The sequence below is a fragment of the Glycomyces endophyticus genome (assembly GCF_039531525.1).
In the GTDB taxonomy this organism is placed as follows: Bacteria; Actinomycetota; Actinomycetes; order Mycobacteriales; family Micromonosporaceae; genus Glycomyces; species Glycomyces endophyticus.
In genome coordinates this window covers 1-57671 of the sequence record NZ_BAAAQF010000013.1, presented here as the reverse complement: position 1 = coordinate 57671, position 57671 = coordinate 1, and the positions used below count along the sequence as shown (strand labels likewise).

44 protein-coding genes (1 of these 44 running past the window's edge) are annotated in these 57671 nt (G+C 71.4%); 22 read left to right on the top strand and 22 right to left on the bottom strand.

Features of this window, described 5'->3' with window-relative positions:
• Window positions 1-234 carry the 3' portion of an acyltransferase family protein gene (locus tag ABD419_RS17105; RefSeq protein ID WP_344488530.1) on the top strand. The gene continues 2100 nt to the left of window position 1, outside the view, so only the last 234 of its 2334 coding nucleotides appear in the window; the start codon falls outside the window, past its left edge; the stop codon is at window positions 232-234.
• A 16-nt stretch (window positions 235-250) separates the two neighbouring features.
• Here the strand turns inward: ABD419_RS17105 and ABD419_RS17100 are convergent, their stop codons facing one another.
• The 3 genes from ABD419_RS17100 to ABD419_RS17090 all read right to left on the bottom strand — a co-directional run bounded on the left by ABD419_RS17100 (window position 251) and on the right by ABD419_RS17090 (window position 4502).
• Complete coding sequence (locus ABD419_RS17100) at window positions 251-856, bottom strand: hypothetical protein (protein WP_344488529.1); 606 nt, start codon at window positions 854-856, stop codon at window positions 251-253.
• A 126-nt stretch (window positions 857-982) separates the two neighbouring features.
• Window positions 983-2833 carry a glycosyltransferase gene (locus tag ABD419_RS17095; protein WP_344488528.1) on the bottom strand — a complete coding sequence of 617 codons (1851 nt, stop codon included), beginning with the start codon at window positions 2831-2833 and terminating at the stop codon, window positions 983-985.
• Window position 2834: 1 nt separating this feature from the next.
• Window positions 2835-4502, bottom strand: coding sequence for a glycosyltransferase family 2 protein (locus tag ABD419_RS17090; protein WP_344488527.1), 1668 nt, complete (start codon window positions 4500-4502; stop codon window positions 2835-2837).
• A gap of 272 nt (window positions 4503-4774) precedes the next feature.
• On the opposite strand from ABD419_RS17090, the gene ABD419_RS17085 reads away from it, so the two are divergent.
• Entirely contained in the window at window positions 4775-7312 is a 2538-nt protein-coding gene (locus ABD419_RS17085) for a glycosyltransferase (protein WP_344488526.1), read from the top strand.
• A gap of 377 nt (window positions 7313-7689) precedes the next feature.
• Here ABD419_RS17085 and ABD419_RS17080 read toward each other — a convergent pair whose 3' ends face one another.
• Together ABD419_RS17080 and glnII are read right to left on the bottom strand one after the other, a co-directional pair.
• Window positions 7690-8754, bottom strand: coding sequence for a class I SAM-dependent methyltransferase (locus ABD419_RS17080; protein WP_344488524.1), 1065 nt, complete (start codon window positions 8752-8754; stop codon window positions 7690-7692).
• 217 nt (window positions 8755-8971) lie between these two features.
• Complete coding sequence (glnII, locus tag ABD419_RS17075; RefSeq protein WP_344488522.1) at window positions 8972-9985, bottom strand: glutamine synthetase GlnII; 1014 nt, start codon at window positions 9983-9985, stop codon at window positions 8972-8974.
• Between the two features lie 286 nt (window positions 9986-10271).
• Between glnII and ABD419_RS17070 the strand changes: the two genes are divergently transcribed.
• From ABD419_RS17070 to ABD419_RS17050, 5 genes are all read left to right on the top strand, one after another.
• Window positions 10272-11288 carry a hypothetical protein gene (locus ABD419_RS17070; RefSeq protein ID WP_344488520.1) on the top strand — a complete coding sequence of 339 codons (1017 nt, stop codon included), beginning with the start codon at window positions 10272-10274 and terminating at the stop codon, window positions 11286-11288.
• A 195-nt stretch (window positions 11289-11483) separates the two neighbouring features.
• Window positions 11484-11852 (top strand): hypothetical protein, encoded by a 369-nt coding sequence (locus tag ABD419_RS17065; protein WP_344488518.1) that lies wholly within the window; start codon window positions 11484-11486, stop codon window positions 11850-11852.
• An 83-nt stretch (window positions 11853-11935) separates the two neighbouring features.
• Window positions 11936-12313 carry a hypothetical protein gene (locus ABD419_RS17060; RefSeq protein ID WP_091048823.1) on the top strand — a complete coding sequence of 126 codons (378 nt, stop codon included), beginning with the start codon at window positions 11936-11938 and terminating at the stop codon, window positions 12311-12313.
• Between the two features lie 64 nt (window positions 12314-12377).
• Window positions 12378-12932 (top strand): hypothetical protein, encoded by a 555-nt coding sequence (locus tag ABD419_RS17055; protein ID WP_344488515.1) that lies wholly within the window; start codon window positions 12378-12380, stop codon window positions 12930-12932.
• 43 nt (window positions 12933-12975) lie between these two features.
• On the top strand, window positions 12976-13476 hold the full coding sequence (locus ABD419_RS17050; protein ID WP_344488513.1) for a hypothetical protein: 501 nt from the start codon (window positions 12976-12978) through the stop codon (window positions 13474-13476).
• Between the two features lie 75 nt (window positions 13477-13551).
• On the opposite strand, the gene ABD419_RS17045 is transcribed toward ABD419_RS17050, so the two are convergent.
• Window positions 13552-15804, bottom strand: a complete 2253-nt coding sequence (locus tag ABD419_RS17045) for a glycosyl hydrolase family 95 catalytic domain-containing protein (protein ID WP_344488511.1) — start codon at window positions 15802-15804, stop codon at window positions 13552-13554.
• A 162-nt stretch (window positions 15805-15966) separates the two neighbouring features.
• Between ABD419_RS17045 and ABD419_RS17040 the strand changes: the two genes are divergently transcribed.
• The 3 genes from ABD419_RS17040 (at window position 15967) to ABD419_RS17030 (ending at window position 19775) form a co-directional block, all read left to right on the top strand.
• Entirely contained in the window at window positions 15967-16632 is a 666-nt protein-coding gene (locus ABD419_RS17040; protein ID WP_344488509.1) for a hypothetical protein, read from the top strand.
• 236 nt (window positions 16633-16868) lie between these two features.
• Entirely contained in the window at window positions 16869-17975 is a 1107-nt protein-coding gene (locus ABD419_RS17035) for an LPXTG cell wall anchor domain-containing protein (protein ID WP_344488507.1), read from the top strand.
• Between the two features lie 423 nt (window positions 17976-18398).
• Window positions 18399-19775 carry an NCS2 family permease gene (locus ABD419_RS17030; RefSeq protein ID WP_425556096.1) on the top strand — a complete coding sequence of 459 codons (1377 nt, stop codon included), beginning with the start codon at window positions 18399-18401 and terminating at the stop codon, window positions 19773-19775.
• A gap of 58 nt (window positions 19776-19833) precedes the next feature.
• On the opposite strand, the gene ABD419_RS17025 is transcribed toward ABD419_RS17030, so the two are convergent.
• The 3 genes from ABD419_RS17025 to ABD419_RS17015 all read right to left on the bottom strand — a co-directional run bounded on the left by ABD419_RS17025 (window position 19834) and on the right by ABD419_RS17015 (window position 23162).
• Window positions 19834-21015 (bottom strand): ABC transporter permease, encoded by a 1182-nt coding sequence (locus tag ABD419_RS17025; RefSeq protein ID WP_344488505.1) that lies wholly within the window; start codon window positions 21013-21015, stop codon window positions 19834-19836.
• On the bottom strand, window positions 21012-21881 hold the full coding sequence (locus ABD419_RS17020) for an ABC transporter ATP-binding protein (RefSeq protein ID WP_344488503.1): 870 nt from the start codon (window positions 21879-21881) through the stop codon (window positions 21012-21014). Before ABD419_RS17020 ends, ABD419_RS17025 begins: the two co-directional genes overlap by 4 nt.
• A gap of 84 nt (window positions 21882-21965) precedes the next feature.
• Window positions 21966-23162, bottom strand: a complete 1197-nt coding sequence (locus ABD419_RS17015; protein ID WP_344488501.1) for a nitrate/nitrite transporter — start codon at window positions 23160-23162, stop codon at window positions 21966-21968.
• Window positions 23163-23342: 180 nt separating this feature from the next.
• Here ABD419_RS17015 and ABD419_RS17010 point away from each other — a divergent pair, with 180 nt between their 5' ends.
• The 6 genes from ABD419_RS17010 (at window position 23343) to ABD419_RS16985 (ending at window position 35174) form a co-directional block, all read left to right on the top strand.
• Window positions 23343-27050 carry a nitrate reductase subunit alpha gene (locus tag ABD419_RS17010; protein WP_344488499.1) on the top strand — a complete coding sequence of 1236 codons (3708 nt, stop codon included), beginning with the start codon at window positions 23343-23345 and terminating at the stop codon, window positions 27048-27050.
• A complete protein-coding gene (gene narH, locus ABD419_RS17005; RefSeq protein WP_344488497.1) occupies window positions 27050-28819 on the top strand; it encodes a nitrate reductase subunit beta in 1770 nt (589 codons plus the stop codon). The genes ABD419_RS17010 and narH overlap by 1 nt, the downstream gene beginning before the upstream one ends.
• Window positions 28816-29436 (top strand): nitrate reductase molybdenum cofactor assembly chaperone, encoded by a 621-nt coding sequence (gene narJ / locus ABD419_RS17000; RefSeq protein ID WP_425556095.1) that lies wholly within the window; start codon window positions 28816-28818, stop codon window positions 29434-29436. The genes narH and narJ overlap by 4 nt, the downstream gene beginning before the upstream one ends.
• Window positions 29433-30176, top strand: coding sequence for a respiratory nitrate reductase subunit gamma (narI, locus tag ABD419_RS16995; protein WP_344488495.1), 744 nt, complete (start codon window positions 29433-29435; stop codon window positions 30174-30176). Before narJ ends, narI begins: the two co-directional genes overlap by 4 nt.
• 85 nt (window positions 30177-30261) lie before the next feature.
• Complete coding sequence (locus tag ABD419_RS16990) at window positions 30262-33837, top strand: leucine-rich repeat domain-containing protein (RefSeq protein WP_344488493.1); 3576 nt, start codon at window positions 30262-30264, stop codon at window positions 33835-33837.
• Between the two features lie 113 nt (window positions 33838-33950).
• Complete coding sequence (locus ABD419_RS16985; RefSeq protein ID WP_344488492.1) at window positions 33951-35174, top strand: NAD(P)/FAD-dependent oxidoreductase; 1224 nt, start codon at window positions 33951-33953, stop codon at window positions 35172-35174.
• Here ABD419_RS16985 and ABD419_RS16980 read toward each other — a convergent pair.
• The 8 genes from ABD419_RS16980 to mshA form a co-directional block, all read right to left on the bottom strand.
• Window positions 35163-36818: a PH domain-containing protein gene (locus ABD419_RS16980; protein ID WP_344488490.1), complete on the bottom strand. Its 1656-nt coding sequence runs from the start codon at window positions 36816-36818 to the stop codon at window positions 35163-35165. The two genes, ABD419_RS16985 and ABD419_RS16980, sit on opposite strands and share 12 nt — an antisense overlap.
• On the bottom strand, window positions 36815-37312 hold the full coding sequence (locus tag ABD419_RS16975; protein WP_344488488.1) for a PH domain-containing protein: 498 nt from the start codon (window positions 37310-37312) through the stop codon (window positions 36815-36817). The genes ABD419_RS16980 and ABD419_RS16975 overlap by 4 nt, the downstream gene beginning before the upstream one ends.
• Window positions 37313-37448: 136 nt before the next feature.
• Window positions 37449-38441 carry an L-glyceraldehyde 3-phosphate reductase gene (gene mgrA / locus ABD419_RS16970; protein ID WP_344488486.1) on the bottom strand — a complete coding sequence of 331 codons (993 nt, stop codon included), beginning with the start codon at window positions 38439-38441 and terminating at the stop codon, window positions 37449-37451.
• 69 nt (window positions 38442-38510) lie between these two features.
• Entirely contained in the window at window positions 38511-39197 is a 687-nt protein-coding gene (locus tag ABD419_RS16965; protein WP_091048759.1) for a response regulator transcription factor, read from the bottom strand.
• Window positions 39198-39209: 12 nt separating this feature from the next.
• Window positions 39210-40451, bottom strand: coding sequence for a sensor histidine kinase (locus ABD419_RS16960; protein WP_344488483.1), 1242 nt, complete (start codon window positions 40449-40451; stop codon window positions 39210-39212).
• Between the two features lie 88 nt (window positions 40452-40539).
• Complete coding sequence (locus ABD419_RS16955) at window positions 40540-41292, bottom strand: phosphoglyceromutase (RefSeq protein WP_344488481.1); 753 nt, start codon at window positions 41290-41292, stop codon at window positions 40540-40542.
• A gap of 98 nt (window positions 41293-41390) precedes the next feature.
• On the bottom strand, window positions 41391-41864 hold the full coding sequence (locus ABD419_RS16950) for a type III secretion system chaperone family protein (protein ID WP_344488666.1): 474 nt from the start codon (window positions 41862-41864) through the stop codon (window positions 41391-41393).
• Window positions 41864-43099: a D-inositol-3-phosphate glycosyltransferase gene (gene mshA / locus ABD419_RS16945; RefSeq protein WP_344488663.1), complete on the bottom strand. Its 1236-nt coding sequence runs from the start codon at window positions 43097-43099 to the stop codon at window positions 41864-41866. The genes ABD419_RS16950 and mshA overlap by 1 nt, the downstream gene beginning before the upstream one ends.
• Window positions 43100-43456: 357 nt before the next feature.
• Here mshA and ABD419_RS16940 point away from each other — a divergent pair, with 357 nt between their 5' ends.
• The 3 genes from ABD419_RS16940 to ABD419_RS16930 all read left to right on the top strand — a co-directional run bounded on the left by ABD419_RS16940 (window position 43457) and on the right by ABD419_RS16930 (window position 47526).
• Complete coding sequence (locus ABD419_RS16940) at window positions 43457-44128, top strand: TetR/AcrR family transcriptional regulator (protein WP_344488479.1); 672 nt, start codon at window positions 43457-43459, stop codon at window positions 44126-44128.
• Window positions 44129-44245: 117 nt separating this feature from the next.
• Window positions 44246-46381, top strand: a complete 2136-nt coding sequence (tmk, locus tag ABD419_RS16935; protein ID WP_344488477.1) for a dTMP kinase — start codon at window positions 44246-44248, stop codon at window positions 46379-46381.
• Window positions 46378-47526 (top strand): DNA polymerase III subunit delta', encoded by a 1149-nt coding sequence (locus ABD419_RS16930; protein WP_344488475.1) that lies wholly within the window; start codon window positions 46378-46380, stop codon window positions 47524-47526. The genes tmk and ABD419_RS16930 overlap by 4 nt, the downstream gene beginning before the upstream one ends.
• Before the next feature lie 147 nt (window positions 47527-47673).
• Here the strand turns inward: ABD419_RS16930 and ABD419_RS16925 are convergent, their stop codons facing one another.
• Window positions 47674-48246 carry a hypothetical protein gene (locus ABD419_RS16925; protein ID WP_344488473.1) on the bottom strand — a complete coding sequence of 191 codons (573 nt, stop codon included), beginning with the start codon at window positions 48244-48246 and terminating at the stop codon, window positions 47674-47676.
• Window positions 48247-48403: 157 nt separating this feature from the next.
• Here ABD419_RS16925 and ABD419_RS16920 point away from each other — a divergent pair, with 157 nt between their 5' ends.
• The gene (locus ABD419_RS16920; protein WP_344488471.1) at window positions 48404-49030 is read left to right on the top strand and encodes a hypothetical protein; all 627 of its coding nucleotides are present in this window, start codon (window positions 48404-48406) and stop codon (window positions 49028-49030) included.
• 101 nt (window positions 49031-49131) lie between these two features.
• On the opposite strand, the gene folE is transcribed toward ABD419_RS16920, so the two are convergent.
• Window positions 49132-49773, bottom strand: a complete 642-nt coding sequence (gene folE, locus ABD419_RS16915; RefSeq protein WP_344488469.1) for a GTP cyclohydrolase I FolE — start codon at window positions 49771-49773, stop codon at window positions 49132-49134.
• Window positions 49774-49876: 103 nt separating this feature from the next.
• On the bottom strand, window positions 49877-51793 hold the full coding sequence (gene ftsH, locus ABD419_RS16910; RefSeq protein WP_425556099.1) for an ATP-dependent zinc metalloprotease FtsH: 1917 nt from the start codon (window positions 51791-51793) through the stop codon (window positions 49877-49879).
• 409 nt (window positions 51794-52202) lie between these two features.
• Here ftsH and hpt point away from each other — a divergent pair, with 409 nt between their 5' ends.
• Window positions 52203-52778, top strand: a complete 576-nt coding sequence (gene hpt, locus ABD419_RS16905; RefSeq protein ID WP_344488465.1) for a hypoxanthine phosphoribosyltransferase — start codon at window positions 52203-52205, stop codon at window positions 52776-52778.
• Window positions 52779-53292: 514 nt separating this feature from the next.
• Here the strand turns inward: hpt and tilS are convergent.
• The gene (tilS, locus tag ABD419_RS16900) at window positions 53293-54390 is read right to left on the bottom strand and encodes a tRNA lysidine(34) synthetase TilS (RefSeq protein ID WP_344488463.1); all 1098 of its coding nucleotides are present in this window, start codon (window positions 54388-54390) and stop codon (window positions 53293-53295) included.
• The gene (locus ABD419_RS16895; RefSeq protein ID WP_344488461.1) at window positions 54383-55426 is read right to left on the bottom strand and encodes a zinc-dependent metalloprotease; all 1044 of its coding nucleotides are present in this window, start codon (window positions 55424-55426) and stop codon (window positions 54383-54385) included. The genes tilS and ABD419_RS16895 overlap by 8 nt, the downstream gene beginning before the upstream one ends.
• A gap of 222 nt (window positions 55427-55648) precedes the next feature.
• Between ABD419_RS16895 and ABD419_RS16890 the strand changes: the two genes are divergently transcribed.
• The gene (locus ABD419_RS16890) at window positions 55649-57436 is read left to right on the top strand and encodes a carbohydrate-binding module family 20 domain-containing protein (protein WP_344488459.1); all 1788 of its coding nucleotides are present in this window, start codon (window positions 55649-55651) and stop codon (window positions 57434-57436) included.
• Window positions 57437-57671 lie beyond the last annotated feature (235 nt).

Below are 57671 nucleotides of genomic sequence, written 5' to 3'. Positions count from 1 at the left end.
GAGTGCAACATCGACCAGGCCGAGGGTGTGCGCCTGCCGGAGCGGCGGGCGGAGGCGATGGAGCTGCAGCGCGGTCTCGGTGTCACGGTCGTCGATCCGCTGGAGTGGTTCTGCTACGAGGAGGTGTGCCCCGCGGTCGTCGACGGGATGCTCGTCTTCCGGGACGGGCACCATGTCTCGACGCCGTACATGAGGTCGCTCGCGGGGCTCCTGGCAGCCGAGCTGCCGCTGTGAGCGGGCGGCCGGGTCGTCAGGTCAGGGTCAGCGTCTGCTGAAGCTGGCCGCAGAGCGGACCGACGATGTCGCGGCCCTCGGTCCACTGGCAGGTCACCTGCACGACGTGGTTCTCATCGAAGATGAAGAAGTTCCGCTGGTAGAGCGTGGGCCCGCCGTCGCGGATGATGCTGAACCGGAAGAACCCCTCGCGGCCGTTGATGAGGGCGGGCGTGTGGCTGGTCGGGTCCGCGTCGTTCACGACGAGCGCGTCGTACTCGTTCACGAACGTCAGCTGCGACTGGTAGTCGGGGTACGCCGTGCCCTCGGGCAGCAGGTACGAGGTGACGTAGATGTTCGCCTCCGCGCCGACGCCTTCGGCGGTGACCGTGTAGCTCCAGCCCTGGTGCTCGTAGGCGAGCACGTACGGGAACACCAGGTCGGGCGACTCGGTCACTCCGGTGGGCACGGTGTAGACGGGCGTCGCGGGGAGGGCCGGATCCAAGGCGACCGCGGTGGGCGACTCCACCACTGTGGGCGTCTCGGTCGCTTCGGCGCCCTGGTCGTCGGCGCCTCCGGACTGGCAGGCGCCGAGCGCGAGCAGCATCGCAGACAGAGGCGCCAGCGCCGCGAACTTCCTCATTTTCGGTCCTCGGATTCGATCGGGGGAGTGGAGACCAGAATGGAACCCATCGTAACAGCGCGAGGCCATCGGGCCCGTCCTCCGGTCCGGCGGCTGTGAGCGGCGCTCGACGGCGCCGGGCGGCCGTCAGAACGGCGGCGGCGTCCCGGCCGAGACCGCCTCGCCGAGGTTGACGCCGTGCCATTGCCGCTTCGCCTGGGCGAGGAACTCGCCGGGAGGCAGGTCCCAGGTGTGGCCCTCGGCGCGGCGCGACAGGACGTACCCGAGCCCGTGCATCCGGTAGATCCGGCCCTGCGCCGCCAGCAGCGACCGCATGAACGCCACGTCGATGGCCGACGGGAGGGGCCGGAACCCGCCGAGGTCGCGGATCGTCGCGCGGCTCGTGAGGAGGGTCCCGCCCGAGACGTGCTGGCTGCGGCGCTCGTTCAGGCCGAACCGGTGGATCGTGGTGCGCAGCGGTTCCAGGTAGACCAGCTCGGCGAGGCTGCCGACCAGTTCGGCGTCGGAGTAGCGGGCGGCCGCGAGGAGGTCCCCGACGTGGTGCGGGCTGTACCAGTCGTCGTCGTCGAACTTGGCGAGGTAGTCGCCGGCGGCGGCGGCCACGCCCTGGTTCAGCGCCTCGCCGAACACGCTCGACTGCGGCGCCTCGACCACGGTGACCGACCGGGTCGTGCGCGACACGGCCTGCTTGACCTCGGGGCGGTCCGCGGAGAACCCGTGGAGGACGAGGACGATCTCCAGGTCCGCATGGTGCTGCCGCTCGATCTGGCCGATGGCGAACGCGAGGAAGTCCGGCCGCCTGGTGCACAGCAGCGCCGAGACCGACGGCCGGAGGACGGGCAGGCCGTGCGCGGTGCGGATGCGGTCCAGCCGGGCCTGCTGCGAGTGCTCGCGCAGGGCGATCCGGCGCGTCTCGACGCTGTGGTGCTGCCGCCGGAGGGCGTCGTCGAGCCGTTCGGGGACGGCGCCGTCGATGCGGCCGAGCAGCTCGCCTCCGAGGGCGGCGGCCCAGTCGGGGCTGGGGTTGGCGCTGGTGAGCGGGACGCCTGCGGCGGCGAGGCCGGCGACGGCCCTGAGGGCGGCGATACTCCCGGGGTGGCTGCGCCAGTCCACGGCGACCGACTGGAAGGGCCGCAGCCGGGCGGTCTCCGCGTCGGTGACCCCGGTGGCGGGGATGCGGACCGGCGCGGCGTTCTCGGCCTCGGCGGTCCAGCAGACGCCGTCGTAGGCGAGCCGTGCGGGGCCCTGCGGGGCGTTGTTGTCGAAGCCGATCGGGTTGACCGTCTTCTCGTCGAACGGCGGGAGGCCCTCGGCGTCCAGTTCGGACAGCTCGGGGAGTTCGCGGGGGCCGACGGCGGCGGTCGCGAGCGCGCCCTCGCGGACGGCGATGCGTTCGCGGGAGGCCGTGTGCAGCAGCAGGTCCGATGCGGGGAACGGCGCGTCGGCCTCGGGTTCGCCCTCTTCGACGGCGGTCGCGTGCGGCCCTGAGGCCCACGCGGTCGCGTCGGGACCCGCGGCGCCGATCCGGGGAGCGACCGGCGAGACCGGGCTCGCGGGTGCGGCGATGACGGCCGCGACGAGTTCGCCGAGCGGGACGGCCCGGTCGGTCGAGCTCTCGACCCGCCACAGGCCGCCCGGTCCGCGGCGGATGTCGAGGCTGCGCAGCGAGTTCCAGGCAGGTGTGTCCGGCAGATGGACGGTCCTGGGGCGGTGCATGTCGGACAGGTCGGTGACGGCGACGAGCAGCCGCTTCGCCTCGGGGAGCCGGCCCGCCAGCGTCGCGGCGCGGCGCAGGTCCGTCGCGGTTCGGGCGATGAGCGCGGCGGATCCGGAGGCCCCCGGGGCGGGGGCCGCGTCCTCGAGGTCCACCGCGGCGGCGAGCGGCTCGCCGAGCGCGGCCGCCAGTGCCGCGTCGGAGCCGAACCCGATGGTGAACACGGTGTCCACAGCGAGCTTCCGGAGGCGTTCGATCACCATGTCAGCGCCCCAGCAGGCGCTTCAGGCGGCGCTTGACCCCGGCGGCGATCCGGCGCGGGCCGCGCCGTTCGCCGGGGCCGGCCTTCTCGGCCTCGCGGCGCCACTTGGCGGCCGACCGCTCCCAGTCCCGGGCCGACTGCTCCCACTTGGCGGCCGAGGCGCGCGCGTCGGACGCCGACTTCTTCCACTTCTCCGCGAGCTTGCGCTGCTCCTCTTCGGCGGCGCGCAGGCGCTCCAGCTCCCGCTGGATCCGGCTCGGCCGGAACCACGGCACGGCGGTCCCGTCGGCGAGGCCGAACAGCTCGTCGCCGTCGGCCCACCACAGGCCCCACACCTTGTCGACGGCCTCGTCGGAGCAGTCCTCCAGCCCGGTCTCCCACCGGGCGCGTCCGATCGCGGCGGTGCGGTCGAGGCGGACCGCTACGGGCTCGTCCTGGCCCGAGCGGCTGAAGTTGACGCGGCCGGCCTGCTGCTTGTCGGCGATGTCGAGCGCGGCCTCGATCGCGTCGTGCCGCAGGGTGACGCCCGCCGCCAGCGTGAGCCGGTAGGGGACCGGGGCGGCGGTCGGGGCGACCGCGTCGGTGAACGCGACCCGCTGATCGGCCGCGAACAGCTCCATGGCGAGCCGTGCGTCCTGGTCGGGGTCGTCCAGCGGCCGGTAGCGGCCGGCGGCCGGAGCCGGCCAGTCCCCGACCACGTTGACGGCGACGTCGGTCCGGTCCCCGGCGAGGACGGAGCCGACCGTGGCGGCGACGGCCTCGAACGACCGGCCGCGCGAGTCCACGACGACCTCGACCATCGGCACCCGCCACTGGACGCCCTGGGGCTTGCGGTGGTGGTGCAGGAGCGGGACGCGACCGGCGAAGAACGGCTGCCGGTAGCGCATACCGCGCTCCTTGGCGGCGCGCATCTGCGACTCCCCGATGTGCCACGCCTCGGCGGCCTTGTCGGCGATGTAGGCGGCGCCCTGCTGGCTGAACCGGTAGCTCAGCTCGGTGTCCTCGCCGAGCAGCAGGTCCGGCGCGACCCCGCCCGCGGCCTCGTACAGCCGCCGCGAGAAGGACACGGAGGCCCCGTTGGCGACCTTGAACGTCTGGATGTCGCCCCTGCGCAGCTCGTCGCGGTTGCGGATGACTTTCGACGTCCACTCGCGGTCGACGTCGAGCCCCTCGAAGAGGCCCCATCCCTTCCCCGTCTCGATCGCGTCGCGGACCGTCTCGGGGGACAGCTCCTCCGCCTCGATCTCCGCGAACGCGAGTTTGCCGATCACGACCGCGTAGTCGATCTGGTGGTGCCAGCGCATGTGCGCCTCGACGTGGTGGCGGGAGGCGAGGACGTCCGAGTCGAGCCGCAGGACCACCGAGCCGGTCGAGGCCTGAACGCCGGTGGCGACGGCCGCGGCGATGCCCCAGCGGCCCTCGGGGTTCCGCACGACCTTGACCCCGGCGGGCGCGGGTTCGCGGGCCGCGAGCGGGACGTCGCTGCCGTCGTCGACGACGACGACCTCGGTCAGCTCGGCGGGGTAGCTCTGCGCGGCGAGGGCCGCCAGTGCGAGGTCGAGCTTGGCCTGCGAGCCGTACGCCGGGATCACGACGGAGACGGTCTTCGTCGGCGTCCAGCGGCCGAGCGGGGCGGCGTCGAGCGCGCCCCAGTCATTCCGGCGGATCAAGTCGGCTCCTCAATGCTGTGACTCAGCCTACGCGGGTGGCTCTTCGGGAGGGTGCCGGTGAGCGGCGGGATACGCTGATGGCGGGATTCTGAGGGATCCTACTACAATGCCCTCTGACCTTGCCCGACGTGGGTTGGCCACTGGTTGCTACGATCGGCTTTCGCGACTCGTGCTCTGGCTTGCGGTTGGTCGCCGCAGTGGAGGTACAGGTCTCGTATTCGATGGTCCGAGCGCGCCGTTCCCCTCCGTGCAACCCAAGGTGAAACGACCCCATGTTCATTGATGTGCCCACCGGGCTCCGGTCCCGGTTTCTCCAGGACCACGTCGAGGTCGCGCTCAAGCGCAAGTCGGAGGCGCTCAGCGCCACGGCGATCCGGCTCGGCTCGGTCGGGATGCGGGACATCTTCGCCTCGCTCGCCTTCGAGCGGCCGACCACCTACGCCGAAGCGCTGGAGGTCATCGAGAGCGGCGACGCCAAGCGCCTGCCCGGGCAGGGGAAGGACTCGGTCGACTACCTCGCGAAACTCGCGGGGGTCCTCGTGGCGCAGCGCGTGGAGCCGGACGACCTGGAGCGCGCGTTCGCGATCTTCGCGTTCCTCGAAGGCGGATTCGGCACGGCCGCCCTCGACGAGCAGCACCAGGCCCTCTACCTGCACCTGGGAAAGCGCCTCCGCGGAGACGCCTGGGCCTTCAAGCAGCTGCGGCGCAGCCGCAACCTCAACCAGCACGTCGCCCGCGCCTTCGAGTGCGACCAGGCCAGGAACGACGCGGTCGACCCGGCGGCGGACGCCAGGTGGCTGCACCGGCTCTCCCGCCTCGTCGGCGCCGACTGCGTCCTGCACGCCGACCGCGGACCCGACCCGTTCGACCGGCTCGAATGCGAGGCCGTCGAAGTCGAAGGGGACGCCGAGGTCTCGGCGATCATTCCAGCGCTCGCCGGCGACGCCGCGCTCACCGCGCTCCGGTCGGTCCTGCGCCAGTCCCTGCGGGTTCGGCAGGTGTTCCTCGTCGCCGACCGCGACCTCGACCCGGAGGAGCTGGCGGCGGCCGAGGCCGCCGAGCAGGTCACGGTCGTGCGAGTGCCGGAGGGCACGTCCTTCGGCGAGGCCGTCAACACCGCGCTGAAGAAGACCTCCGGAGAGTTCGTCCTGCTCGTCGACCCCTCGGACTGGTGCTTCCCCGACCTCGTCCGCCATCATGTGGAGCGGTTCCGCAACGCCAAGCACACGGTCGTGGTCCGGACCGCGCGGCTGCGCGCGGACGGCGACCTCCGCTTCAAGGCGTTCGGGTGCTGGCGCCCCGACGTCTACGCGCGCACGGTCATGTTCCGCCGCAGCGTCGTCGACGAGCTCGGCTACCTCGACGAGCTCGGTCCCGAAGCCGTCGAGGAGTACATCGACCGCACCCGTCTGCCGTACGGCGGCAAGGCGGTCCTGATGTCCCGCGCCCGCCTGCTGGTGCTCTCGCGGGACGACCGCGAGGAGATCGGTTACCGCGAGGCCGAGGAGCGGATCACCGCGGATTGGTTCCCCGCCTACCGGAGCGCCTACTGGCGCTGGCACGAGGACCTGTACGCGAAGGGCGAGACGCCGTTCCTGGCGTCCCCGCTTGGCGCGCGCCCGTTCGCGCTGCCGCCGGGACTGCGCCCGGGGACCGGCCGGCGCGGGTACGACCTCGTGTACGCCAGCGACTGGCGGCCCTACGGCGGCCCGGCCAAGTCCATGCTGGAGGAGATCCGGGCCGCGCTCACGGCCGGCCTCCGGGTCGGCGTCATGAACCTCGAGGCGGTCCGCATGATGACCCCCGAGACGCGCGCGCTGTGCCATCCCGTCCAGGAACTCGTCAGCGCCGGGAGGATCGACGTCGTCCGGCCCGACGAGGACGTCGACATCGACACGCTCGTGATCCGCTACCCGCTGGTGCTCCAGTTCGATCGCACGATCCAGTTCCCGGGTACGGTGCGGCAGCTCCTGATCCACGCGAACCAGCCGCCGCACGAGGCCGACGGCAGCGACCTGCGCTACTTCACGCGCGACTGCGAGCGGAACGCCGAGCAGTGGTTCGGCGTCGCCCCGGTCTGGGTCGCACAGGGCCCGCAGGCCCACGCCTCGCTGCGCGAAGCCGTGCCGCCGGTGTCGCGCCCGCTGTCGGACGAGCACATCCCCGGCATCCTCGACGCCGCGGACTGGCGCATCCGGCGGGACGGCTTCCGCTCGGACCGCCCGGTGATCGGCCGGCACTCGCGCGACCACTACACGAAGTGGCCCGGAACGGTCAAGACGCTGCTGAAGGTCTACCCGAAGAACCCGCGGTTCGACGTGCGGACCATGGGAGGGTCACTCGCGGTGACCGAGCTGCTCGGCAAGCAGCCGCCTCTCAACTGGATCATGTACGAGTACGACGAGACCGGTGTCAGGGACTTCCTGTTCCAGCTCGACTTCTGGGTCTACTTCCCGCACGAGATCCGCGTGGAGGCCTTCGGGCGCGCGATCCTGGAGGCCATGGCCTCCGGCTGCGTGGTGATCCTCCCCGAGGTGTTCCGGTCGACGTTCGGCGACGGCGCCCAGTACTGCGCGCCCGAGGAGGTCGTGCCGCTCATCGACCGGCTGTACCGCGACGAGGACGCCTTCCGGCGCTTGAGCGCCCGCGGGCAGGACTACGTCGCCGAGCATTTCGGCTACGAGTGGTACCGGCGGCTCCTCGCCGACCGGGTCCTGGCGCCGAACCGGTTCGGGGTCGCCCCGGAGGCCGCTCCGGCCGTCCCCCAGCACCGCGGTTCCCGCGAGACGTTGAAAGGCCTGACCTCATGACGAACTTGACCAGATGGCTCACCCGCCGGCCCCAGGCCGTGGTGGCGGCGGCGGCCCTGCTCCAGGTGATCGGCTTCGCGGCCTTCCTGATCGGGTTCGAGTCGGTCGCCCTCGCCGTGGTCATGGCGACCTCCATGCTGCTGCTGGCGGTGTCGCTCGTGGTGCTGCGCAAGCTGAACGCCGTCGCATCGCGGCCGGGCGCCGCGGGCACGGGCCGCGTGATCAAGACCGCCTCGGGGAAGGTCGGCGGGAGCGTCGCCGCCGACGCCGACCGTGCCGAGTACCTGCTCCGCCGGGTCCTCGCCGCCTTCGAGCAGGAGCGCTACCAGGTGCAGCGCCGCTTCGAGGAACTGGCCGAGCGGGAACCGTCCCGGGACTTATCCTCCGACGCCGCGGCGCAGGACGAGGGTCCCGTAGTCGTGGCGGTGCTTCTCCACGGTGAACCCCGGGAACTCCTCGCTCCAGCGCTCGCCGATGATCCGCTCTTCGCGGCGGTGCGCGTCGTCGAGGACGATCACGGCGTCGGGTGCGAGGCGGTCGAAGAGCACCGGGACCGCCGGGAAGCGCGCTTCGGGGCCGATGTCCTGGGGCGGACCGTCCACGAACACGAGGTCGACGGGCTCGTGCGGCAGTCCGCTGTAGTCGTACCAGAGCGCGGTCGCGCCGCCTGCCTTCACCTCGGTCAGCGGGGCGTCGAGGACCTGCGCCCACTCCGTCAGGCCGTGGTCGGCGAGGAGCCTGCGGGTGGCCTCGGCGAACTCGGGCTGGTGTTCGAGCGCGGTGACGCGACCGGCGCCGTTGGCCTTGAGCGCGTAGGCGAGGATCACCGTGGTGGTGCCGCATCCGCATTCGACGATGTTCCGGCTGCCGTTCGCGGTGACCTCGTTGTAGAGGAAGCGCGCCAGGTCGGCGCCCGCGGCCCAGCCGTGGAGCAGCGGGAGCGACCGGTCGGGGTCGATGTCGCGGTAGAGGGCCAGCAGGTCCTCCATCTCGGCGTAGAGGGTGCGGGTCCAGGCCCTGACGACGCGGCTGGTGTGGTTCGGCAGCTTGTCGACGGCGGTGAGGATCCGGTCGACGTTTTCTGCGGACTGCGCGGACCGGGCGCGGTCTCCGCTGAGGCCCTCGATGTCGGCGGCGACCCTGTCGAGCGTCGCGCCCAGTCGCTCCACCTCGCGCGTGACGGCCGCGATCTTCCCCGCATGCGCCGCGCGGCTCTTGCGGAGGCTCTCCTCGACGGCGGTGAACTGCTGGGCCACAAGGGCTTCGAGTCGGCGCTGGTGTGCCCGCGAGCGGTGCCAGGCGGCGTACGCGCCGCCGAGAGCGGCTACGGAGAGCATCGCGTAGGCCGCCAGCGGGGCGCCGTCGACGATGAAGCCGAGCACCGCGGCCGCGGCCGCGGCGCAGGCGACGGCCGCCGGGATTCTACGGAAGGGGTTGATCATCGCTGCCTCGGTCGACGGGAAGGTTCGCACTGACTGTACTGAAAGGCGTCTCATGCGGTCCCCGGGGGTTACGGATCGTTCGCGACTGCACAACGGTTCGGCGTCGGTTCGGAAGGGGATTCCAAGCGGCGCTGCGCATTCCGAAGGGGACGGCGAAGGGCCGGGACCGCATCGCGGTCCCGGCCCTCCGGCACTCCCGTTCCGGGGAGTCCTGGGACTAGACCAGGCCCTTCTTCTCCAGGGCCGAGCAGACCGTGTCGACGATCTTGCCGGTGACGAGGTAGGGGTCCATGTTGGCGTTGGGGCGGCGGTCCTCGAGGTAGCCCTTCTTGTCCTTCTCGACCTGCCAGGGGATGCGGATCGAGGCGCCGCGGTTGGAGACGCCGTAGGAGAACTGGGTGTAGTGGGCGGTCTCGTGGGCGCCGGTGAGGCGGTCGGCGATGCCGTCGCCGTAGACGGCGATGTGCTCGGCGGCCTTCTCGCCCAGGGCCTCGCACGCGGCGATGATGGGCTCGTAGTCCTCGCGCATCGCCTTGGTGGAGAAGTTGGTGTGGCAGCCGGCGCCGTTCCAGTCGCCCTTGGCGGGCTTGGGGTCGATCGTCGCGGAGACGTTCCACTCCTCGGCGGTGCGGTAGAGCAGCCAGCGGGCGAGCCACAGCGAGTCGGAGACCTCGAGGGCGGACGCGGGGCCGACCTGGAACTCCCACTGGCCGGGCATGACCTCGGCGTTGATGCCGGAGATGGGGAGGCCGGCGGCGAGGCAGTTGTCGAGGTGCTTCTCGACGATCTCGCGGCCGAAGATCTCGTCGGAGCCGACGCCGCAGTAGTAGCCGCCCTGGGGGGCCGGGTAGCCGCCCTCGGGGAAGCCGAGCGGGCGCTCGCCCACCATGAAGGTGTACTCCTGCTCGATGCCGAACCACGACTCCTGGCCGGCGTACTGCTCGGCGATCGCGGCGGTGGCGGCGCGGGTGTTGGAGGGGTGCGGGGTGAAGTCGATGTCGAGGACCTCGCACAGGACCAGGATGTGCTCGCCGCCGCGGATGGGGTCCGGCACGACCTTCACCGGGCGCAGCACGCAGTCCGAGGTGTGGCCCTCGGCCTGGTTGGTGCTGGAGCCGTCGAAGCCCCAGATCGGCGGCTCTTCGCCGGCGCCGAGGATCTTGGTCTTGGAACGCAGCTTGGCCGTCGGCTCGGTGCCGTCGATCCAGATGTACTCGGCTTTGATGGCCATCAGGTAGGAGCCCTTCCTCAATACGCGGTCCAGCTCGGGGCTCGGACCGGGCCGGGCCTGGGGCTGTGCTGCCACGCTCCCAAACAGCAATTTCCCGCTCGTTGATCACTTGTAAACAGTGTGTTAACCGGTGCTGTGCGTGAGCACTGAGAGGCTGTGAGTCCTTCTCGCCCTATTTCAGGGATAAAATCTGATTCACCCCGTATCCCCGGTAAGTCCGTTCTCGTTCTTACAGGTGCGAGCGGCCAGACCGCTCGCGCTCAGGTTCAGGACGACGGGGGAGACGATGGGACGCATCGCCGCAGGCAGCGGGAATGCTCGCCGCCTCAGCGTGCTCCGGTTCCTCCTCGGCGCCTCGCTCACAGCATTCGGCTCGCTTCTCTTGGGGGCCTTCGCAATGGCGACTTCCGCTTGGGCATCAGACGATCAACTGGCATCGCAGGGCCTTGCCGCGATGACCGACCCCCTCTCCGCAGAGGTGTCCGACATGTCGCGCCTGGCCGCGCGACTGGTCCCGCAGAACCAGCAGGGACATCGGACGCCGGCGGTGCAGGGGGAGGTCTCGGGGCTGGTGTCGGGCCTGTCGGAGCCGGTGGGATCGCTGATGGACGAGACGGACGCAGCCGTGCACTCCGTGCTGCCGAGCGGCGCCGATCCCGGCTTGCTCGACCTGGACGACAAGTCCGTCGGAGACGGCACCGCCGAAGTAGTGGCACCACTGGTGGGAACCCTCGTGCAGGGAACGGCGTCCATCGCGGACCGCCCCGCCCCCGTGGTGTCCGGTGTCTATGAGACTGTCGCGCCCCCGACCGATCAGGTCGGCGACCTGGCGCGACTGGTGACCGATGGCCTGCGTCTCGGCGACGCGACGACGCCCGGGAGCGTCCTCGCCGCTGCCGCAGGACAGCCGAGCTTCACCACACTTGCGGCGAATTCCGACTCCAGCGAGGTGGCGGCGGTGCTCCGAGGAGCACCCAGCGGCCGGCCGGCCGCCGCCTTCGAGTGCTCCGCAGCCGATCACGGCGTGCGGGGGACGGACCAGTCCGAGGTCGACGAGGTGCGCGGCGTGCCGCGCACCGCCGCGAAGCCGTGGCGGGACCACGGCCCCGCGCTTCCGGGCCTGAAGATCATCCCCGGTGGAGCCGCTGGCTCGACCGCCGGTATCACCGTCGACAGCGGTCACAACGCTGTCTGCGTCTCCCCGTCCGCCGCGGGGGAAGAGGTGTCACTCTCCCGCACGGTGATCGGGGAATTGGGGCGGCCGCTGGACCGCGCCGCCGAGCTGTCCGTCGCCCCAGACTAGGGCCGCCGCGCGTCGACGCGCGGGGAACGAAGTCCGCCTTCGCATCTCCACCGGTCAGTGCCCCGGGGTTCACCTCCGCGGCGCCTCCGGCGCGCCGACGCGCGGCAGGCCGTCACCGCCGCCTCCGCAGAGGCAGTGGACATCAGAAAGCCGCCCGAACCGTCGGGCGCACAACCCAGAAGGAAACCGCAACTCATGCGCAAGGCTCTCGTCGTCACCGCCGCTGCTGCCGGAGCGGTCGCCGCTCTCGGCTCCGCCGGCTCCGCCATGGCCCAGAACTCCGGCGTCTGGGCGGGCCCCGTCAGCCTCGTCAACATCGACGCCTCCTCGGCCGCCCACTGGCAGATCTGCGGCCAGAACGTGCTCGCGCAGTCGTTCGGCCAGGTCTGCGACAACCGCGACCACATCGGCCCCGGCCCGCAGTCCGGCATCCAGGCGGGCGACGTGTCGCTGGCCAACCTGGACGCCTCCTCGGCCGCCCACTGGCAGATCTGCGGCCAGAACGTCGGCGTCTCGCCGTCGCTCGACCAGCAGTGCCTGAACTACGACCACCTGAACGAGTAGCACTTCCCAGGGTGGTCCGTCCTCACCGGACGGACCACTCCGCGGAAACACCAAGAAATCCGACAGAGAACGGGGAACAAACAATGCGCAAGGCTCTCGCCGTCACCGCCGCTGCCGCCGGAGCGGTCGCCGCTCTCGGCTCCGCCGGAACCGCCATGGCCCAGAACTCGGGCGTCTGGGCGGGCCCGGTCAGCCTGGTGAACATCGACGCCTCGAGCGCGGCTCACTGGCAGATCTGCGGTCAGAACGTGCTGACCCAGTCGTTCGGCCAGAACTGCGACAACCGCGACCACATCGGCATGGGCCCGCAGTCGGGTGTGCAGGCGGGCGACGTGTCGCTCGGCAACCTGGACATCTCGGACGCCGCCCACTGGCAGATCTGCGGCCAGAACGTCGGCGTCGCGCCGTCGCTCGACCAGGACTGCAAGAACTACGACCACCTGACCCACGCGGCCGAGTAATTCGACCGGGGGCGGGCCCTCAGCCTGAGGGCCCGCCCCGTCACTTACGAAAGGAACTCATCACATGCGCAAGGTTCTCGCCGTCACCGCCGCCGCTGCCGGCGCCGTCGCCGCCCTCGGTGCGGCTTCGCCCGTCATGGCCGCGGCCTCCGGCGTCAACGCCGGCCCGGTCAGCCTGGTGAACATCGACGCCTCGAGCGCGGCTCACTGGCAGATCTGCGGTCAGAACATCCTGACGCAGTCGTACGACCAGAACTGCGACAACCGCGACCACTTCGGCGACGACCAGGGCTCCGGCGTGAACGCGGGCGACGTCTCGCTCGCCAACGTCGACGCCTCGTCGGCCGCGCACTGGCAGATCTGCGGCCAGAACGTGCTCGCGCAGTCGTTCGACCAGGTCTGCGACAACCGCGACCACTTCGGCGACAACGCCGGCTCGGGCATCGACTCCAGCGAGGTGTCCGCCGCCAACCTCGACGCGTCCTCCGCGGCCCACTGGCAGATCTGCGGCCAGAACGTGCTCGTCGCGCCGTCGTGGAACCAGCAGTGCCTCAACGCCGACCACGTCTCGGACGACGGCGACGGCCCCGACAAGGGCCACGACCAGGGCGACTACTAGACCAGTCGTTTCCCCCGGTTTGGTCGAGAAAAGGTAGAGGAACATGCGTAACACCACCATGGTGGCGGTCTCGGCCGCCGCAGCCGCCGCGGCGGCGGCGTTCTCGGGCGGGGCGGCCCAGGCCTCCACTCCCGACTGGCTGACGCTGGCCACCGTGGAGTCCGAGCACGACTCGGTACTTCCCGGTGTGTGCGAAGCCGATCAGGCCGGTGCGATCACGGACATGGCCTGCGGCACGGTGCTCGGCTCGCCGGCGGCGGACGAGATGGCGCACGGCGAGGAGCTCCCGGAGACCCCCGCGGGCTACGGAGGCGCCTCACTCGCCAACGTCGACCTGCGGAACTTCGCGAAGTGGAAGGTCTGCGGGGTCGCGGTCGGCGCCGAGACCCAGGGGACCGTGTGCGACAACTCGATCCAGGGTCCGGCCGAACCGGTGTCTCCCGGGAGCGGGGTGTCGCTCGTCAACGCCGACACCACGGGCGCCTTCCAGTGGTCGGTCTGCGGCTTCTCCGTCGGCCAGGCGAACGTCACGTCCGCCTGCTGAGCCGGACCGTCCTTCATACCCAAGCGGCCGGAGTCGTCTCGGACTCCGGCCGCTCCCCTGTGTCCTAGGGGCGCTTCAGCGCTCGAGGGTCCACCGGTCCCCGGAGTCCAGCGCGACCTTGCGTCCCAGCACCCGCACCGCGGTGTCCACCGCGGACACGAGCTCCAGGGCGGTCACGGCCCCGTCCCTCCAGGCCAGGCGTTCGACCGTGACCCCGCCGCGGGCCCGCAGGCCCCGCACCTCCCCTTCGGGCCAGGCGCTCGGCAGCGCCGGGAGCAGCTCGATCACCGGATCGCCGTCGACGGCGCGGTGCGACTGCACGAGCATCTCGGCGATCGCCGCGGCCGTCCCGAGGTTCCCGTCGATCTGGAACGGCGGGTGCGCGCACAGCAGCGAGGAGTAGACGCCGCCGTCGGCGTACTCGGCGCCCGCGCCGCGGAACCCGACCGGGGTGAGGAACTCGCCGAGCAGCCGGTGCGCCCGCTCGCCGTCGCCCAGCCGCGCCCACAGCGCGGTCTTCCACGCGAGCGACCAGCCGGTCCCGGCGTCGCCGCGCGCCTCGAGGCTCCTGCGGGCCGCGTCGAGGAGCTCGGGGGAGTCGGCGAACGAGTCGCCGGGGAACACCCCGTACAGGTGCGAGACGTGCCGGTGGTGCGGCTCGGCCTCCTCGCGCTCGGCGGCCCATTCGAGGACGCGGCCGTCGGCGCCGATCTTCGGCCCCGCCAGGCGCGGCAGCGCCTCCTCGATGTGCTTGAGGAGCTGGAGGTCCTCGCCGTGGAGGGTCTCGGCGACGACGTCGGCGGCGTCGACGACGAACGCGAACAGCTCGCGCACGAGGGTCGCGTCCATGCCCGTGGACTCGTCGATCGCCGAGTTCCCCTCCGGCGTGGTGAACTCGTTCTCGGGGCTCGACGCCGGGTTGGTGACGAGCGTGCCGTCCGAGCCCTCCGAGAGGCGGTCGAACGCGAAGCGGGCGGCGCCGAGGACCACCGGGAACCGGTCGGCGAGGAACTCCTCGTCGCGGCCGAACCGCCAGTGCTCGGCGAGGTGCATGGCGAGCCACAGCCCGCCCATGGGCCAGGCCTGCCAGCAGGCGCGGCCGTCGACCGGGGTCGTCAGGCGCCAGTAGTCGGTGTTGTGGTGGCAGCACCAGCCGCCCGCGTCGTACATGCGCCGCGCGGTCTCCCCGCCGGTGGCCGCGAGTTCGTCGACGAGGTCGAACAGCGGCTCGTGGAACTCGGGGAGGCCGCAGGTCTCGGCGGGCCAGTAGTTCATCTCGACGTTGATGTTGGTGGTGTAGTCGCAGTTCCACGGGGGCGTGACCTGGTCGTTCCAGATGCCCTGGAGGTTCGCGGCCTGCGTGCCGGGCCGCGAGGACGCGGCCAGGAGGTAGCGGCCGAACTGGAACGCGAGCACCGCGAGGTGCTCGTCCGACTCGCCGGAGGCGCGGCGGCGCAGCCGCTCATCGGTCCGCGCCTGCGCAAGGGGCCCTTGCGGTCCGAGGTCGAGTTCGACGCGGTCCATGACGGCCTGGTGGGCGGCGCCGTGGTCGGAGAGCAGCGGCCCCCAGCCGATCGCGGCCGCGCGCCGGGCCTCGTCGCGGGCCCGGTCGAGCGCCGCGGCCTCGTCGAAGTCGGAGCGGATCGCGACGTAGGCCTCGACGCTGGTGCACCCGCGGAAGCGGTGCCCGCCCTCGGTCGCGACCAGCTTGCCGTCGCAGCGCAGCTGGGCGTTCAGGCCGAGCCGGCGCACGCCCGCTGCGGACGAGTAGTCGGGCCTGCCGCCGGCGACGCTCACGGGCGCTCGCCCGGTGACGCTCAGCTCGTCGCGGCCGGCCGCGATGGTCCCGCCCTCGTGCGGCCATGCGAAGTCGAGTTCGAGGTCGAACGGCTCGTCGGCCCTCCAGCGGATCGCGACCACCTCGTGGGCGACCGAGACGAAGGCCCGCTGGCGGACCCGGCCGCGGTAGGCGGTCGCGATGCCGCCGCGCAGGTCCAGCTCGCGGTGCTCGGTCCCGTCGTGGCCCGGGTGGACCGCGGTGAACGCGCCCGCGGGCTGGTAGGCCTGGACGCTCGGGCCCTGGAGGGTGGTGAGGAGGCGGTCGGCGGCGACGTGCTCGCCGCGGCGCACCAGCTCGGCGGCCTCGGCGGCGACGCCCTCGACGCTGTCGGGGACGCCCTTGTTGCCGTCGCCCGACCAGAAGCCGTCCTCGTTCAGGTCGATGCGGTTCCCCCACAGCATCGCCCCGATCCGGCCGTTCCCCAAGGGAAGTCCGTCATGCCAGGCTTCCGCGGGTTTGTCATAGCTCAGCTGCAATGCTCGCGACATGCCGATATCCTATAGGATCTGTGCCACCGCGTTTCCGGGCCCGCCCCTGCTGAACAACAGGTGAACGCGGCGCAACCCCAGTTCAAAGCCGAGCGTGAATCAAATGCCCACCTCCGCATCCGGCAGGGTCACTCCTCCGGTCGAGCCGTTCGGAGCCCCGCCATGCACCGCAAGCGATCCCTCACCACCGGCTTCGCGGCCGCCGCCGGCCTCGGCGCGGCCCTCGCCCTGTCGACCCCCGCGCAGGCCGCCGAGGTCATCATCCTCATCGACCGCGACCAGATCCCCACCACGGCCGAGGAGTTCCCGACCCACTCCTGCGACGGCCTCCCCGAACTCGGGGACGACCACGACGTCTGGATCTTCGAACTCCCCGCCGAGGCCGGCGCCGAAGGGAACTTCGTCGACATCACCGCCACCTACGCCGACGCGACCGGCAGCGAGCGGACCCGCACCATGGGCGTCCACGGCGACCTCCTCGGCGAGCACACCGCCTACGTCACCGCCCCCACGGGCTGGACCCTCCTCGACGCCGACGCCCTGGTCAACGACCCCGACGAGGGTGCGACCTTCGAACTCGTCCGCACCTGCCTCGGCGCGCCCACCGAGGAGCCCACCGGTGAGGAGCCGACCTCGGAGGAGCCGACCTCCGAGGCGCCCACCTCGACCGGCGAGGAGACCTCGCCCGGCGCCGAGTCCCCGACCGGCCCGATCCTGCCGGTCACCGGCGTCCCGCTGGGGGTCTCGTTCGTGACGGCCGCGGCCCTCGCCGCCGCCGGCGCCGCACTCCTCCTGATGCTGCGCCGCCGCGAGTCCCAGGAGTCCTAGACCGAACCTCCCGACTCGGCGTCCCCGGGGCCTCGGCCCCGGGGACGCCGTCGTTTTTCGACGATTTCGGGGTGGATTGGCAGGTCAGCCGTTCGGATGAATCCTGGATCCACCCGTTCGGAACGCAACTGCGGTGCACCCGCCTGCGTGGTCATCTCGTCCGCGCCTGGCCCAGGCGCGGTCGGGCACCGGCACGTGTCCGACACCTCCGACCACCCATCACGGAGTGCAGTCCCTTGAAATTCACACGCCGCCAGAAGATCGCCGGCGCCATGATGGCGTCCGGCCTCGCCGGAGCCGTCGCGCTCGCCTTCGCCGTGCCCGCGCTCGCGGGGAACCACGACACCATCGACATCAACCCCGGCAACGTGCCGACGACCGCTGAGGGATTCGAAGACCGCAGCTGCGACCAGATCCCCGGGAGCACCGAGGACTGGCTCGACGGCTGGGTCTTCGTGCTGCCCAGCTCGGTCGGCGCCGACGGGAACTTCCGCTACATCGAAGCCGTCTTCGAGGACGAGGACGGCAACGTCGTCCGCTACAACACCGAGGACGACGGCGGGATCGTCTCCGGCTCGGGGAACAACAAGGCGTACATCGTGACGCCGGCCGGGCTCACGCTCATCGACGCCCAGGCCGAGATCAAGCGCGAGGACGACAGGGAGCGGAACGGCAACGGCAACGGCAACGGTGGAGGGAACGGCGGCGGCAACGGCGGCCACGACCGCGACTACTTCAACCTGACCCACACCTGCCCCGCGACCGAGGAGCCCCCGGGGGAGGAGACCCCGAGCGAGGAGCCCACCACCGAGGCGGAGACGACTTCGGAGGAGGAGACGACCTCCGAGGAGGAGACCACCTCTGAGGAGGAGACGACCTCGGAAGAGGAGACCACGTCCGAGGAGGAGACCACCTCGGAGGAGGAGACGACCTCCGAGGAAGAAACGACCTCCGAAGAGGAGACCACCTCGGAGGAAGAGACCACGTCCGAGGAGGAGACCACCTCGGAGGAGGAGACGACCTCCGAGGAAGAAACGACCTCCGAAGAGGAGACCACCTCGGAAGAGGAGACCACGTCCGAAGAGGAGACGACCTCCGAGGAAGAGACCACCTCTGAGGAGGAGACCACCTCGGAAGAGGCTTCGAGCCCGGCCGGGTCCGCCTCGGAGACGGCCGCGACCAGCTCCGCGCCCGCCGCGGTGTCGACCTCGCCGGCCGGGTCGGCGCTGCCGACGACCGGTTCGTCGCTCACGTACTACCTGGTCGGGGCCGGGGTCGCACTGCTCGCCGGCATCGTGATCCTCGTGGTGCTGCGCCGCAGGAGCGAGCTCGAGCAGGAGTAGGGGTGCGGGCGCGGCTGTGACCAAGGCCGCGTCCGTTATAGAACCGTTATGCAACCGCACAAGACGCCGCCGCGTTTAGCAGTTGTCTCAGGGCAGGGAGCCCGGCGCGTCCGCGCCGGGGACGAGACCTCCGACTACCGCCCGCTGCTTGACGGTGCGGTCCTTGTCGAGCCCCCGGAATCCTGCCACCGGGGGCTCGACCCTAAGTCGACGCCCCGGAGCCGTCCCCCCCTTGGCTCCGGGGCGTCGCCTCTTCCCCGGTTGTGAAGAGTGTGTAAAACTCACAACTTCGCGCCCTGCTCGCTTCTCTTTCCGTGGCGGACCCGGTACATTACCGGCAGGTTCAGTACCTGCCCCATTACCCTGTTTCCCGAGGTGCCTGCTGCCCGGCATCCACCACGCCCGCACAGGAGTGCCCGCCACATGGCCACCGACGCCACAGAAGAGAAGAAGGACGCGCCCGAGCCCGAGCTGGGCCGCGTCGACAAGTACTTCGGCATGACCGAGAACAAGACCAACTGGAAGCGCGAGGTCCTCGCCGGGACCACGACCTTCCTCGCGATGGCCTACATCCTCGCGGTCAACCCCGGCATCCTCAGCTTCGGCCTGTCCGCGGCCGGGGTCGACGCGCCGAACCCGGGCGCGGTGTTCACCGCGACCGCGCTCGCCTCCGCGCTCGGCTGCCTCGTCATGGGCCTCTGGGCCCGCTACCCCATCGCCACCGCCCCCGGCATGGGCCTGAACGCGTTCTTCGCGTTCACCGTGGTCCTGACCCTCGGCATCCCGTGGCAGACCGCGCTCACCGGCACCCTGGTCTCGGGCGTGCTGTTCTTCATCCTCGCCGTCACCGGCGCGCGGGAGTCGATCATCAACGCGATCCCGGCCCAGCTCAAGCTGGCGGTCGGGGCGGGCATCGGCCTGTTCATCGCGTTCATCGGCCTCAAGGGCGGCGGCATCGTCGTCGGCTCCGAGGCCACGCTCGTGACGATCGGCGACTTCACCTCCGGCACGGTCCTGCTGACCGTCTTCGGCCTGGTCGCGACCGCCGTGTTCATGGTCCTGGGCTGGAAGGGCGGCGTGTTCTACGGGATGCTCGCCACGCTGGTCCTGGGCGTCCTCACCGGCGTCATCGACTTCGAGCTCGCCGAGGGCTTCACGCCGAACCTCGACTCGTTCGGCGCGGCCTTCACCGGCTTCGAGGACGCGTTCACCGTCCACATGATCGCGGTCATCCTGACGATGCTGTTCGTGGACTTCTTCGACACCGCGGGCACGCTGTTCGCCGTCGCCGGCCAGGCCGGGCTCGTCAAGGACGGCAAGCTGCCCCGCGCGGGCCGCGCCCTCGCCACCGACTCGATCGCGACCTCCGCGGGCGCGGTGCTCGGCACCTCGACCACGACCGCGTACATCGAGTCGACCGCGGGCGTCTCGGTCGGCGGCCGCACCGGCCTGACGGCGGTGACGACGGGCTTCTGGTTCATCGTCTCGCTCGTGGCGTTCCCGGTGTTCGGCCTGGTCGCCAACAACCCGGCGGTCACCGCGCCCGCGCTCATCGTCGTGGGCGTGCTCATGGCGAAGGCGCTCGGCGAGATCGAGTGGGAGAAGCTCGAGTACGCGATCCCGGCGTTCCTCATCGTCGCCGCGATGCCGCTGACCTACTCGATCTCCAACGGCATCGCCCTGGGCCTGGTGTTCTTCCCGATCATGATGGCCGCCAAGGGCCGCTGGAAGGAAGTCCACCCGATCGCCTGGGTGCTCATGCTCGCCTCGATCGGCTACTTCCTGTTCCTGACGGAGTAGCACCGCACGTCGAAGGGCCCGGGAGGTGATCCTCCCGGGCCCTTTCCTCTTCTTGCGGCTACGCGGCGCGGCGGAGCGCCTCGCTGATCTTCATGCGCGAGCCCGTGTACAGGACGCTGCGCTTGTACAGTTGCGAGCCGAGCGCGAGCGCCCCGGCGGCGGCGAGCGCCAGGAGCAGGGCGGAGAGGCCGATCTGCCAGGCCGGGACCTCGGTGATCGCCATGCGGGTGGGCATCGCGATGCCGGAGAACGGCGGCACGATCGACAGGACCTCCGCGAACGTGCTCGTCGGCGCGTTGAGCAGGAAGATCGCGCCGAGGTAGGAGAGCGTCAGCGACATGATGAGCGGGGTCAGGACCGACCCGGACTCCTCCTGGCGCGACACCAGCGAGCCGACGCCGCCGGCGAGGGTGCCGAACAGCGCGAACGCGATGAGCCACCAGCCGATCGAGGAGACCGCCGCGCCGGCGGTGCCCGGCGGCAGGTCGGAGAGCATCCCGGTGGCGGCCGAGACGCCGAGGCCGACGGCGACCATGGCGACGAGGTTGACCAGGGAGATCACGCCGAGGCCGATGACCTTGCCGCCCAAGAGCTGCCAGGGCTTGAGGCTGGTCAGCAGGATCTCGACGATCCGGCTGGACTTCTCCTCGACGACGCCCATGGCGATGTACTGGACCGGGGTCATGAGCATCATGAACATGATGATGGAGATGATGAGGCCGGTGAAGTAGTCGAGCGTGCTGCTGACGCCGCCCTCGGACTCCAGGGTCACGAACTCCAGCGGCTGCACGGTGAGCGCCTCGCCGATCTGCTGGTCGCTGAGCCCGGCGTTCGACAGGTTCGTCTGGACGCTCGCGGTCTGCCAGGCGGCGTCGATCTTGGTCTCGTCCTCGTTGCCGATGCCGTCGAGGCTGTAGAGCGAGCCGTCGGCGACGGCCGCCTCGACGGTCTCGTCCTCGACGGCCCGCTCGGCCTCGTCGGCGGTGTCGAAGAGGGTGATGTCGAAGCCGCCCATGGCGTCGAGCTGCGCCTGCATCGCGGGCGCGGTGTCGCCGGAGAGGCCGATCTTGGTGTCGCTGTCGTCCCCGCCGATGAGGCTGGGGAGCGCGGCGAGGACGCCGACGATGACGACGGTGACGACGAGGCTGATGACGTTGGACTTCGAGAGGCCGCGGACGCGGATCTCGCGTCCGGCGACGAGCATGAGCCCGCGCATCTTCGAGGGTTCGTTCTGCGTCATCGGGTCACGGCCTCTCGGAAGATCTCGGCGATGGTCGGCTGGTCGTAGGCGAAGCGGGTGACGCGGCCGGCGGCCGCGGCGATGCGCAGCGCCTCCTGGTCGTCGCCGTCCTCGATGAGGTAGTCGTCGCCGTCGCGGGTGACGGTCCCGGAGAACCGCGCGGTGAGGTCCTCGTCGGTCTCGACGCTGATGCGGAGCTGCTTGACCTCCTTGGCCTTCAGTTCCTCCACCGAGCCGGAGGCGATGATGCGGCCGTTGCCGATGATGACGACGGAGTCGCAGAGCCGCTCGATGAGGTCGAGCTGGTGGCTGGAGAAGATGACGGGCGCGCCGGCGGCGGCGCGGTCGCGGAGCGCGGTGCCCATGACGTCGACCGCGATCGGGTCGAGGCCCGAGAACGGCTCGTCGAGGATGAGCACCTCGGGGTCGTGGACGAGGGAGACCGCGAGCTGGACGCGCTGCTGGTTGCCCAGCGAGAGGTCCTGGACGAAGTCGCCGATGCGCTCGGTGAGGCTGAGCTGCTCCAGGAGCTCGGCGGCGGACCGCTTCGCCTCGGCCTTCGTCATGCCGTGCAGCTCGCCGAAGTAGGCGACCTGCTCACCGGTCTTCATCTTGGGGTAGAGGCCGCGCTCGGAGGGCATGTACCCGAAGCGGCGGCGCTGCTCGACGCCGAGCGGCGCACCGTCGTAGACGATCTGGCCGGAGTCCGCGGCGAGCACGCCCATGGCGATGCGCATGGTGGTGGTCTTCCCGGCGCCGTTCGCGCCGACGAACCCGACGACTTCGCCCGCCTCGGCCGAGAGCGACACCCCGTCGAGGGCAACGGTGTCGCCGAACCGCTTGTGCAGGTCCTTGATTTCCAACATGACTTCACCCTAGATGCGGGGCCGGGCCGGTTCCTCATGCTTGAGGCTGATTCCGGCCCGGCCCGCTTCATTCGCGAGAAGTAATCACGCGGGCACGGCGTCCTTCGGCCGCCGGAACGACCGGAGCGCGAACACCCCGACCAGCAGCGCCGTCAGCGCCAGCAGCAGCAGCGCGACCGAGTAGTCGCCCCTGGCCTGGTACACCGCGCCCATGACCAGCGGCGGGAAGTACCCGCCGAGGCCGCCCGCGGCCCCCACGATCCCGGTCACGCCGCCGACCCGCGCCGGCTCGACCTTCTCGGCGACGAGCGCGAACACGCCGCCGGTGCCCAGGCCCAGGAACAGCGCCATGAGGACGAAGCAGGTGCCCGCCGGGACCTCCAGCGGCGGCTCGAACGACAGCAGCACCGCCATGATCGCGGCCCCGAAGAACGAGGTCAGGCAGATCTTCAGCGGCCCCACCCGGTCCGAGAGGATGCCGCCGGCGGGGCGGGCGACGACCGCGGCGAGGCTGAACCCGGCGGTGCGCAGGCCCGCCTCGGTCTGCGCGAGGTCGTACGCGGTCACCAGCATCGTCGGCAGGTACGTCGAGAACGCGACGAAGCCGCCGAACGCGACCGCGTACAGCAGCGACATCTGCCACGTGACCTTGAGTCTCATGACCCCCTTGAGGCGCGGCAGGGCCGGCTCCGTGGTCGGCGCCCACTGCGGGGCGTTCCGCGCGAACGTCCAGCACACGAACCCCATGACCGCGAGCGCGGCGCACATGAGCAGGTGCGTCGGGAGCAGCCCCATCCCGTCGACCAGGCGCGGGGTCAGGAACGCCGACAGGGCCGTGCCGCCCATGCCGGCGCCGAAGACCCCGGTGGCGAACCCGCGCCGCGCGGGCGGGTACCAGGCGTTCACGAACGGGATGCCGACCGCGAACGAGGTGCCGGCCAGGCCCAGCAGGAACCCGGAGGCGAGCAGCGCCGGGTACGAGCCGCCCGAGAGCCCGACCAGGAGCACCGGGACGATCGACACGAAGCACGCGGCGGTGAGCATGGCCCGGCCGCCGAAGCGGTCGGTGAGGATGCCCGCCGGGATGCGGCCGATCGCGCCGACCAGGACCGGGAACGCCACCAGGACCGAGGTCTGGGTCGGGTTCAGGGACAGGTCGTCGGCGTACGTCTTCGACAGCGGCCCGATCAGGTTCCACGCCCAGAACGTGAGCGCGAACGCGGCGGTGGCGAGCGCCAGGTTCCTTCCGGCTCCGCGCCGGACGGCGTCGGCAGTGCCCATGGGCGGCCTCCTCGCTGGTGCGTCACTGCCGCGGTCCTCACTGGACCGGCGGCCCGGGCCCGGGCGAAGGGCCCGCGGACAGTATGCCGATTAGTCCCCTTTGCGGGGGCCGAAGACCCTAATCTGGGCAGCGACTCCCGCTTCGACGGGGGACGCCGTGCGACCGAGGGGGAGACCAGCGTGGCCCGTTCCGACCAGCCCGCGTCCGCCCTGCTGCTGCGCACCGGCGTGCACCTGACCCGCTCCGAGGCCACCGGCGACCTGCGCGCCGTCTTCAAGGAGGGCGGGCGCGAAGGGGACGTGTTCTACCGCGACCGCTGGTCCCACGACAAGGTCGTGCGCTCCACCCACGGCGTCAACTGCACCGGCTCCTGCTCGTGGAACGTGTACGTCAAGGACGGCATCATCACCTGGGAGACCCAGGCGACCGACTACCCGTCCGTGGGCCCCGACCGGCCCGAGTACGAGCCGCGCGGCTGCCCGCGCGGCGCCGCCTTCTCCTGGTACACGTACTCGCCCACCAGGGTCCGGTACCCGTACGGGCGCGGCGTCCTGATCGAGATGTTCCGCGAGGCGAAGGCCCGCCTCGGCGACCCCGTCGCCGCGTGGGCCGAGATCACCACCGACCCGGCCAAGCGCGAGCGCTACCAGTCGGCGCGCGGCAAGGGCGGGCTCGTGCGCATCACCTGGGACGAGGCCGTCGAGATCGCCGCCGCCGCGCACGTCCACACCATCGGCGCCTACGGGCCCGACCGCATCGCCGGGTTCTCGCCGATCCCCGCGATGTCGCAGGTCTCGCACGGCGTCGGCGCCCGGTTCGTGAACCTCCTCGGCGGCTCCATGCTCTCGTTCTACGACTGGTACGCCGACCTGCCCGTCGCCTCCCCGCAGGTGTTCGGCGACCAGACCGACGTGCCCGAGTCCGGCGACTGGTGGGACGCCGCCTACCTCGTCCTGTGGGGCTCGAACGTGCCGGTCACCCGCACGCCCGACGCGCACTGGATGGCCGAGGCCCGCTACCGGGGCCAGAAGGTCGTCACCGTCGCCCCCGACTACAACGACGCCGCGAAGTTCGCCGACGAGTGGCTCGCCCCCCACCCGGGCACCGACGGCGCGATGGCCATGGCGATGGGCCACGTGATCCTCAAGGAGCACTTCGTCGAGCAGCGCACCGAGGCGTTCGACGCGTACGTGCGCAAGTACACCGACCTGCCGTTCCTCGTCGAGCTGGAGGAGCGCGACGGCCGATGCGTCCCCGGCAAGTTCCTGCGCCGCACCGCCCTCCCCGGCGACGAGCCGCACGCCGAGTGGAAGCCCGTCCTCCTCGACGAGGCCACAGGAGAACCGGTGTCGCCCAACGGGACCCTCGGCACCCGCTGGAACGACGCCGACCTCGGAAAGTGGAACCTCGACCTCCAGGGCGTGCGGCCGCGGCTGTCGCTCTACGAGACCGGCGGCGAGACCGCCGCGATCAGCCTGCCGCGCTTCGACACCGCCGGTCCCGGCGACGGCGGCGCGGTCGAGCGCGGCGTCCCGGTCCGCCGGGTCGCGGGCCGCCTCGTCACCACCGTGTTCGACCTGCTCCTCGCCCAGTACGGGGTGCAGCGGCCGGGCCTGCCGGGGCGCTGGCCCGCCGGGTACGAGGACGCGGCCGAGCCGTGCACGCCCGCGTGGGCGGAGTCGCTCACCTCCGTCAAGGCCGACCGGATCGCCCGCATCGCCCGCGAGTTCGCCGCCACCGCGAGGGACTCCGGCGGCCGCGCGATGATCGTCCTCGGCGCCGGCACCAACCAGTGGTTCCACGGCGACACCATGTACCGGTCGTTCCTGACCCTCCTGCTGCTCACGGGCTGCCAGGGGAGGAACGGCGGCGGCTGGGCCCACTACGTCGGGCAGGAGAAGTGCCGCACCCAGACCGGCTGGGCCGCATACGCCTCCGCCATGGACTGGACGCGGCCCGCGCGCTTCATGGCCGCGACCCCGTACTGGTACCTGCACACCGACCAGTGGCGCTACGACACGTACGACGCCGACGCGCTGCGCTCGGCCACCGGTCCGAACCGCCTGGCGGGCAGGCACACCGCCGACCTCGTCGCCGCCTCCGCGCGCATGGGCTGGATGCCCTCGTACCCGACGTTCGACCGCAACCCGCTCCTCCTCGCGCAGGAGGCCCGGGAGTCCGGGCTCGAACCGGGCCCGTACATCGCCCGCGAACTCGCGAACGGCGACCTCCGCTTCGCCTGCGAGGACCCCGACGCCCCCGAGAACTGGCCGCGCGTCCTCACCGTGTGGCGCGCCAACCTGTTCGGGTCCTCCGCGAAGGGCGACGAGTACTTCCTCAAGCACCTCCTGGGCACCCAGCACTCCGTGCAGGGCGAGGAGGCCCGCCCCGAGCACCGCCCCGCCGACGTCGTCTGGCACGGCAAGGCGCCCAAGGGGAAGCTCGACCTGCTGCTCTCGCTGGACTTCCGCATGACCTCCACGACCCTGCTCTCCGACCTCGTGCTCCCCGCCGCCACCTGGTACGAGAAGCACGACCTGTCGACGACGGACATGCACCCGTACGTGCACGCGTTCTCGCCCGCGATCGACCCGCCCTGGCAGGCCCGCACCGACTTCGAGACGTTCCACGCGCTCGCCCGCCGCTTCTCCGAGCTCGCCGCGGAGCACCTCGGCACCGCCGTCGACCTCGTGGCCGCGCCCCACCAGCACGACACCCCCGGCGAGCTCGCCCAGCCCGGCGGCACCGCGCCCGACTGGAAGGCCGAGGGCGTGCCCCCGGTCCCCGGCTCGACCATGCCCGCGATCATCGCCGTCGAACGCGACTACCCCGCCGTCGCCGCCAAACTCGCCGCCCTCGGCCCGCTCGCCGAGACGAAGGGCCTGCCCGTCAAGGGCGTCACGTTCACGCCCGACGCCGAGATCGGCTGGCTCGCGGCCCGGAACGGCGCCTCCCGCGAGCACCCGGCGATCGGCCGCCCGCTCCTCGACACCGACGTCAAGGCCTGCGAGATGATCCTCGCCCTCTCCGGCACCAGCAACGGCCGCCTCGCCGCCCAGGGCTTCGAGCGCCTCGCGGCCCGCACCGGCACCGACTTCTCCGAGCTGATCCACGGCGCCGCCGAACGCCGCGTCGTCTTCTCCGACACCCAGCACGGCCCCACCCCCGTCGGCGCCAGCCCCGAATGGTCCGGCAAGGAGGCCCACGACCGCCGGTACTCGCCGTTCACGATCAACCTGGAGCACGACAAGCCCTGGCACACCCTCACCGGGCGCATGCACTGCTATGTGGACCACGACTGGATGCACGAGTTCGGCGAGGCCCTCCCCGTCTACCGGCCGCCGCTCAACATGGCCGCGCTGTTCGGAGAGCCTGCGATCCGAACCGGGAAGCACAGTGGCGAACCGGAGATCGGGCCGACGGGGGAGCGGGCCGTCGCCGTCAGGTACCTGACGCCGCACTCGAAGTGGTCCATCCACTCCGAGTACCAGGACAACCTGCTCATGCTCACGCTCTCGCGCGGCGGCCCCAACATCTGGATGAGCCCCGCCGACGCGGCGGCCATCGGCGCCGAGGACAACGACTGGGTCGAGGCCGTCAACCGCAACGGCGTCGTCGCCGCCCGGCTCGTCGTCTCGCACCGCATGCCACAAGGGACGGTCTACATGTATCACGCCCAGGAGCGGGTCGTCGACGTCCCGAAGACCGAGACCACCGGCAAGCGCGGCGGCATCCACAACTCGCTCACGCGCCTCCTCGTCAAACCCACCCACCTCATCGGCGGGTACGCCCAGTTCTCCTACGCGTTCAACTACATCGGCCCCACCGGCAACCAGCGCGACGAAGTGACCGTCGTGCGCAAGCGCAGCACCGAGGTGACGTACTGATGGCCCGCATCGGAAAGGTCATGGCCCAGGTCGCCATGGTCATGAACCTCGACAAGTGCATCGGCTGCCACACCTGCTCGGTCACCTGCAAGCAGGCGTGGACCAACAGGTCCGGCGTCGAGTACGTGTGGTTCAACAACGTCGAGACCCGCCCCGGCCAGGGCTACCCGCGGCGCCACGAGGACCAGGAGCGCTGGCAGGGCGGGTGGAAGCGCACGGCCGCAGGGCGTCTCAAGCCCCGCGCCGGCGGGCGCCTGAAGAAGCTCGCCACGATCTTCGCCAACCCGAAGATGCCCGCGATCCAGGACTACTACGAGCCCTGGACGTACGACTACGAGCACCTCATCACCGCGCCCCTCGGCGACGACATCCCCGGCGCCCGGCCGCGGTCGCTCATCACCGGCGAGCCGATGCAGATCAAGTGGAGCGCCAACTGGGACGACGACCTCGCCGGCGGCGAGGCGCTCGCCTCGAACGACCCCGTGGCGCAGAAGATCGGCGACAAGGTCAGGTTCGAGTACGAGCAGGCGTTCATGTTCTACCTGCCGCGCATCTGCGAGCACTGCCTGAACCCGTCGTGCGTCGCGTCCTGCCCGTCCGGCGCCATGTACAAGCGGGCCGAGGACGGCATCGTCCTCGTCGACCAGGACAAGTGCCGCGGCTGGCGCATGTGCGTCACCGGCTGCCCGTACAAGAAGGTCTACTTCAACCACAAGACCGGCAAAGCCGAGAAGTGCACGCTCTGCTACCCGCGCGTCGAGGTCGGCATGCCCACGGTCTGCTCCGAGACCTGTGTGGGCCGCCTGCGGTACCTCGGCGTCGTCCTCTACGACGTCGAACGCGTCGGCAGGGCCGCCGCCGTCAAGGACGAGAAGGACCTCTACCCGGCGCAGCTCGACGTCTTCCTCGACCCGAGCGACCCCGAGGTCGCCGCCGCGGCCCTCCGCGACGGCATCCCCGAGCGGTGGATCGAGTCCGCCCGCAAGTCCCCGGTCTACCAGCTCGCCAAGCACTTCGAGGTCGCGCTGCCGCTGCATCCGGAGTACCGGACCATGCCGATGGTCTGGTACATCCCGCCGCTCTCGCCGGTCGTCGACGCGCTCAGCGAGACCGGCCACGACGGCGAGGACGCCGGGAACCTGTTCGCGGCCATCGACACCCTACGCATCCCCGTCGAGTACCTCGCGGAGCTGTTCACCGCGGGCGACCCCGAGCCGGTGCGCCGCGTGCTCGCGAAGCTCGCCGCGATGCGGTCGTACATGCGCCGCGTCAACCTCGGCCAGGAGCCCGACGAGTCGATCGCCGAGGCGGTCGGCATGACCGGCGCCGACATCGAGGCGATGTACCGGCTCCTCGCCATCGCGAAGTACGACGACCGGTACGTCATCCCCACCGCGTACGGCGTTGACGAGTCCGACCGCGGCGTCATCGACGAGATCGGGTGCAGCCTCGACTTCGAGGGCGGACCCGGCATGGGCGGCATGGGAGGCGGCGTCCCGTTCGGCGAGGCCTCCGGCCGGCCCCAGCCCGCCTCGGTCGAGAACTTCCACGCCCTGCGCGACCGCCAGACCAGCGACGGCCGCTCCGGCCCGGCCCGCCGCCTCAACCTCCTGAACTGGGACGGCAACGGCCGCCCGCCCGGGTTGTTCCCGGAACGGGACCGGAAGAACAGCCCGGAACGGGACCGGAAGCAGAGCCCGGACCGCGAGCAGGCCGACCAGAACACCTCGGACGGCAAGTACCTCAAGGAGACCGGGGAGGCGAAGTGAACGACGTGATCCGCCAGGCGGCCGCGATGCTCCTGTGCTACCCCGACCGCGCCTTCCTCGACCGCCTCCCGCTCGTGCGCGCCGCCGTCGCCGAGCAGGAGCCGGGCGAGGCGCGCGAGTCGCTCACCGCGTTCTGCGCGTACGCCCTGCAGCGCACCGAGCTCGAACTCGGCGGCGAGTACGTGCGCACCTTCGACCTCAAGCGCCGCAGGGCGCTCCACCTGACCTACTACACCGACGGCGACACCCGCAGACGCGGGCACGCGCTCGCCCGCATCAAGGAGATCTATGGCGCCTGCGGCTGGAGACTCGACGCCGCCGAACTGCCCGACCACCTGGCAGTGGTGCTCGAATTCGCCGCCCGAGGCGACCGGGAGCAGGGAGAGCGCCTCCTCGTCCGGTTCCAGCCCGGCATCGAGCTCTTGCGCGCCTCCCTCGAAGGGAGCCCGTACGCCGCTGTCCTCGACGCCGTGGCCGCAACCCTCCCGCCCCCCGACGAAGCCCGCCGCGAGGCCGCGCGCCTGGCCGCCGCCGGACCTCCCGCCGAAGACGTAGGACTCGACCCGTACGGCGCCGTCAGGCTCGGCATGCCCACCACGATCGGAGCCGCGAGATGAACCCCACCGTCCTCGACTACATGCTCTGGGGCGCACTGCCGTACGTCGTCCTCGCGGTCCTCGTCGGTGGCACCGTCTGGCGCTACCGCTACGACCGCTTCGGCTGGACCACCCGCTCCTCGCAGCTGTACGAGTCCCGCCTCCTGCGCATCGCCAGCCCGGTGTTCCACTTCGGACTCCTCGTGGTGGTCATCGGGCACGTCGTCGGCCTCCTCATCCCCGAGACCTGGACCGACGCCGTCGGCATCACCAACGACCTGTACCACGTCACCGCGCTCTCCCTGGGCGCCGTCGCGGGCGTCACCACCCTCGGCGGCATCGCCCTCCTCATCTGGCGCCGCCGCACCACCGGCCCGGTCTTCAGCGCCACCACCGTCAACGACAAGGTCATGTACCTCGTCCTCGTCGCCGCGATCCTCGCCGGCCTCTCGACGACGCTCTTCTCAGCCGTAGCGGGCCTCACCGGTGCGGAGGAGGTCGACTACCGCGTGACCGTCTCCCCCTGGTTCAGAAGCGTCTTCGTCCTCCAACCGGACGTGGCGGCCATGTCCGCCGCGACCGTCCCGTTCCAGCTGCATGCCCTGATCGGCCTCGCCCTCTTCGCGCTCTTCCCGTTCACCCGCCTCGTCCACGCCTTCAGCGCGCCCGTCTGGTACCTCTTCCGCCCCTACGTCGTCTACCGATCCCGCGACAAGGAGCCCACCCAGTCCACCCGCCCCATCCGCCGCGGCTGGACCTAGGCCCGGTCCTTCGAGGGATTCGCGAGCGGCCCGAGCGCCCTAGAATGGGAGTCTCCTTGTCTCCCCGCAGGAAGAGCACCCCTCCATGCCCGACGAGGCCCTCCGCCGCATCCGCGATGCCAAGCGCACCAAGCAGACCGTCCTCGACCTCGCGGACCTCGAACTCGAGGAGCTCCCGGAGGAGGTCTGCGAACTCACCTGGCTCACCCAGCTGGACCTCAAGGAGAACCTGCTCACCGCACTGCCCGACGCGATCGGCGACCTGACCTCGCTCCTCCGGCTCGACCTCTTCGACAACCGGCTGGCAGCCGTGCCGGACTCCATCGGCGACCTGCGCGCGCTGACCTACCTCGATCTCGACAAGAACCGGCTGAGCCGTCTCCCCGAATCGATCGGCGACCTCACCGCCCTCACGGAACTGGACCTCGCCCGCAACGACATCGAGGAGCTCCCCGCATCGATCGGGAACCTCGCGGCGCTCACCAGGCTCAACCTGCACGGCAACGACCTGCAGTTCCTGCCGGAGGACCTCGGCGTCTTCACCGCGCTCACCGCCCTGCACCTGTCCGACAACGACCTCAAAGCGCTCCCGGACTCCCTGGGGGATCTCACGGGCCTCACCGAACTGCGCGTGGAGAACAACCGGCTCGCACACCTCCCGGACTCGATCGGGCGGCTCACCGGACTCACCTCGCTGGACCTGAGCAACAACCGCCTCGTGCGCCTGCCCGACACCCTCCTGGACCTCACCGGGCTGACGACCCTCAACCTCGACGACAACCGGCTCACCGCACTGCCCGAGTCGATCGGACGGCTGACCTCGCTCATCAACCTCGCGTGCCGAGACAACGAACTGCGCGCCCTCCCCGAATCGATCGGCGACCTGACCGCGCTGGAACGCCTCAGCTTCTGGGACAACGACATCACCGGCCTCCCGGAGTCGATCGGCAACCTCGCCGGCCTGACCGAGCTCGACCCCAGCATGAACCGCCTGACCTCGCTCCCGGACTCCATCGGGAACCTCACCCGCCTCACCAGCCTCGACCTCTCCTACAACCGGCTGACCGCCCTGCCCGCGACCATCGGCGACCTCACCGGGATCACCCTGCTCCGCCTCGGCAACAACCGGCTCACCGCCCTGCCCCCGTCGCTGTTCGACCTCACCGCGCTCACCCTGCTCGACCTCGGCGACAACCGGCTCACCGACCTCGACGACCGGATCGGCCGCCTGGTCCTGCTCACCAACCTGGACGTTCGCGACAACGAACTGCGCGCCCTCCCCGAATCCATCGCCGAACTCCCCGCCCTGCAACTCTTCTCCGCGGCGCGCAACCCCCTCCCGCCGGAGATGGCCGCCGCCGAGGCCAGCGGCGACGAAGGCCTCATGACGTTCCTGCGAGCGGTCGCGAACGACGGCGTCGTCGTCCGCGAGGCGAAGCTCGTACTCGTCGGCGAAGGCGCGGTCGGCAAGAGCACCCTGCTGTCGGCGATGCTCGGCGAACCGTTCGACGCCGACCGCTCCTCCACCCACGGCATCGAGGTCAGACCGCTGACCCTCGCGCAGGGCACCGCCGACGCGTGCGTGCTCAACACCTGGGACTTCGGCGGCCAGGAGACCTACCGGCCCACGCACCAGCTGTTCTTCACCGCACCCGCCGTCTACCTCGTGGTCTGGAAACCCCGGCACGGCCCCAGGCAGGACAACGTCGAAGAGTGGATCGAGCTGATCCGGCGGCGGGCCGGCGACGACGTCCGCATCCACGTCGTCGCCACCCACGGCGGCCCCAAGGACCGGTTCGCGCACATCGACGAGACCCGCCTCCGCCAGCACCACGGCGACGTCATCGTCGGCTTCCACCACGTCGACAGCAGCAGCGGCGCCGGCATCGAGGAGCTCAAGGCGGCCGTGCAGCGCACCGCCGCCGAACTCCCGTACTTCTCCCGGAAGCTGCCCGCGAGCTGGCGCCGCTTCCAGGACGACCTGCGCCGCCTCCCCGAGCCGTACCTGGAGTACCCCGAATACCTCCGCCGCGCCGGCATGCGCGGCCTCACCGAGACGTCCGCGAAGACCCTCGCCACCGTGTTCACCGACCTCGGACACTGGTGCCACTACCCCGACATCCCCGGCCTCGACCAGCTCGTGGTCCTCAAAGGCGACTGGCTCAGCACAGCGGTCAGCCTCGTCATCGACGACCCGCAGGCCGTCCGCGACCACGGCGTCATCGAGCATTCGCGGCTGAAGGACATCTGGAACGACCCGACCAACCCGCCGCACCTGCGCTACCCCGAAGGCGTGCACCGAATCCTGCTGCGCCTCATGGAGGAGTACGAGATCTCCTACCGGATCGGCGGAGGCGGCCACGGAGGCCGACCGCCGACCAGCCTCATCGCCCAACTGGTCGACCCCACCACACCGCCACTCGACGCATGGGACGACTACGGCCGCCATCTGCCTGCGCAGACGCGGATCTGCAGGTTCAGCGACGCCTCCGGCGAATTTCACATCCCCGAAGGCCTCATCTACCGCCTCATCGTGAGGCTCCACCAGTTCTCGCTCGGCCGTGACGACCACGGCCGGAGTCTTCATTGGACTGACGGCCTGGTCATCGAACACAGCATCCACGGCCGGGCACTGGTCCGGCTGGACCACAAGCAGTTGACGGTCACGGTGAAGGCCGTGGCCCCGGAGTACTTCCTCACCCTGATCCTCGAAGAAATCCGCACCCACGTCGACGAGTTCTGGCAAGGAGTGCAGGTCCGCGCCATGGTCACCTGCGGAGGCCACTGCGCCGATTCTGAGGGGTCCCGGTCGGGCCGATGGGAAGTCGAACGACTCTTCAACCGGCGCATGAAAGGCAAGACGGAGATCACCTGCAACTCATGCGATGAGGACATGTCGATCCGCGACCTGCTCAGCGGTGTAACCGAACCGTCCGAACCGGACGATAGATTGTCTGAAATGGTTGATCGAGTCCGGGTATCTGGGTATGATGAGAGGCTCCATGCACTTATGCGGATAGCCCGCCGATCCGACGCACCTCCCAACGACGAGGCGCTGTCCCTCCTCGCACTCGGCGAGTCCCACCTCCAGACCCTCCTCACCGCGCTGAGCCGCGAGTCCGCCAAGGGGCCTCGGCTTTTCACGATCGAACCGGCCGATTCACCAAGCACGCCGAACTCCATTACGACCAGGTTCCGCCTGGTCCTCTGGTGCGAGTACTCCCGCAAACCCATGGCGGCATTGGGCGGCGTCGATGGGCGCGGTGTCGTGGAGATCGACTTTCCGCCGATGCTGCTCCTCACCACCGCGCCCTGGCTCATCGCCACCGCCCTGATCCTGAGAACGGTATTGCCGCCAGCCCCCGCCCGGCGGGAGCTGGCCGGATCGATCTGGACCCTCCTCACCGGACAAGGCGGGCTGACCGCCAACTCGGTTAAAGACATCAAGGTGATCTGGCATACGCAGTTGCTTGAGAACACGGTGCGGAACAATGCGACCACCGCAGCCGACCATCTCCGCGAACTGCACCAGCTCATCCGTGAAAAGGACCCCACTTTCGGCGGGCTCGTCCGTGTCCGCCATCGCGGGCAGTACATGTGGGTCCATCCCCGGTTCGAGACTCAGTTCAACCCCGGGCTTCCGGACATGGGCGGGGACTGAGAATTTTCCGGTCGGGGGAGTGTCGGGAGACCTTCACGGGGTCACCCGTTCGGCGTAAGAATGGGAGTCGGGCCAGACGCCTGGAACGCCGTCTACGGGAGCCGGAGTCGTACATGAGCAACGCACCGTTCGTCATCGTCGGAGGCGGACTCGCCGCCTCCAAGACCGCGCAGACGCTTCGCGACGAGGGATACGAGGGCGACCTCGTCGTCGTGGCCGGGGAACCGCACCGGCCCTACGAGCGGCCGCCACTGTCCAAGGACTACCTGCGCGGGGACGCCGACCGCTCCGCGCTGTTCACCGTCGACGAGGACTGGTACCGCCACAACGCCGACCTGCGCACCGGCGTGCCCGCGACCGGGCTCGACACCGCCGCGCACCGGCTCGCGCTGGCCGACGGGAGCGTCCTCGAGTACTCGAAGCTGGTGCTCGCCACCGGGTCGACGCCGCGGGCGCTGCCGGTGCCCGGCGGGGACCTGCGCGGGGTGCACCTGCTGCGCACCGTCGAGGACGCCGACCTGCTCGCCGCCGAGCTGAAGGGCGGGGAGGGGCGGGTCGCGATCGTCGGGGACGGGTGGATCGGGATGGAGGTGGCCGCGTCCGCGCGGCAGATGGGCCGGGACGTGACCCTGTTCGGCATGGGCGCGCAGCCGCTCGAGCGGGTCCTGGGCCCCGAGATGGGGCTCGTGTTCGCGCAGCTCCACCTCGACAAGGGCGTGGACCTGCGGCGGCGCACCGAGATCGCGAAGATCCTCGGCGAGGACGGCCGGGCCGTCGGGGTCGAGACGGCCGAGGGGGAGCGCGTCGACGCGGACCTGGTGCTCGTCGCGGTCGGCGTCGCCCCGAACGCGGGGCTGGCCGCCGCGGGCGGGCTCGAACTGCGCGGGCGGGACCTCGGCGGCGGGGTCGCGGTCGACGGGACCCTGCGGACCAGCGCGGCCGACGTGTGGGCGGCCGGCGACATCGCGAGCGCGCCGTACCCGCACTACGGCCGCCCGATCCGGGTGGAGCACTGGCAGACCGCGATCGACACGGGCGTGCACGCCGCGAAGGCCGCGCTCGGGTCCGGGGAGGCGTTCGACAAGCTGCCGTACTTCTTCACCGACCAGTACGACCTCGGCATGGAGTACCTCGGGTTCGTGGCCGGACCCGACGCCTACGACGAGGTCGTCGTGTCCGGCTCGATCGAGTCGCTGGAGTTCGCGGTCTTCTGGACGAAAGCCGGGCGCGTCCTCGCGGGCATGGCCGTCAACACGTGGGACCGGGTGGGCGACATCGAGGCCCTGATCCGCGCCGAGGAGCCGCCCGGGGAGGACGCGCTCCGGTCATTCCGGTGACGCGGTCAGGAAGGGCCGCAGCAGGTCCGGCACCGCCTCCTCAGCGAAGTCGAGGATCTCGTGCTCGTCGGCGTCGACGACCGCATAATGGCCCTTCCCGGCCGCGGTGGTCGCGTCGAGGGTCATGAGGCCCATGCGCCGCTGGAACACCGACTGCGTGATGCGCCAGCCGATGATCCCGGACCGGTCGAGGTGGACGGTGGCCCGGCGGGTGCTGCCGCGCCGGGACACGAGGTGGCGGCCGGTGAGCGCGTGGCCGAGCGACCGGTACGAGTCGAAGGCCGTCCACACCGCGAACGCCGAGCCGAGGACCGCGGTCAGGATGATCGCGGCGCTGAGCAGCGCCGGGAGCGACCACAGCAGGTGGGGCGCGGTCGCGGCGGCGGCGAGGAGCACGACCGCGACGACCGCCCAGCGCAGGCGCCGCGTGCGGGCCTTGCGGGGGTGGGCGGTGAGCTCGCGGCCGACCGGGCCGATGACCGATTCGGCGGCGGCGGTGACGACGGGCAGCGGGGCGGCCGGCACGAGGGTGCTCAGGTCGCTGCCCTGCTCGTCGGTCTTGAGGCCGATCGCGACGACGTCGAGGCGGCCCGCGCCCGCGGACCGGACGCCGAGCGGCTCGACGATCTCGATGCCGCGGATGCGCTCCTCCTCGAGGCTGAGCGAGCGGGAGACGAGCAGGCCGCGGCGCACCCGGAGGGTGCCGCCGGGCTCGCGGTCGAGCCGGTGCGCCCACCACGCCTCGCCCTGGAGCGCGAGGCTCGCGACGGCGCCGAGGACGAGCAGGCCGACCAGGCCCAGGCCGAGCACCGTCCATGGCCCGTGGTCCTCCACGAGGCCGCCGACGATCTCGACGGGCAGGCCGCCCTTGCCGAACCAGTCGGCGACCTGGAAGACCGCGCCGACCGCGGCGCCCGCGAGCATCGGCGTGAGGAACGACAGCGGCGCGTACTTGAGCCAGCCCGGCTCCCAGGTGGCGAGCCGCTGCTCGCCGTCCTCGCCCGTCTCGGCCGCGGCGCGGCGGAGCAGTTCGGCGCGGAGCCGCTCGGCCTCGTCGCGGTGGACGGAGTCGAGGGTGAGGGTCTGCTCGTTCGTGGAGCCCGATCCGCCGCCGGTCTCGCCGGTGCCGACCTTGACCTTCGCGAGGCCGAAGGCGCGTTCGAGCGGGTTGGCGGTGAGGTCGACCGAGCGGATGCGCTCGCGCATGAGCGAGCGGCGGGTCTTGAACAGGACGCCGGTGTGCATCTCCACGCGCGCGTCGGTGACGCGGTACCGGGTGACGCGCAGGCGGATCGCCTCGTAGCCGACGACCGCGCCGATGACGGCCGCGGCGCCGGGCACGATGAACGCGAGCGCGACGAGCAGGCCCGGGCCGGAGCCGACGCCGATCGCGACGGGCACGGCGGCGGCGATGACGACGCCGGCCGTGTAGAGGGCCGTGACCTTGAGGCCGTCGCGGTGGAGCCTGCGCCACGGCTCGCCGGACTCGGCCGGGTCGGCGCCGGGATCGTCCTCGGTGCCGTCGGCTCCGGTCGCGCCGCCGGTGGCCGCTTCGTCCTCCGCGGCCGTGCCCGTCGCGCTACCGATCCCGCCGCCGGTCACGTCGTCGACCGCGCCTTCCTGCGTCTCCTGCTCCCCGCTCACGTGGCGTCCCCCGGGGTCGCGTCGGTGAGCTCGGTGAGGCGTTCGGCGAGCGCCGAGGCCTCGTCCTGGTCGAGTCCCTCGAGTTTCACGGCGCCCGCCGAGGACGCGGTGGTGACGACCACGGTGGACAGTCCGAACGAGCGCTGGACCGGGCCCTGCGTGGTGTCGACGGTCTGGATGCGCGACATCGGGGCGATCCGCCAGGTGCGCCAGAAGTACCCGGTGAGGGTGTACACGGCGGTGTCGGTGACCTCCCAGCGGTGCACGCGGTGCCACCACACCGGCAGCGCGAGGGCCGCGGCGAGGCCGAGCACGAGGATCGCCGCGGCCGGGATCAGGAGCCAGAGCCGGGCGGGCGGGATGAGGAGGCCGAGGACGGCCAGGGGCACGACGGGCACGGCGGTCGTGATGAGCCACTGCACGCGCCACCACGGCACGGTGCGCGGGTCGAAGCGGTGCTGCGGCGGGCGGAGGGCGGTCCGTGGAGCGGTCATGCACGAATCGTATGAAACGGCCGCGCCGGATGCTTCCCCTTCGAGGGGGAGATTCTCCGGGCGGAAGTTCATACCGAGGTACTAAGCGCGGGACCGCCGGAAGTCGGCGGTCCCGCGGGAGTCGTTGCGGGCGTTGCTATCCGATGGACGCGTCGTCGATCGCGGCGAGCTCGTCGGCGGTGAAGGCGAGGTTCGCGGTCGCGGCGACGTTGTCCTCCAGCTGCTTGACGCTGCTCGCGCCGATGATGACGCTGGTCATGCGGTCGTCGCGGAGCGCCCAGGCGAGCGCGGTCTGCGCCAGGGACTGGCCGCGGGCGGAGGCGATCTCATTGAGGGCCTTGACCTTCGCCATGGTCGGCTCGTCGAGGCGGTCCTCGTTCAGGAAGTGGCTGGTGGCGGCGCGGGAGTCGGAGGGGACGCCCTTGAGGTACCGGTCGGTGAGGACGCCCTGCTCCAGGGGGCTGAAGACGATGCAGCCGGCGCCGACCTCCTCCAGGACGTCGAGCAGGCCGTCGTCCTCGATGCGGCGGTCGAACATCGAGTAGCGGGGCTGGTCGATGAGCAGCGGCGTGCCGAGGTCGCGCAGGATCGCGGCGGCGGCCCTGACCTGCTCCGACGTGTAGTTGGAGACGCCGACGTACAGGGCCTTGCCCGAGCGCACGATGGCGTCGAGCGCGGCCATGGTCTCCTCCAGCGGCGTGTCCGGGTCGGGCCGGTGGTGGTAGAACACGTCCACGTAGTCCAGGCCGAGGCGCTGGAGCGACTGGTCGAGCGAGGACACGAGGTACTTGCGCGAGCCCCACTCGCCGTACGGGCCGGGCCACATGTAGTACCCGGCCTTGGAGGACACGACGATCTCGTCGCGGTACGCCTTGAGGTCGTCGGCGAGGAGCCGCCCGAAGTTCTCCTCGGCGCTCCCGGCCGGCGGGCCGTAGTTGTTGGCGAGGTCGAAGTGGGTCACGCCGAGGTCGAAGGCGCGCCGCACGATCGCCCGCTGGGTGTCCAGCGGCCGGGTGTGGCCGAAGTTGTGCCACAGGCCGAGGGAGATCGCGGGCAGTCGGAGGCCGCTGCGTCCGGAGCGGCGGTAGGGCATGGACTCGTAGCGGTCGTCCGCGGGAAGGTAGGTCACCAGTGCACCCTATCCGGTCCGGCAAGCGTTGTCAGAGGTTCGCGGCCCGGGTGAACCCGGGGTGAACGGCTACGCGTGGGGGTCGAACTTGTACCCGAGGCCGCGGACCGTGACGAGGTGGCGCGGCTTGCCCGGCTCGGGCTCGATCTTGGAGCGCAGGCGCTTGACGTGCACGTCGAGGGTCTTGGTGTCGCCCACGTAGTTCGCGCCCCAGACGCGGTCGATGAGCTGGCCGCGGGTGAGCACGCGCCCGGCGTTGCGCAGCAGCATCTCCAGCAGCTCGAACTCCTTGAGCGGCAGCTGGACGTCGCCGCCGCCGACGGTGACGGTGTGCCGGTCGACGTCCATGCGGACCGGGCCGGCCTCCAGGACCGTGACGATCGGGTCGTCGGGCTCGGCGGAGCGGCGCAGGACGGCGCGGATGCGGGCCACGAGCTCGCGCGAGGAGTACGGCTTGGTGATGTAGTCGTCGGCGCCCAGTTCCAGGCCCACCACCTTGTCGACCTCGGAGTCCCGGGCGGTGACCATGATGATCGGCACGTTCGAGTTGGCGCGCAGCTCCCGGCAGACCTCGGTGCCGGACTTCTCCGGCAGCATCAGGTCGAGCAGGACCACATCGGCGCCGGCGCGCTCGTACTCCTTGATGGCGGCGTCGCCGTCTGCGGCGACCGCCACCTCGAAGCCCTCCTTGCGGAGCATGTAGGAGAGGGCATCGGAGAACGATTCCTCGTCTTCAACTACGAGCACGCGGGTCACGAGTGAACCTTCCTAACGGGCGGCTTGCTGGCTTGTTCCGATTTCATCCGAGTCCGGTGCCGTGGCGTCGGACGGAAGGGAACGAGCAGGCAACATCAAGGTAAACACTGATCCGGCATCGGGCATACTGGACACTTCCACCCTACCCCCGTGATTGACGGCCACATGCTTGACGATCGCCAGGCCGAGGCCGGTGCCGCCGGTCGCGCGCGACCGCGCCGCGTCCACCCGGTAGAAGCGTTCGAAGATCCGGTCGAGCTCCTCCGCGGGGATGCCGATCCCCTGGTCGCGCACGGCGATGCACACCATCTTGACCCCCGCCAGATGCCCCGTCGGGGACGTCACGGAGGTCTCCACCTCCACGGCGGTGTGCTCAGGTGAATAGGAGATGGCGTTGCCGACGAGGTTCTTCACCGCGGTGACGAGCTGCGGCTCGTTCCCGAGCACCTCGGTGTCCTCGACGCCGGTGAGCCGGAGCTCGATGCCCTTCTCCTCGGCGGCTATCCGCGTCTGGTCGAAGGCCTCCATCACGATCCGGTCGACCTCGACCGGCTCGGGGTCGGGGAGCTTCTCCGCGCCCTGGAGGCGCGACAGCTCCAGCAGGTCGCTCACCAGGTGGTTCATGCGCTTGGACTCGGAGCGGATGCGGTCGGCGAACCGCGCGGCCGCGTCGGGGTCCTCCGCGGCGTCCTTGAGCGCCTCGGAGAGGATCTGCATCGCGCCGACCGGGGTCTTCAGCTCGTGGCTGATGTTCGCCACGAAGTCGCGGCGGACCCGTTCGACCCGGTGCAGTTCGGAGATGTCCTGGAACTCGGCGACGGACACGCCGTCCGGCAGCGGCGTGATGCGCACGCTCACCGCGCTCGGCTCGCCCATGACCTGCTTGGGGACCTCGATCTCCGCGTCCCGGTACCGTCCGGAGCGGCGCGCCTGCGCGAGCAGCGCCCGCAGCGTCAGCGACACGATCTCGTGGTCGTCCACCAGGCCCAGGTCGCGGGCGGCGCGGTTGGTGTACAGGACGCGGTTGTGGTCGTCGACCAGGCAGAACCCGGTGCGCAGCAGGCCGGCGGCGGCCTCCCACGGGCGGGTGTCGGGGACGGGCGCGGGGCGCGGCTCGGGGCGGGGCGCTCCCCGGTGCCTGATCCGCATGAGGGCGGTCGCGGCGGCGCCGAAGGCGGCGCCCGCGGCGAGACCGGTCAGGACGCGCCCGACGCCTCTGCCGAGGCTCTTGGGCTGCGGTTCGTTGTGGGCCACGCCCCCAGGTTAAGCACGAAACGGCCCGGCGTCGAGCACCGGGCCGTTATCAGCGTCACGCTCCGTTAACCGAGAGCGCGCATTTCGGCTACTTCTTCCCCTGCGCGGCCACCGCGGCGGCCGCTTCGGCGGCGGCCTCGGGGTCGAGGTACTCGCCTCCGGCCTTGACCGGCTTCAGGGTCGTCTCGTCCAGCTCGTACTTGAGCGGCATGCCCGTGGGGATGTTCAGCTTGACGATCGCCTCGTCGGAGACGCCGTCGAGGTGCTTGACGAGCGCGCGCAGCGAGTTCCCGTGCGCGGCCACCAGCACCGTCTTGCCCGCCTTCAGGTCGGGGACGACGCCGTCGTACCAGTAGGGGAGCATCCGGTCGAGCACGTCCTTGAGGCACTCGGTGCCGGGGCGGACCTCGGGGGCGAGGTCGGCGTAGCGGGCGTCCCCGTCCTGGGAGTACTCGGAGCCCGCCTCGATCACGGGCGGCGGCACGTCGTACGAGCGGCGCCAGATCATGAACTGCTCCTCGCCGAACTCCGCCAGCGTCGCGGCCTTGTCCTTGCCCTGGAGCGCGCCGTAGTGGCGCTCGTTGAGCCGCCACGACCGCTTGACCGGGATCCACGAGCGCGCGGCCTCGGCCAGCGCCAGCTCCGAGGTGTTGATGGCGCGGCGCAGCAGCGAGGTGTGCACGACGTCGGGGAGCAGGCCCGCCTCGGCGAGCAGCCGCCCGCCCCGGCGCGCCTCGTCCTCGCCGGAGGCCGACAGCTTGACGTCGACCCAGCCGGTGAACAGGTTCTTGGCGTTCCATTCGCTTTCGCCGTGGCGAAGCAGCACGAGAGTGTAGGTCATGCCCCCTATCCTGCCGCCTCCGCGCGCCCCCGGCCCCCGGGTCGCCGCGAAGGTGTGGCGGGCGTCGCCCCGCACTTCCCGCAGGCCGGGACGTGCGGTCAGTCCTCGGGCCTGAGGTGCTCGAACGCGGCGAGGTTCGCGGTGGACTCGCCGCGGGCGAGGCGCCAGCGCCACTCCTGCTGGATGGAGGACTTGAAGCCGAGTTCGAGGATGGTGTCGAAGGTGCCGTCGGCGGCCTCGAGGACCTGGCCGAGGACGCGGTCGAGCTCGTCGGCGGCGACGGCGGCGAAGGGGAGGCGGCCGACGAGGTGGATGTCGTCGCTGCCGTCGGTCGCGAACGCGACGGCGTACAGCTTCCCGTTGCGGCGCAGGAGCTCCGCCCAGACGGCCTCGTGGTTCTCCTCGGGGCGGCGGGCGACGAACGCCTCGACGCGGAGGGCGTGGTCCTCCAGGACGAGGCCGCACTCGGTGGTGAGCTTGCGCCGACCCGGGAGGGTCACGACCGCGGAGCGCGGGGTGTCCAGGCGGTAGTCGGCGCCGATCTCGTCGAGGGCGGCCGTGAGTCGCTCGATCACCGGTTCAGCGTAATCGCCTGGGAGCGGCGCAGGACGGTGCGGCGGTAGGCGTCGCCGAGGCCCTCGGCGGTGGCCTGCCACGAGAACAGCGCGGCGTGGGCGCGGGCGCCGGACGCGAGGCGCTCGCGCAGGGCGCCGTCGCGCATGAGGCGCCCGATCGCGTCGGCCCAGTCATCGGAGCGGTGCGAGTCGACGAGGAGGCCGGACGTCCCGTCGGCGACGGCCGTGGTCAGCCCGCCCACCTTCGCGGCGAGCACCGGCGTGCCGGCGGCCTGCGCCTCCAGGGCGACCAGCCCGAACGACTCGTTGTAGCTGGGGACGGCGACGGCGTCGGCGGCCCGGTAGACCTGCGCGAGCGCCTCGCCCGAGCGCGGGCTGCGCCACTGCACCCGGTCGCCGAGTCCGAGTTCGCCGGCGAGCTTCGGCAGCCAGTACAGGTCGGTGTTGGAGGGCCCGCCGACGAAGACCGGGACGATCCGGTCGGCCAGCCCGGGGTCGGTCTCGCGCAGCCGCGCCAGGCCGCGCAGGAGCACGTCGGGGGCCTTCGCGGGCTGGATGCGGCCGACGAACGCGACGACGAGCGCGTCCTGGGGGAGCCCCAGGGCCTGCCGGGCCGCGTAGCGGTCCCCGGGCCGGAACACGCCGAGGTCGACGCCGGGGTGGACCACTTCGACGCGGCGCGCGTCGGCCGCGTAGTAGTGCTGGAGCTCCGCGGCCTCGGCCGCGGTGTTCGCGATGAGGAGGTCGGCCTCGGTGGTGATCTGCTCCTCGCCGCAGACGCGGCCGATCGGCTCCGGCCTGTCGCCCTCCGCGAGCTGCGCGTTCTTCACCTTCGCGAGCGTGTGGAACGTCTGCACGAGCGGCACGTTCCACCGCTCCGAGGCCACCCACGCCGCCTGGCCGCTCAGCCAGTAGTGCGCGTGGATGAGGTCGTAGTGCCCGGGCCGGTGGTGCGCCTCCGCGCGCAGCAGGCCGCCGGTGAACGCGCACAGCTGCGTCGGCAGGTCGTTCTTCGACAGCCCCTCGAACGGCCCGGCCGGGAGGTGGTGGACGAGGACGCCCGGGGCGGCCTCCACCGTCGGCGGCTCCTCCGAGCTGGTCGCGCGGGTGAAGATCTCCACCTCGACGCCGGCGCGCGCGAGCTCCCGCGCGGTGTTGAGGACGTACACGTTCATGCCGCCGGCGTCGCCGGTGCCGGGCTGCGCGAGCGGGGAGGTGTGGACCGAGACCATCGCGACGCGGTGGACCGCCTGCTTGCGGCATCGCGCCCGGAACGCCGGTGTGCGCCGTTGACTCACGTGTCTGTCCTCTCCCGCGGCTGCCATCCCCTAGGGCAACGCGCACAACCCTCGCCATCCTTCCGCCTGGGGGTGTCCGGGCACAACCGCCGCACGCGCGGGAGTGACCAACTCCGCATTCCCGCAAGACGTGAAACGACATGACGTTTTCGTACCGTTTCGTGGCTGAATGGTGACACTCGGTCGGGGGAAGCCGGAAATTCTCTCGCGACACGACCGGGAATGAGCCTCAAATCCGGGCAAGTCGTCCATGATGGGGAGACTTGTCATCACCAGGGGGGAGACAACACCATGAGCACTGCAACCGTGCCCGCCGCCAGGCAGCCCACGATGTCGCCGGTGTCCAAGTTCGGCCAGACGCACTCGCTGCGCCGCCTGCCCGTCCAGGAGCGCTCGGCCGCCCGCGTCCGCCGCATGCTCGACGCCGCCGCCGACCTGATCGAGGAGGTCGGCTACGACCGGCTCTCGACCACCGCCATCGCCCAGCGCGCCGACGTCGCGATCGGCTCGGTCTACCAGTTCTTTGGAGACAAGCGCTCGCTCGCCGAGGCGCTCTCGCAGCGCTACATCGACCTGTACTTCGAGCGCCTGACCGCCCGCTTCGACGCCGAACCCCCCGCCGACTGGCGGGCCGGCGTCGAGGCCGCCATCGGCGAGTACGTCCACATGTACCGCACGGCCCCGGGCTTCCGCGTCCTCCACCTGGCCGACGCCATCGACCCGGGCCGCGCCGACGCCGTCACCACCGGCGGCGACGTCATCGCCGACCAGATCCTCGCCGGGCTCGCCCAGCGCTTCGGGATCGGCGGCGACGACGAACTCGGCAAGACCGTCACCGTCGCCGTCGAGACCGGGCAGGCCCTCGTCCGCCTGGCCTTCCGCCGCGACCCCGAAGGCTGCTCGGCGTCGATCGCCGAGGCCAACGGCGTCGTCTGCGACTACCTCGCCCGCCGCCTCCCGTAGGCGAATCGCTCAGGCCTGTCGCGGGCCACTATCCGACCGCGCCGGGACGTATGGCCGCATCGGGCCGACTAGTCTCGTAGTCGACCCGGTGCGGTCTCTGACTTTTCGAGGAGCAGCATGGCGAACACCCTTGCCGACATCCAGACGGTACTGCGGATCAGGCCCTTCAGACGGCTCTGGACCGTGCTCGGCCTCGCCTCCTTCGGAGACTGGCTCGCGATCTTCGCCACCGCCGGATTCGCGCAGTCCCTGTTCGACGACCCCGCGGCCAAGGGCGCCGCCTTCTCCGCCACCATCGTCCTCCGGCTCCTCCCATCCCTCGTCCTCGGACCCGTCGCCGGCGTCTTCGCCGACCGCTTCGACCGGCGCAAGACCATGGCCGCGTGCGACACCGCCCGCTTCCTGCTCATCGCCTCCGTCCCCACCGTCTACCTCATCACCGACAACACCGCGTTCACCGTCGTCTGGCTCGCCGTCGCCCAGCTCTGCATCGAAGGCGCCGTCCTCATCTGGTCGCCCGCCAAAGAGGCCGCGGTCCCCAACCTCCTCCCGCGCGACAAGTACGAGGCCGCCAACCAGCTCAGCCTCGCCACCACCTACGGCATCGCCCCGCCGCTCGCCTTCGCCGTCCTCGCGATCCTCGAACGCGGCTCCAACGTCTGGTCCAACCTCGGCACCTGGGCCGAACCCATGGTCATCGCCCTCTACCTCACGGCCGCCATGTTCGCGATCCTCGCCGCCACCGTCTACTTCTTCATCCCCCAGATCTCCGGCCGCTACGGCCAGACCGCCGCCAAGACCACCAGCGTCTGGCACGACCTCGTCGAAGGCTGGTCCTACCTGCGCACCTCCGAACGCGTGCGCGGCCTCATCACCGGCATGCTCGGCGCGTTCAGCGGCGCCGGCATCCTCATCGGCGTCGGCACCGTCTACGCCGGCACCCTCGGCGCCGGCGACGCCGCGTTCTACACCCTCGCGGTGTTCCTCTTCCTCGGCCTCGGCGCGGGCATCGCCTTCGGCCCCAAACTCGTCGGCGACCTCTCCCGGTTGCGCTGGTTCGGCATGAGCATCGTCCTCGCCGGCGCCGGCCTCGCCCTCGACGCGCTGGCCCCGCACATGGTCTTCTCGGTCCTCGGCTCGGTCGTCATCGGCCTGGGCGCGGGCATGGCGTTCCTCGCCGGGATCACGCTGCTCCAGCGCGAGACCGAGGACGAGATCCGCGGCCGCATGTTCGCGTTCATCGCCGTCTCGGCGCGCGTCATCCTCATGCTCGCCATGACGATCTCGGCGCCGCTCGCGGGCTGGCAGGCCGCCCGGCGGCTCGACCTCGGGGTCACCTCGGTCGAGGTGTCGATGAGCCGCATCCTGCTGTTCGTCGCCGCCGGCCTCGTCGTGTGGCTCGGCATCACCGCGTTCCGGTCCATGGACGACAAGCCCGGCGTCCCCGTCTTCGCCGACCTGTGGTCGTCGCTGCGCGGCCGCCCGCTGTCGGCCGCGGTCCCGCTGGCCTCCGACGGCTTCTTCGTGGTCTTCGAGGGCGGCGAGGGCGCGGGCAAGTCCACGCAGTCGGTGAAGCTCTCGGCGTGGCTGAAGCTCCGCGGCTACGAGGCGGTCCTGACCCGCGAGCCGGGCGCCACCGACATCGGCATGCGCATCCGCTCGCTGCTCCTGGACTCCGGCGGCGAGTCCGCGCCGTCGCCGCGTGCCGAGGCGCTCCTGTTCGCCGCCGACCGCGCCCAGCACGTCGAGAAGGTCATCCGGCCGGCCCTCGCACGCGGCGCCGTCGTCGTCTCCGACCGCTACATCGACTCCTCGATCGCCTACCAGGGCTCGGGCCGCGAGCTCGGCAAGGACGAGGTCGCGTGGGTCTCCCAGTGGGCCACCGGCGGCCTCAAGCCCGACCTGACGGTCCTCCTCGACGTCGACCCCGCGCACGGCCTGCACCGCGCGAAGGCCGGCGGCGACGGCGACCGCCTCGAGCAGGAGCGGCTGGAGTACCACGAGCGCGTCCGCGAGACGTTCCTCGGCCTGGCCGCCGCCGACCCCCGCCGCTACCTGGTGATCCCCGCGGGCGGCACGCCCGACGAGATCGCCGCGAAGGTCCGCGAGGCCGTCGCCGAGCGCCTCGACATCCGCACCCGGACCGCCCGCACCGACGCCGGCTGGCCCGGCCTCGACTCCGACAAGGGGAGCGGCCGCGCCGACAGCGAGTACGGCTGGGAGAACGTCGCCGAGGAGGCCGGTCGGGCGTGAGCGTCTTCGACGAGCTCGTGGGCCAGGACGAGGCCCGGCGGGTCCTCTCCGCCGCCGCGCGGGGCGTCGGCATGACGCACGCGTGGCTCTTCACGGGCCCGCCCGGGTCCGGCCGGTCCACGGCCGCGGTCGCGTTCGCGGCCGCCCTGGAGTGCCCCGACGGCGGGTGCGGCGAGTGCCACGCCTGCCGGACCGCGCTGGGGGGCACGCATCCCGACGTCACCCGCGTCATCCCCGAGGGCCTGTCCCTCGGCGTCGACCAGGTGCGCGGGCTCATCCTGGACGCGTCGCGCGCCCCGACGTCGGGGCCGTGGCAGGTCCTCGTCGTGGAGGACGCCGACCGCCTCACCGAGGCCGCCGCGAACGCGCTCCTCAAGGCCGTGGAGGAGCCGCCGGAGCGGACGGTGTTCCTGCTGTGCGCGCCCTCGACGAACCCGGCGGAGATCTCGGTGACGATCCGCTCCCGCTGCCGCGTCATGGGGCTGCGCCAGCCGCCGCCCGGTGCGATCGCCGACCTCCTCGTCTCCCGCGACGGCCTCGACCGCCGGGAGGCGGAGCTGTTCGCCGCGGCCGCGCAGGGGCACGTCGGGCGGGCCCGGCGGCTCGCCACGGACGCGGACGCGCGCGCGAAGCGCCACGACGTCCTCCAGATCCCCAGGCGCCTCACCGGGCTCGGAGCGTGCTTCACGGCCGCGGTCGAGCTCATCGAGGCGGCCGAGGCGGAGGCCTCCGGGACGTACACCGACCAGTCGGCGGCCGAGCGCGAGGCGCTCGAGACCGCGCTCGGCAAGGGCGGCACCGGGAAGGGCGCGTCGAAGGCCGCCCGCGGTGCGTCGGCGGCGCTGAAGGAGCTGGAGAAGCGCCAGAAGACCCGCGACACGCGCGCGCAGCGCGACTCCCTCGACCGGGCCCTGGTGGACCTCGCGGCGTTCTACCGGGACGCCCTCGCCGCGGGCTTCGGCGCCCGCGTCGACCCCGTCCACCCCGACATGGCCGACACGACCCGCGCCGCCGCCTCCCGCCTCAGCGCCGAGTCCCTGCTCCGCCGCATCGACGCGATCCTGGAGTGCCGCAAGGCCATCGAAGCGAACGTGCGCCCGCGGATCGCCGTCGAGGCGATGATGCTCTCCCTGTGGAGGGCCTGACCGCCGCCCCGCTGTCACACCCCCGCGGCACCCTTGTGCCGGGGGCCCGGACCGCCGACACCCCCGACCCCGGGGGGCGGTCGCCGCGCAGCGCGGCACTGCCGGTCCGGTGGTCTCAGCCGCGGCGCATCCGGCCCCGGGGGCCGGTCACTGGGTCCAGAGGTGGTGGATGAACGCGTCCTGCGCCTTGGGGATCTGGCCGCTGCGCCGCCACCGGTACCAGGCGCGCTCCTCGACCACGCGCACGCAGAAGTCGCCGTCGGTCTCGAACGGCTCTGAGACGCACCGGAAGTCGTCCCTGAACACGCCGTCGGTCCAGTGCCACACGCGCCGCCCGATCAGGTTCGGCACGTCGGAGGCCGGGTAGGGCCGGCGGACCGGGGGCGCGTCGGGGTCGGAGAGGCGCTCGATGAGGTAGCCGGGCCGGGGCGAGCCGGTGCCGGGCTCGGGCCGCTGCACCCACACGTCGGCGGCGGGCACGAGGCTCGCGTAGACGTCGCCGTCGCCGTCGGTCGCGCGGTAGTAGTCGGCCTCGGATATCAACGGCACCATGAGCATCCCGTCCCGCGTGACGGGGTCGTCGGCGCGGAGGTCGAACTGCCAGCCGCATCCCGGCGCGCCGGTCACGACCCGGGAGGAGTGGAGGTCGATCGCGCGGCCCGCGGGCACCGGGACCAGGGCCGGAGGAGGGTCCGGGACCTCGAATGAGCTGTCCGACAAGCCCAATGGACGCTCCTGACCTTCTGTGACAACTGCGCGCAAGTGGGATCGGAGGAAAGCATAGGGGGTTGGCACACTCTGGGGATTCACGCCCCTTCCAGCGGTCGTAGAGTTCTTCTCACAAGCACCGAACACTTCACACCTGAGGATGGACGACATGAGCGAGTACGACGAGGCCGCCCCGGTCGAGGAAGACGTCACCGAGGACTACACCGCCGAGGACGAGACCTACACCGAGGACTCCGGCTACACCGAGGACTACACCACCGGCGAGACCTTCGACCTCGACGCCGACGGCATCGCGGACGACACGATCACCGCCGACGGGGTCACCTTCGTCGACTCCAACGACGACGGCACCGCCGACGCGATCGCCACCGACTACACCGGCGACGGCGTCAGCGACGAGCTGATCCTGGACACCGACGGCGACGGCTACATGGAGTCCATCGCCAGCGACACCGACGGCGACGGCATGCTCGACACCTACGAGTCGGACACCGACGGCGACGGCCTCACCGACCAGGTGTCGGTCGACTACACCGGCGACGGCTACGTCGACTCGGTCGCCACCGACACCAACGGCGACGGCCTGACCGACATCGTCGCGGACGACTTCGACGGCGACGGCTTCGTCGACTCGATCGCGATCGACACCGACGCCGACGGCGTGACCGACGCGGTCCTCGAGGACACCAACGCCGACGCGTTCCTGGACACCGCCTACACCGAGGCCACCCCCGAGGGCGACTCCTTCCAGTCGCAGACCGGGCAGGTCATCTAACACGCTGGTGCTTGAGACCGGACACCCCTGGCCTCAGTTCCATCCATACGCGAAGGCCGGACGCCCGATGGCATCCGGCCTCTCGTCGTGTCCGGGCCGGTTCAGCCGGTGGTGCCGCGGAGCAGCGACATGGCCTCGGCGCGGGTGCGCGCGTCGGACTGGAGGCTGCCGCGCACCGCGGAGGTGACGGTGCTGGAGCCCTGCTTCCTGATGCCGCGCATGGACATGCAGGTGTGCTCGCATTCGACGACGACGATGACGCCGGTCGCCTCGAGCGACTTGTAGAGCTGGTCGGCGATCTGGGAGGTGAGGCGCTCCTGGACCTGGGGGCGCCGGGAGTACACCTCGACGAGGCGCGCGAGCTTGGAGAGGCCGACGATCTGGCCGCCGGCGCCGGGGATGTACCCGACGTGGGCGACGCCGGTGAACGGCAGCAGGTGGTGCTCGCAGAAGGACTGGACCTCGATCTCGCGGACGAGGACGAGCTCGTTGTGGTTCTCGTCGAAGGAGGTCTTGAGGACGGCGGCGGGGTCGACGCGGAGGCCGGCGAACAGCTCGGCGTAGGCGCGGGCGACGCGCCGGGGGGTCTCCTTGAGGCCGGGGCGGTCGGGGTCCTCGCCGATCGCGGCGAGGATCTCGCGGACGGCGGCCTCGATCCGGTCGAGGTCGACCGCGTCCTCGACGGGGCTCCCGTTGATGCGGCCGTCGATGAGGCGGGCGGCCAGGTTGTCGAGTTCAGCCATGGCGCAAGTTTACGGTCTCCCCCCGACGATCCGAGTGCGCTCGGTCACGTGCTGGACACGCGAAGGCCCGCCTACGCAGGTAGGCGGGCCGGTAAAGATTTCGCTACGGTTGGGGGCTCTGGCCCTCGGTGGCCGGTCCGATCTCGATGCCCTCTTCGGGGCCCTCGGCGGGCCGGGAGCCGTTCGGGGTGGAGACGGGCGGCGGGCCGAGCTTGCGCTTGTCGGTGCCGTTGAACGGGGACATGGGCGGGCGCTTGACGACGCGGGTCGCGATCCGCTCCAGGTCCTCCTGGTTCAGGGTCTCCTTCTCGAGCAGCTCGGTGACCATCTGGTCGAGGACGTCGCGGTACTCGGTGACGATGGCGTACGCCTCGTCGTGCGCGATCTCGATGAGGGCCCTGACCTCGCCGTCGATGTCGGCGGCGACCTCGTCGGAGTAGTCCTTCTGGTGGCCGTACTCGCGGCCGAGGAACGGCTCGGAGCCGCCGGACCCGTACTTGATGGCGCCGAGCTTCGACGACATGCCGTACTCGGTGACCATGGCCCGGGCGACCTTGGTGGCCTTCTCGATGTCGTTCGAGGCGCCGGTGGTCGGGTCGTGGTAGACGAGCTCTTCGGCGGCGCGGCCGCCGAGGGCGTACGCGAGCGTGTCGATCATCTCGGAGCGCGTCTGCGTGTACTTGTCCTCGGTGGGGAGGACGAGCGTGTGGCCGAGGCTGCGGCCGCGCGGGAGGATGGTGAGCTTGTGGACGGGCGCGGCGTGGGGGAGCGCGTGGGCGACGAGCGCGTGGCCGGCCTCGTGGTAGGCGGTCATCTTCTTCTCGGCGTCGCCCATGACGCGGCCCTTGCGCTCGGGTCCGGCGATGACGCGGTCGATGGCCTCTTCGAGGGCGTCGGCGGAGATCGCCTTCTGGTTGTGGCGGGCGGTCAGCAGCGCGGCCTCGTTGATGACGTTCTCGAGGTCGGCGCCGGAGAACCCGGGGGTGCGGCGCGCGATGGTGTCGAACTCGACGTTCGGGACGAACGGCTTGCCCTTGGCGTGCACGGCCAGGATCGCCTGGCGCCCTTCCTTGTCGGGGGCGTCGACGGGGATCTGGCGGTCGAAGCGGCCGGGGCGGAGCAGGGCCGGGTCGAGGATGTCGGGGCGGTTCGTGGCGGCGATGAGGATGACCCCGCCGCGGGTGTCGAAGCCGTCCATCTCGACCAGGAGCTGGTTGAGGGTCTGCTCGCGCTCGTCGTGGCCGCCGCCCATGCCGGCGCCGCGGTGGCGGCCGACGGCGTCGATCTCGTCGACGAACACGATGGCGGGGGCGTTCTCCTTCGCCTGGGTGAACAGGTCGCGGACGCGGCTGGCGCCGACGCCGACGAACATCTCGACGAAGTCGGAGCCGGAGATGGAGTAGAACGGGACCCCGGCTTCGCCGGCGACGGCGCGCGCGAGGAGGGTCTTGCCGGTGCCGGGGGGGCCGAACAGGAGGACGCCCTTGGGGATCTTGGCACCGAGCTCCTGGTACTTCTTCGGGTCCTCGAGGAAGTCCTTGATCTCGCGGAGCTCCTCGACGGCCTCGTCGGCGCCGGCCACGTCGTCGAACGTGGTCTTCGGGGTGTCCTTGGACACCATCTTCGCCTTGGACTTGCCGAAGTTGAGGACGCGGGAGCCGCCGCCCTGCATCTGCGACATGAAGAAGAGGAGCAGCAGGACGATGAGGACGATCGGGAGCAGGCTCAGCAGGAAGCTGACGAACACGGAGGTCTCGTTGACCTCGGTGTCGAACTTGACGCCGGCCTCTTCGAGCTCGGTGGCGACGGTCTCCATCATCCCCGCGGGGAGGTAGGCCTCGACCTGGTCGCCGCTGTTGAGGGTCAGCTGGACGAGCTGCTCCTTGTCGAGGAGGATCGCCTCCTCGACGTTGCCGTCGTTGATGTCCTTGAGGACCTCGGAGGTGGTGGCCTCGTCGTAGTCGGAGCCGCCGGACCAGAAGCTCCCGATGAGGACCGCGATGAGGGCGATGAGCACGATCCAGACGAGCGGCCTGCGGAAGAACCGCTTCCGCTCAGGTGTGGGTCTCCCGGCGTCGACCACTCGTTTCCTCCTGCTGCGTTGGTCGCGTATTCGAGCGGGACCGCGGTCGTGTCGGCGCGCCGGCCTCGCTGCCGCCTTGCTGGGTTTCCTTGTCCGCAAGGCGTTGACACCTCGAACGTACACGGTGTGAAGGTTCGGCGTCCCGCAGCGTTCGCACCCGTTCCGTGGCGCTCCGCGCCGGATTCCGCCCTTTACCCGCCCCGCCGATAGTCCGTAATTAGTACCACGGGCGGCTTGACTTCGCCCACCCAAGCCTGCGGCGCGAGCGAACGGGTGGCACCCTTGTTACATGACGTCGGAGTTGGCCAGCCCAGCATCAGTCCCGTCCCCCGCAGCGGAGGACGCGGTGTTCGATCCGGATTCGTGGTACGCCGAGGAGATCGAGCGCACCATCATCACGGAGGAGGAGATCCGAGCGAAGGTCGCCGAGCTCGGTGAACGGGTCTCGGCCGACTACGCGAGCGGGCTCTTGCAGGACGGCGACGAGCTGCTGCTCGTGGGCGTGTTCAAGGGGGCGGTCATGTTCATGGCCGACTTCGCGCGGGCGCTGTCGGTGCCGGTGAAGATGGAGTTCATGGCGCTGTCCTCGTACGGGAGCAGCACCACCTCCTCGGGGACGGTCCGCATCCTCAAGGACATCGACTCCGACGTGACGGGCAAGCACATCCTCGTCGTCGAGGACATCATCGACTCCGGCCTGACCCTGTCGTGGCTGCTCAAGTACCTCGAGGGCCTGCGCCCGGCGTCGGTCTCGGTGGTCTCGATGCTCCGCAAGCCGGGCGTGCAGCGGGTCGACATCCCCGTCAGGTACGTGGGCTTCGACATCCCCAACGAGTTCGTCGTCGGCTACGGCCTCGACTACGCCGAGCGCTACCGCGAGCTCCCGTTCATCGGCGTCCTCAAGCCCGAGGTCTACCAGTAGCGGCACGGCGTCCCGCCCGCCGACCGCCGCGGAGCACCGCTCCGCCCGAGTTCACGGCCCGCGCGAACGCGCGGGCCTTTCTCGTTCTCTGAAAGGGTCGGCCCCCGCGCGGATGCGCGTGTGTTCCTTGCGACCCGGAACGGTCGGCCGTGCGCGAATGCGCGTGCCGTTCCTCTTACTGGGAGTTCTCCCAGTTTCGCTATGAGCGGAACCCGACCCCGGTTCCGCGCGGCTTGTCGCACCCCCGCGGCAGGGTTGTGCCCGGGGGCCCGCGATCCGCCCCCGCGCGGCGCCCGCTCGCGCCCTCCGTCTCCCTAACGATTCGAACGCCGCACCCGCCGCGCCGGCCGGGCGCTCCGCGCCCGCGCTCCTGAGCCACTCGGTTCCCGGTCCCGCGCTCGGCGCGAGGGGCCGCGTGCTCGACGGGCAGCGATCGCGGTAAGCGGGACCCCCGCCTCCGTGCGGGTGCCGACCGCGAGTCCCGCACCGGTGCCGCACCCCGATCGCGCACGCTTCACGCGTGCGAGGCTCCCGCCGCCCCCGGTGCGACCACGGCGGCGAGGCGCCCGTCGGCGCGGCGGACCTCGATGCCGCCGGGCATGAAGGCCGGGCCCTGGCCCTTCCAGGCGGCGACCAGCGCGTCGACGGCGGCGAGGTGCCGGTGGTTGAGCTCGGCGCCGTTCACGCCCGACTCCAGGAGCCACGCCCGCAGCGCCCGGGTGCGGACCGGCCCGGGCAGGGCCGCGAGCCGCTTCGCGTCCAAGCGCCCGTTCCGGGGCGCCCCGTCCCGCACGTCGCCGGGCCCGCGGCCCGGATCCCGCCCGGCCGCCGCTTCGCCCGTCCCGGGCCGCTGCCGGGCCGCCGCCGGCCCGCCGTCCCGGCACTCCTCCAGCGCGGCCAGCGCGAGGCCGTCCAGGTAGTCGGTGTCCTCGCCGACGAGGGCCGCGGTCCGTGCGAGGTTCGCCACGAGGTCCTCGCCGAGGACCGCGACCAGCGAGTCGAGGGCCGGGCGCAGTGCCGAGCGCAGGTACCGGGGGTCCTCGTTGTGCGGGTCGGCCCACGGCGCCAGGCCGCGTTCGGCGCAGGCGCCGTGCGTGTCGGTGCGGGCGACGCCCAGCAGCGGCCGGCGGTAGCGGCCGCGCACGGCCCGCATCCCGGCGACGCCGCGCGGCCCGGCCCCCCGCACGAGCGCGAGGAGCACGGTCTCGGCCTGGTCGTCCCGGGTGTGGCCGAGCAGGACCGCGGCGGCGCGGTGGCGTTCGGCGGCGGCGTCGAGCGCCGCGTACCGGGCCTCGCGTGCGGCCCCTTCCGGCCCGCCCGCGGCGCCGACCACGACGGTCACCGCCTCGGCCGGGTCGAGTCCGATCTCGCGGGCCCATGCCGCCACGCCGGCCGCGCGCTCGGCCGAGCCCTCCTGGAGTCCGTGGTCCACGCTCACGAGCCCGGCCCGCAGGCCCAGGCGCGGGGCGCAGAACGCGGCGGTGTCGGCGAGCGCGAGCGAGTCGGGCCCGCCCGAGCAGGCGACGAGGACGAGCGATCCCCGCGGCAGGTCGGCGAGGCCGTCCCTGACGGCGGCGCGCAGGCGCGCCACCGGGGGCGGCAGTTTAGCCACGGGCCCCGAGGACCCGCGCGGTCCACAGTTCCGGGCGGTCGATCTCGGCCTCGGTCGGCAGGTTCCCGGGGTGCTCCCAGACGCGGTTGAACCCGGTGACGCCGTGCCCGCCGACGACGTGGTCGACGAAGCGCCGCCCGGCCGCGTACTGGCGCATCTTGGCGTCGAGGCCGAGGAGCTGGCGCAGGAACCGCTGGAGCGTGGTCGGGTTGGCGCGGCGGCGGTCGAAGCGGCGGCGCAGGAGCTGCACGTGGTTGATGGAGGTGCGCCCGACGCCGTCCATGACGGACTCGGCGTGCCCCTCCAGCAGGGTCATGAGCGCCTGGATCTCCGAGATCGCCTGGCGCTGCTCGGGACTGGTGACCGCGCTCATGACGTCGGTGCCCGGGGCCTCCGGCGGCTCCTCCTCGCGGGCGGAGGCGAGGGCGCGGCGCACGGCGATCGCGAGCCCGGCGGCGGAGGACCGGTCGGGTTCGGCGGCGTCGAAGAACGTCTGGATGAGCCCGTGGAAGTGCTCGCGCATCCACGGCACGGCCGTGAACTGGGTGAGGTGCGCGGCCTCGTGGACGGCGATCCACAGGCGGAACTCGCGCGAGGGCAGGCGCAGGCGGCGCTCGACCTCGACGATGTTGGGGGCGACGAACAGCAGCCGGCCGGACTCGGTGGAGAACGTCTCGAACTGGCCGAGGACCCGCGAGGACAGGAACGCGAGGACGGCCCCGGCCTGGACGCCGGTGAGCTTCGCGGCCGCGGTCGGGGCGGCGTCGCCGGGGGTCTCGGCGCCGAGGCCGGTGAGCAGGCGGCGGAATCCGGCGATGTTGATCTGGCTCCAGCGGACCCGGTCGACGACGTCGACGGGCGCGAGGGTCGCGGGGACAAGACCGGTGTAGTCGGTGACGAGGTCGATCGCGTTGCGCGCGTGGCGGTGCAGGTCGGCGACGACGTCGAGCGCGCCTTCGCGGCTCATCGTCGGTCCGCCCTTGCTGAACGCCTGCGAGCAGGACGCGGCGGTCCGCCAGTCGACTGACGGCAGCATCGGGTTTCCTGCGGGCGGCGCCATCGGTCCAGCCTATCCAGAGCGCAGTCGTCTCGCCACCATCCCGCGCAAGCGGGTCCGAACCGGACCGTACCGGGCGGGCCCGGCGCGAACGAATTCAAATATCGAACGTCTTGAAAGTTTCGGACCGGAGATGTTACGTTCTTGTGGTGCTCGCAACATCTTGCAGGATTGCGGGCAGGAATTGCAAAGGGAGCAACGATGCCTCACTCCATTGCCAGGCGCGCCCTCGCCGCCTCCGGCGGCGCCGCCCTCGCAGCCGCCGCCGTCCTCGCGGCCGCCTACCCCCAGAGCGCCCCCGACGCCCCCGCCCTCGAGACCGCACCCGCCGCGGCCCTCGGCGGCGGCGACTCGATCCTCAACATGTTCGAGTGGACCTGGAACTCCATCGCCGCCGAATGCGACGGCGCACTCGCCGACTCCGGCTACACCCACGTCCAGACCTCCCCGCCCAACGAGCACATCCTCGGCACCGACACCACCCCCGGCGAAGAACACGCCTGGTACATCCACTACCAGCCCGTCAGCTACGGGATCGAGTCCCGCCTCGGCACCCGCGCCGAATACGCGAACATGATCGCGACCTGCGACGCCAACGGCATCGGCGTCATCGCCGACGTCGTCATCAACCACATGGCCGCCGGCTCCTCCACCGAGACCCGACACGGCTGGAACGGCAGCGAGTACCGGCAGTTCCACTACCCCGACGCCGGCTACGACGCCTCCGACTTCCACAACACCGGCGCCTCCTACTGCGAGATCGACAACTACCAGGACCGGAACGAAGTCCAGAACTGCCACCTCGTCGGCCTCAACGACCTCGACACCTCCCAGACCGACGTCCGCGAGACCATCGCCGCCTACCTCGACGACCTCACCAGCCTCGGCGTCGCCGGCTTCCGCGTCGACGCCGCCAAGCACATCTCCGCCACCGACCTCGCCGCCATCATGAACCTCGTCGACGGCGACCCCTACATCGTCCAAGAGGTCATCGGCGCCGCCGGCGAACCCATCACCGAGGCCGAGTACACCGGCATCGGCGACGTCCAGGAGTTCGGCTACTCCTACGACCTCAAGAACCACATCAACGGCTCCTCCGAGGCCCGCCACCTCACCACCCTGGGCGCCAGCTGGGGCTACACCTCGCCCGCGGGCGTCTTCACCACCAACCACGACACCGAGCGCGGCTCGCTCACCATGAGCTACAAGAACGGCCAGGACTACCTCCTCGGCGAGGCGTTCATGCTCGCCCACCCGTTCGGCACCCCCGCCTCCTACACCGGCTACGCGTTCTCCTCGAACCACGCCGGACCGCCGCTCAACCCGGACGGCTCCGTCGCGGACGTCAACTGCGGCGCCGACGCCTTCACCTGCATCCACCGGTCCCCGTACATGAGCGGCATGGCCGGCTTCCGCGCCGCCACCGCCGGCGACGCGGTCGTCAACACCTGGGGCTCGGGCGACGCGCTCGCCTTCGGGCGCGGCGACTCCGGGCACGTCGTCATCAACGCCGGGACCTCCTCGATCTCCCGGACGTTCACGACCTCGCTCCCCAACGGGTCCTACATCGACGTCATCTCCGGCTCCACCGTGGCCGTGTCGGGCGGGACGTTCACCGCCACCGTCGCGGCCAAGGCCGCGCTGGCGATTTACGCGGGCAACACCGGCGGCGGGAACGGGGGCGGCTCGAACGACTGCGTCAGCGTGAACGCGTACGTGACCGGCACGAGCGTCGGCGACGAGGTCTACATCGTCGGCTCGATCCCGCAGCTCGGCAACTGGACCGCGATCGCCTCCGCCCACCTCTCGGGCTCGACCTACCCGAACTGGAAGGGCACCGTCTCGGTCCCGGCCGGGACCACGTTCCAGTACAAGTACGTGATTGTGCGCGCCAACGGCAGCTACACCTGGGAGTCCATCGGGAACCGGACGGCCACCGTCCCGAGCACCGGATGCCTTGCCCTGAAACAGACCTGGAACACGGCCTGACCTGACCGACACCGAGGGCCCCGGACGCTCGCGTCCGGGGCCCTCGTCGTTCCTGAAGCCCGCTTCAGGCGGCTTCAGCCTGCATTCAGGTCCCCCGAGTCACCATTGCCCCACGCGAATCCCCACGGAGGAACCGAACGAAAGGAGCCGCACCAGGACCGAACCACGAGCGACACCCGCAGACCAGAACCAGGTCGAGCGTCAGTCACCGGTGCAACCAGGGGTGGGCGGGGGG

Excerpts from the sequence above, each read along its gene's own strand:
- tmk (WP_344488477.1), top strand. The coding sequence starts at position 44,246 with ATGGCGAACACCCTTGCCGACATCCAGACGGTACTGCGGATCAGGCCC.
- ABD419_RS17055 (WP_344488515.1), top strand. The coding sequence starts at position 12,378 with ATGCGCAAGGTTCTCGCCGTCACCGCCGCCGCTGCCGGCGCCGTCGCC.
- narI (WP_344488495.1), top strand. The coding sequence starts at position 29,433 with ATGAACCCCACCGTCCTCGACTACATGCTCTGGGGCGCACTGCCGTAC.
- ABD419_RS17080 (WP_344488524.1), bottom strand. The coding sequence starts at position 8,754 with ATGATCAACCCCTTCCGTAGAATCCCGGCGGCCGTCGCCTGCGCCGCG.
- ABD419_RS17030 (WP_425556096.1), top strand. The coding sequence starts at position 18,399 with ATGGCCACCGACGCCACAGAAGAGAAGAAGGACGCGCCCGAGCCCGAG.
- ABD419_RS17065 (WP_344488518.1), top strand. The coding sequence starts at position 11,484 with ATGCGCAAGGCTCTCGTCGTCACCGCCGCTGCTGCCGGAGCGGTCGCC.
- ABD419_RS16990 (WP_344488493.1), top strand. The coding sequence starts at position 30,262 with ATGCCCGACGAGGCCCTCCGCCGCATCCGCGATGCCAAGCGCACCAAG.
- ABD419_RS17050 (WP_344488513.1), top strand. The coding sequence starts at position 12,976 with ATGCGTAACACCACCATGGTGGCGGTCTCGGCCGCCGCAGCCGCCGCG.
- ABD419_RS16920 (WP_344488471.1), top strand. The coding sequence starts at position 48,404 with ATGAGCGAGTACGACGAGGCCGCCCCGGTCGAGGAAGACGTCACCGAG.
- ABD419_RS17020 (WP_344488503.1), bottom strand. The coding sequence starts at position 21,881 with ATGTTGGAAATCAAGGACCTGCACAAGCGGTTCGGCGACACCGTTGCC.
- ABD419_RS16940 (WP_344488479.1), top strand. The coding sequence starts at position 43,457 with ATGAGCACTGCAACCGTGCCCGCCGCCAGGCAGCCCACGATGTCGCCG.
- ABD419_RS16985 (WP_344488492.1), top strand. The coding sequence starts at position 33,951 with ATGAGCAACGCACCGTTCGTCATCGTCGGAGGCGGACTCGCCGCCTCC.
- ABD419_RS16895 (WP_344488461.1), bottom strand. The coding sequence starts at position 55,426 with ATGCTGCCGTCAGTCGACTGGCGGACCGCCGCGTCCTGCTCGCAGGCG.
- ABD419_RS17070 (WP_344488520.1), top strand. The coding sequence starts at position 10,272 with ATGGGACGCATCGCCGCAGGCAGCGGGAATGCTCGCCGCCTCAGCGTG.
- ABD419_RS17100 (WP_344488529.1), bottom strand. The coding sequence starts at position 856 with ATGAGGAAGTTCGCGGCGCTGGCGCCTCTGTCTGCGATGCTGCTCGCG.
- ABD419_RS17045 (WP_344488511.1), bottom strand. The coding sequence starts at position 15,804 with ATGTCGCGAGCATTGCAGCTGAGCTATGACAAACCCGCGGAAGCCTGG.
- folE (WP_344488469.1), bottom strand. The coding sequence starts at position 49,773 with ATGGCTGAACTCGACAACCTGGCCGCCCGCCTCATCGACGGCCGCATC.
- ABD419_RS17095 (WP_344488528.1), bottom strand. The coding sequence starts at position 2,833 with ATGGTGATCGAACGCCTCCGGAAGCTCGCTGTGGACACCGTGTTCACC.
- ABD419_RS17040 (WP_344488509.1), top strand. The coding sequence starts at position 15,967 with ATGCACCGCAAGCGATCCCTCACCACCGGCTTCGCGGCCGCCGCCGGC.
- ABD419_RS17060 (WP_091048823.1), top strand. The coding sequence starts at position 11,936 with ATGCGCAAGGCTCTCGCCGTCACCGCCGCTGCCGCCGGAGCGGTCGCC.
- ABD419_RS17015 (WP_344488501.1), bottom strand. The coding sequence starts at position 23,162 with ATGGGCACTGCCGACGCCGTCCGGCGCGGAGCCGGAAGGAACCTGGCG.
- ABD419_RS16975 (WP_344488488.1), bottom strand. The coding sequence starts at position 37,312 with ATGACCGCTCCACGGACCGCCCTCCGCCCGCCGCAGCACCGCTTCGAC.
- narH (WP_344488497.1), top strand. The coding sequence starts at position 27,050 with ATGGCCCGCATCGGAAAGGTCATGGCCCAGGTCGCCATGGTCATGAAC.
- ABD419_RS16890 (WP_344488459.1), top strand. The coding sequence starts at position 55,649 with ATGCCTCACTCCATTGCCAGGCGCGCCCTCGCCGCCTCCGGCGGCGCC.
- mshA (WP_344488663.1), bottom strand. The coding sequence starts at position 43,099 with ATGGTCTCGGTCCACACCTCCCCGCTCGCGCAGCCCGGCACCGGCGAC.
- ABD419_RS17025 (WP_344488505.1), bottom strand. The coding sequence starts at position 21,015 with ATGACGCAGAACGAACCCTCGAAGATGCGCGGGCTCATGCTCGTCGCC.
- ABD419_RS17085 (WP_344488526.1), top strand. The coding sequence starts at position 4,775 with ATGTTCATTGATGTGCCCACCGGGCTCCGGTCCCGGTTTCTCCAGGAC.
- glnII (WP_344488522.1), bottom strand. The coding sequence starts at position 9,985 with ATGGCCATCAAAGCCGAGTACATCTGGATCGACGGCACCGAGCCGACG.
- ABD419_RS16955 (WP_344488481.1), bottom strand. The coding sequence starts at position 41,292 with ATGACCTACACTCTCGTGCTGCTTCGCCACGGCGAAAGCGAATGGAAC.